Annotated in this window: 54 protein-coding genes, 3 rRNA genes, 1 pseudogene and 2 riboswitches (1 of these 60 only partly in view); of the genes and pseudogenes, 52 read left to right on the top strand and 6 right to left on the bottom strand. The window is 44.1% G+C overall.

Translation table 11 applies throughout. The features are described 5' to 3' along the window. The 29 genes from guaA to SporoP37_RS06405 form a co-directional block, all read left to right on the top strand. Positions 1-22: the 3' portion of a glutamine-hydrolyzing GMP synthase gene (gene guaA / locus SporoP37_RS06545; protein WP_085430551.1), read on the top strand. Its footprint begins 1,532 nt before the window's first position; only the last 22 of its 1,554 coding nucleotides appear in the window; its start codon lies beyond the left edge, outside the window; it ends in the stop codon at positions 20-22. Further along, a riboswitch (purine riboswitch) is annotated at positions 22-123 on the top strand. (Overlaps the previous gene by 1 nt.) A gap of 80 nt (positions 124-203) precedes the next feature. After that, positions 204-1,538 (top strand): NCS2 family permease, encoded by a 1,335-nt coding sequence (locus SporoP37_RS06540; protein WP_085430550.1) that lies wholly within the window; start codon positions 204-206, stop codon positions 1,536-1,538. Positions 1,539-1,974: 436 nt separating this feature from the next. Then, positions 1,975-3,527: ribosomal RNA gene (locus SporoP37_RS06535) — 16S ribosomal RNA — on the top strand. Between the two features lie 260 nt (positions 3,528-3,787). Continuing rightward, positions 3,788-6,716 (top strand): 23S ribosomal RNA (locus SporoP37_RS06530). A 73-nt stretch (positions 6,717-6,789) separates the two neighbouring features. After that, a 5S ribosomal RNA gene (rrf, locus tag SporoP37_RS06525) occupies positions 6,790-6,905 on the top strand. Together the 16S, 23S and 5S rRNA genes form the textbook arrangement of a ribosomal RNA operon. 906 nt (positions 6,906-7,811) lie before the next feature. Then, positions 7,812-8,339, top strand: coding sequence for a DUF2179 domain-containing protein (locus SporoP37_RS06520; RefSeq protein WP_081242897.1), 528 nt, complete (start codon positions 7,812-7,814; stop codon positions 8,337-8,339). Next, entirely contained in the window at positions 8,336-8,524 is a 189-nt protein-coding gene (locus SporoP37_RS06515; protein ID WP_081242896.1) for an NETI motif-containing protein, read from the top strand. The genes SporoP37_RS06520 and SporoP37_RS06515 overlap by 4 nt, the downstream gene beginning before the upstream one ends. A 124-nt stretch (positions 8,525-8,648) precedes the next feature. After that, positions 8,649-8,749, top strand: a riboswitch (purine riboswitch). Positions 8,750-8,908: 159 nt separating this feature from the next. Continuing rightward, a complete protein-coding gene (purE, locus tag SporoP37_RS06510) occupies positions 8,909-9,397 on the top strand; it encodes a 5-(carboxyamino)imidazole ribonucleotide mutase (RefSeq protein ID WP_081242895.1) in 489 nt (162 codons plus the stop codon). 2 nt (positions 9,398-9,399) lie between these two features. Beyond that, positions 9,400-10,515 (top strand): 5-(carboxyamino)imidazole ribonucleotide synthase, encoded by a 1,116-nt coding sequence (gene purK / locus SporoP37_RS06505; RefSeq protein ID WP_081244772.1) that lies wholly within the window; start codon positions 9,400-9,402, stop codon positions 10,513-10,515. Positions 10,516-10,563: 48 nt separating this feature from the next. After that, a complete protein-coding gene (gene purS, locus SporoP37_RS06500; RefSeq protein ID WP_085430549.1) occupies positions 10,564-10,818 on the top strand; it encodes a phosphoribosylformylglycinamidine synthase subunit PurS in 255 nt (84 codons plus the stop codon). Further along, complete coding sequence (purQ, locus tag SporoP37_RS06495; RefSeq protein WP_085430548.1) at positions 10,815-11,498, top strand: phosphoribosylformylglycinamidine synthase subunit PurQ; 684 nt, start codon at positions 10,815-10,817, stop codon at positions 11,496-11,498. The genes purS and purQ overlap by 4 nt, the downstream gene beginning before the upstream one ends. After that, a complete protein-coding gene (gene purL / locus SporoP37_RS06490) occupies positions 11,488-13,719 on the top strand; it encodes a phosphoribosylformylglycinamidine synthase subunit PurL (protein ID WP_085430547.1) in 2,232 nt (743 codons plus the stop codon). Before purQ ends, purL begins: the two co-directional genes overlap by 11 nt. Further along, positions 13,695-15,119 carry an amidophosphoribosyltransferase gene (gene purF, locus SporoP37_RS06485; protein WP_081242891.1) on the top strand — a complete coding sequence of 475 codons (1,425 nt, stop codon included), beginning with the start codon at positions 13,695-13,697 and terminating at the stop codon, positions 15,117-15,119. Before purL ends, purF begins: the two co-directional genes overlap by 25 nt. A gap of 13 nt (positions 15,120-15,132) precedes the next feature. Next, complete coding sequence (purM, locus tag SporoP37_RS06480; protein ID WP_085430546.1) at positions 15,133-16,191, top strand: phosphoribosylformylglycinamidine cyclo-ligase; 1,059 nt, start codon at positions 15,133-15,135, stop codon at positions 16,189-16,191. Further along, the gene (gene purN / locus SporoP37_RS06475) at positions 16,188-16,757 is read left to right on the top strand and encodes a phosphoribosylglycinamide formyltransferase (RefSeq protein WP_085430545.1); all 570 of its coding nucleotides are present in this window, start codon (positions 16,188-16,190) and stop codon (positions 16,755-16,757) included. Before purM ends, purN begins: the two co-directional genes overlap by 4 nt. Positions 16,758-16,805: 48 nt before the next feature. Continuing rightward, positions 16,806-18,341, top strand: coding sequence for a bifunctional phosphoribosylaminoimidazolecarboxamide formyltransferase/IMP cyclohydrolase (purH, locus tag SporoP37_RS06470; protein WP_081242888.1), 1,536 nt, complete (start codon positions 16,806-16,808; stop codon positions 18,339-18,341). Between the two features lie 21 nt (positions 18,342-18,362). Beyond that, positions 18,363-19,622 (top strand): phosphoribosylamine--glycine ligase, encoded by a 1,260-nt coding sequence (purD, locus tag SporoP37_RS06465; RefSeq protein ID WP_085430544.1) that lies wholly within the window; start codon positions 18,363-18,365, stop codon positions 19,620-19,622. A 357-nt stretch (positions 19,623-19,979) separates the two neighbouring features. Further along, on the top strand, positions 19,980-21,707 hold the full coding sequence (locus SporoP37_RS06460; RefSeq protein ID WP_085431708.1) for an adenine deaminase C-terminal domain-containing protein: 1,728 nt from the start codon (positions 19,980-19,982) through the stop codon (positions 21,705-21,707). Positions 21,708-21,737: 30 nt separating this feature from the next. Beyond that, positions 21,738-22,736: a DUF3048 domain-containing protein gene (locus tag SporoP37_RS06455; protein WP_232329820.1), complete on the top strand. Its 999-nt coding sequence runs from the start codon at positions 21,738-21,740 to the stop codon at positions 22,734-22,736. A gap of 26 nt (positions 22,737-22,762) precedes the next feature. Then, positions 22,763-23,083 (top strand): YerC/YecD family TrpR-related protein, encoded by a 321-nt coding sequence (locus SporoP37_RS06450; protein WP_081242885.1) that lies wholly within the window; start codon positions 22,763-22,765, stop codon positions 23,081-23,083. A 379-nt stretch (positions 23,084-23,462) separates the two neighbouring features. Further along, complete coding sequence (locus SporoP37_RS06445; RefSeq protein WP_085430542.1) at positions 23,463-24,161, top strand: heptaprenylglyceryl phosphate synthase; 699 nt, start codon at positions 23,463-23,465, stop codon at positions 24,159-24,161. 44 nt (positions 24,162-24,205) lie between these two features. After that, positions 24,206-26,440, top strand: coding sequence for a DNA helicase PcrA (gene pcrA, locus SporoP37_RS06440; protein ID WP_081242883.1), 2,235 nt, complete (start codon positions 24,206-24,208; stop codon positions 26,438-26,440). A gap of 27 nt (positions 26,441-26,467) precedes the next feature. Next, complete coding sequence (gene ligA, locus SporoP37_RS06435; protein WP_081242882.1) at positions 26,468-28,495, top strand: NAD-dependent DNA ligase LigA; 2,028 nt, start codon at positions 26,468-26,470, stop codon at positions 28,493-28,495. Further along, complete coding sequence (locus tag SporoP37_RS06430) at positions 28,479-29,612, top strand: CamS family sex pheromone protein (RefSeq protein ID WP_081242881.1); 1,134 nt, start codon at positions 28,479-28,481, stop codon at positions 29,610-29,612. Before ligA ends, SporoP37_RS06430 begins: the two co-directional genes overlap by 17 nt. 86 nt (positions 29,613-29,698) lie before the next feature. Further along, complete coding sequence (gene gatC / locus SporoP37_RS06425; RefSeq protein ID WP_081242880.1) at positions 29,699-29,986, top strand: Asp-tRNA(Asn)/Glu-tRNA(Gln) amidotransferase subunit GatC; 288 nt, start codon at positions 29,699-29,701, stop codon at positions 29,984-29,986. Positions 29,987-30,043: 57 nt separating this feature from the next. After that, positions 30,044-31,507 (top strand): Asp-tRNA(Asn)/Glu-tRNA(Gln) amidotransferase subunit GatA, encoded by a 1,464-nt coding sequence (gene gatA / locus SporoP37_RS06420; protein WP_085430541.1) that lies wholly within the window; start codon positions 30,044-30,046, stop codon positions 31,505-31,507. 2 nt (positions 31,508-31,509) lie between these two features. Further along, positions 31,510-32,940, top strand: coding sequence for an Asp-tRNA(Asn)/Glu-tRNA(Gln) amidotransferase subunit GatB (gene gatB, locus SporoP37_RS06415; RefSeq protein ID WP_081242878.1), 1,431 nt, complete (start codon positions 31,510-31,512; stop codon positions 32,938-32,940). A 99-nt stretch (positions 32,941-33,039) separates the two neighbouring features. Beyond that, on the top strand, positions 33,040-33,609 hold the full coding sequence (locus SporoP37_RS06410) for a thioredoxin family protein (RefSeq protein WP_081242877.1): 570 nt from the start codon (positions 33,040-33,042) through the stop codon (positions 33,607-33,609). Between the two features lie 73 nt (positions 33,610-33,682). Further along, positions 33,683-34,606 (top strand): diacylglycerol kinase, encoded by a 924-nt coding sequence (locus SporoP37_RS06405; protein WP_081242876.1) that lies wholly within the window; start codon positions 33,683-33,685, stop codon positions 34,604-34,606. A 115-nt stretch (positions 34,607-34,721) separates the two neighbouring features. Here SporoP37_RS06405 and SporoP37_RS06400 read toward each other — a convergent pair whose 3' ends face one another. After that, the gene (locus SporoP37_RS06400) at positions 34,722-35,153 is read right to left on the bottom strand and encodes an NUDIX hydrolase (protein WP_081242875.1); all 432 of its coding nucleotides are present in this window, start codon (positions 35,151-35,153) and stop codon (positions 34,722-34,724) included. A 307-nt stretch (positions 35,154-35,460) separates the two neighbouring features. Here SporoP37_RS06400 and SporoP37_RS06395 point away from each other — a divergent pair, with 307 nt between their 5' ends. From SporoP37_RS06395 to SporoP37_RS17680, 8 genes and pseudogenes are all read left to right on the top strand, one after another. After that, the gene (locus SporoP37_RS06395) at positions 35,461-36,798 is read left to right on the top strand and encodes a cytochrome ubiquinol oxidase subunit I (protein WP_369821959.1); all 1,338 of its coding nucleotides are present in this window, start codon (positions 35,461-35,463) and stop codon (positions 36,796-36,798) included. Then, entirely contained in the window at positions 36,795-37,820 is a 1,026-nt protein-coding gene (locus SporoP37_RS06390) for a cytochrome d ubiquinol oxidase subunit II (RefSeq protein ID WP_085430540.1), read from the top strand. Before SporoP37_RS06395 ends, SporoP37_RS06390 begins: the two co-directional genes overlap by 4 nt. A 12-nt stretch (positions 37,821-37,832) precedes the next feature. Beyond that, the gene (cydS, locus tag SporoP37_RS17570) at positions 37,833-37,967 is read left to right on the top strand and encodes a cytochrome bd oxidase small subunit CydS family protein (protein WP_255363032.1); all 135 of its coding nucleotides are present in this window, start codon (positions 37,833-37,835) and stop codon (positions 37,965-37,967) included. Between the two features lie 66 nt (positions 37,968-38,033). After that, positions 38,034-39,398, top strand: coding sequence for a 23S rRNA (uracil(1939)-C(5))-methyltransferase RlmD (gene rlmD, locus SporoP37_RS06385; RefSeq protein ID WP_085430539.1), 1,365 nt, complete (start codon positions 38,034-38,036; stop codon positions 39,396-39,398). Between the two features lie 53 nt (positions 39,399-39,451). Continuing rightward, positions 39,452-39,736 carry a hypothetical protein gene (locus tag SporoP37_RS06380; protein ID WP_143565488.1) on the top strand — a complete coding sequence of 95 codons (285 nt, stop codon included), beginning with the start codon at positions 39,452-39,454 and terminating at the stop codon, positions 39,734-39,736. A gap of 156 nt (positions 39,737-39,892) precedes the next feature. Next, positions 39,893-41,311 carry an IS21 family transposase gene (gene istA / locus SporoP37_RS06375; protein WP_335696860.1) on the top strand — a complete coding sequence of 473 codons (1,419 nt, stop codon included), beginning with the start codon at positions 39,893-39,895 and terminating at the stop codon, positions 41,309-41,311. Further along, positions 41,308-42,033: an IS21-like element helper ATPase IstB gene (gene istB, locus SporoP37_RS06370; protein ID WP_085430033.1), complete on the top strand. Its 726-nt coding sequence runs from the start codon at positions 41,308-41,310 to the stop codon at positions 42,031-42,033. The genes istA and istB overlap by 4 nt, the downstream gene beginning before the upstream one ends. Before the next feature lie 131 nt (positions 42,034-42,164). Then, positions 42,165-42,338 (top strand): annotated as a pseudogene (locus tag SporoP37_RS17680) (transposase family protein); the annotation flags it as partial. Between the two features lie 33 nt (positions 42,339-42,371). On the opposite strand, the gene SporoP37_RS17405 reads toward SporoP37_RS17680, so the two are convergent. Next, a complete protein-coding gene (locus tag SporoP37_RS17405; protein ID WP_232329759.1) occupies positions 42,372-42,566 on the bottom strand; it encodes a hypothetical protein in 195 nt (64 codons plus the stop codon). Between the two features lie 106 nt (positions 42,567-42,672). On the opposite strand from SporoP37_RS17405, the gene SporoP37_RS06360 reads away from it, so the two are divergent. The 7 genes from SporoP37_RS06360 (at position 42,673) to SporoP37_RS06330 (ending at position 48,986) form a co-directional block, all read left to right on the top strand. Next, complete coding sequence (locus tag SporoP37_RS06360; protein ID WP_232329758.1) at positions 42,673-43,737, top strand: transposase; 1,065 nt, start codon at positions 42,673-42,675, stop codon at positions 43,735-43,737. A gap of 121 nt (positions 43,738-43,858) precedes the next feature. Further along, positions 43,859-44,695 carry a hypothetical protein gene (locus SporoP37_RS06355; RefSeq protein WP_081242870.1) on the top strand — a complete coding sequence of 279 codons (837 nt, stop codon included), beginning with the start codon at positions 43,859-43,861 and terminating at the stop codon, positions 44,693-44,695. Between the two features lie 27 nt (positions 44,696-44,722). Beyond that, a complete protein-coding gene (locus SporoP37_RS06350; protein ID WP_081242869.1) occupies positions 44,723-45,637 on the top strand; it encodes a hypothetical protein in 915 nt (304 codons plus the stop codon). A 31-nt stretch (positions 45,638-45,668) separates the two neighbouring features. Further along, positions 45,669-46,253, top strand: coding sequence for a hypothetical protein (locus SporoP37_RS06345; RefSeq protein WP_081242868.1), 585 nt, complete (start codon positions 45,669-45,671; stop codon positions 46,251-46,253). Positions 46,254-46,824: 571 nt separating this feature from the next. Next, the gene (locus SporoP37_RS06340; protein ID WP_081242867.1) at positions 46,825-47,328 is read left to right on the top strand and encodes an RDD family protein; all 504 of its coding nucleotides are present in this window, start codon (positions 46,825-46,827) and stop codon (positions 47,326-47,328) included. 277 nt (positions 47,329-47,605) lie between these two features. Next, positions 47,606-48,238, top strand: a complete 633-nt coding sequence (locus tag SporoP37_RS06335) for a hypothetical protein (protein WP_085430536.1) — start codon at positions 47,606-47,608, stop codon at positions 48,236-48,238. After that, entirely contained in the window at positions 48,222-48,986 is a 765-nt protein-coding gene (locus SporoP37_RS06330) for a class I SAM-dependent DNA methyltransferase (RefSeq protein ID WP_081242864.1), read from the top strand. Before SporoP37_RS06335 ends, SporoP37_RS06330 begins: the two co-directional genes overlap by 17 nt. 172 nt (positions 48,987-49,158) lie before the next feature. Here the strand turns inward: SporoP37_RS06330 and gloA are convergent, their stop codons facing one another. The 3 genes from gloA to SporoP37_RS06315 all read right to left on the bottom strand — a co-directional run bounded on the left by gloA (position 49,159) and on the right by SporoP37_RS06315 (position 51,520). After that, the gene (gene gloA / locus SporoP37_RS06325) at positions 49,159-49,539 is read right to left on the bottom strand and encodes a lactoylglutathione lyase (RefSeq protein ID WP_081242863.1); all 381 of its coding nucleotides are present in this window, start codon (positions 49,537-49,539) and stop codon (positions 49,159-49,161) included. A gap of 813 nt (positions 49,540-50,352) precedes the next feature. After that, on the bottom strand, positions 50,353-51,054 hold the full coding sequence (gloB, locus tag SporoP37_RS06320) for a hydroxyacylglutathione hydrolase (RefSeq protein WP_085430535.1): 702 nt from the start codon (positions 51,052-51,054) through the stop codon (positions 50,353-50,355). 244 nt (positions 51,055-51,298) lie between these two features. Further along, positions 51,299-51,520, bottom strand: coding sequence for a hypothetical protein (locus tag SporoP37_RS06315; protein ID WP_085430534.1), 222 nt, complete (start codon positions 51,518-51,520; stop codon positions 51,299-51,301). 184 nt (positions 51,521-51,704) lie between these two features. Between SporoP37_RS06315 and SporoP37_RS06310 the strand changes: the two genes are divergently transcribed. From SporoP37_RS06310 to SporoP37_RS06285, 6 genes are all read left to right on the top strand, one after another. After that, positions 51,705-52,799 (top strand): hypothetical protein, encoded by a 1,095-nt coding sequence (locus SporoP37_RS06310; RefSeq protein WP_099662745.1) that lies wholly within the window; start codon positions 51,705-51,707, stop codon positions 52,797-52,799. Further along, complete coding sequence (locus tag SporoP37_RS06305; protein WP_085430532.1) at positions 52,800-53,669, top strand: amidohydrolase family protein; 870 nt, start codon at positions 52,800-52,802, stop codon at positions 53,667-53,669. Then, entirely contained in the window at positions 53,630-54,034 is a 405-nt protein-coding gene (locus SporoP37_RS06300) for an amidohydrolase family protein (protein ID WP_085430531.1), read from the top strand. Before SporoP37_RS06305 ends, SporoP37_RS06300 begins: the two co-directional genes overlap by 40 nt. 324 nt (positions 54,035-54,358) lie before the next feature. Then, positions 54,359-55,048 carry a GAF domain-containing protein gene (locus SporoP37_RS06295; RefSeq protein WP_158233613.1) on the top strand — a complete coding sequence of 230 codons (690 nt, stop codon included), beginning with the start codon at positions 54,359-54,361 and terminating at the stop codon, positions 55,046-55,048. A gap of 17 nt (positions 55,049-55,065) precedes the next feature. Next, positions 55,066-55,425, top strand: coding sequence for a helix-turn-helix domain-containing protein (locus tag SporoP37_RS06290; protein WP_158233614.1), 360 nt, complete (start codon positions 55,066-55,068; stop codon positions 55,423-55,425). A gap of 37 nt (positions 55,426-55,462) precedes the next feature. Next, positions 55,463-56,278 (top strand): ATP-binding protein, encoded by an 816-nt coding sequence (locus SporoP37_RS06285; protein ID WP_085430528.1) that lies wholly within the window; start codon positions 55,463-55,465, stop codon positions 56,276-56,278. A gap of 200 nt (positions 56,279-56,478) precedes the next feature. On the opposite strand, the gene SporoP37_RS06280 is transcribed toward SporoP37_RS06285, so the two are convergent. Then, on the bottom strand, positions 56,479-56,952 hold the full coding sequence (locus tag SporoP37_RS06280) for a cupin domain-containing protein (RefSeq protein WP_232329838.1): 474 nt from the start codon (positions 56,950-56,952) through the stop codon (positions 56,479-56,481). A gap of 369 nt (positions 56,953-57,321) precedes the next feature. On the opposite strand from SporoP37_RS06280, the gene SporoP37_RS17565 reads away from it, so the two are divergent. After that, positions 57,322-57,444: a hypothetical protein gene (locus tag SporoP37_RS17565; RefSeq protein WP_255363031.1), complete on the top strand. Its 123-nt coding sequence runs from the start codon at positions 57,322-57,324 to the stop codon at positions 57,442-57,444. A 52-nt stretch (positions 57,445-57,496) separates the two neighbouring features. Beyond that, positions 57,497-57,619 carry a hypothetical protein gene (locus tag SporoP37_RS17560; protein WP_255363030.1) on the top strand — a complete coding sequence of 41 codons (123 nt, stop codon included), beginning with the start codon at positions 57,497-57,499 and terminating at the stop codon, positions 57,617-57,619. Positions 57,620-57,671: the final 52 nt, after the last annotated feature.

Below are 57,671 nucleotides of genomic sequence, written 5' to 3'. Positions count from 1 at the left end.
TGGCACGATTGAGTGGGAATAAGATAAACAACAAAATATGATCGTATAACGCTGGGAATAAGGCCTGGAAGTCTCTACCGAAACACCGTAAATGTTTCGACTACGATCCGTAATAGAAGATTATTTTCTATTGGATTAAAGGAGAGGCATGCGAAGTTATTTCGCTTGCCTCTTTTTACATACTAAGCATAAGGAAGGTCACAATGAAAAAATATTTTGAGTTTGAAAAGCTTGGTACTAACTATCGTCGCGAAATTATTGGCGGAATTACTACGTTTTTAGCCATGGCTTATATTTTAGCAGTCAACCCGATCATGTTATCTCTTGACGTTGTTCCTGATTTACCTGATTCCATGCGTATGGACAAAGGCGCGGTATTCGTCGCAACGGCACTTTCAGCTGCTGTTGGAACATTGTTTATGGGCTTGATAGCCAAATATCCGATAGGGTTAGCGCCAGGAATGGGTCTGAACGCATTCTTCGCTTTCACGGTAGTGCTGACATACGGTATTCCGTGGCAAACAGGATTAACAGGCGTCCTTTTTTCTGGACTGATTTTTATCGTTCTTTCATTAACAGGGCTGCGGGAAAAGATCATTAATGCAATTCCGGCTCAGCTGAAATTTGCCGTCGGAGCGGGGATAGGCTTGTTCATTACATTCCTCGGTCTCCAGAACGCAAAGATTATCGTAGGGGATGAAAATACACTGGTCGGCCTGGGTGATTTAACGGCAGGCCCCACGTTATTGACGATTTCCGGATTAGTCATCACAGTCATCATGATGGTGCGGAAAATCAAAGGTGCTATTTTCTATGGAATGATTATGACGACTGTCGTAGGAATGCTCGTCAGTCTTATAGAAGTTCCTCATAAAGTAGTGGATAAAATTCCGCCGGTCACTCCAACATTCGGCGCTGCATTCGATGCGATCATCAACGATCCTGGCTCGTTAATGACCACCCAATTCCTTGTGATCGTCATTACATTCCTTTTTGTGGACTTCTTTGACACAGCGGGAACACTGGTGGCGGTTGCTACACAAGCTGGTTTGATGAAAGATGACCGTCTTCCGCGTGCAGGTAAAGCATTGCTGGCGGATTCATTGGCAACGGTGACAGGATCTGTGATGGGTACATCCACGACCACTTCCTATATTGAGTCTACTGCGGGTGTTGCGGCAGGTGCCAAAACCGGCTTTGCTTCTATTGTTACGGCCGTGCTGTTTTTACTGGCATTATTTTTCTCGCCTCTGCTATTGGTCATCACGCCGGCAGTTACGGCCCCAGCTTTGATTATCGTAGGGGTGCTGATGGTTTCAACGCTGGGTAATATTGAATGGAATCGTTTTGAAATTGCGGTTCCTGCTTTCTTCACGATTATTGCTATGCCATTGACGTACAGTATCGCAACAGGTATCGCAATTGGTTTCGTCTTTTACCCTATCACGATGCTGGTGAGCGGCAGAAGAAAAGAAATCCATCCAATTATGTACGGTCTCTTTGTGATCTTCATCTTATACTTCATATTTATCAAATAAAGACAAACCGCCACTCCGATCAATGGAGGGGCGGTTTTTTTACAGCTGTAATCGGATATATGCCAAGCGGAATGAATCAGCTTCTAAAATAAAATTAAAAGAAATTGAAAAAAGATGTTTAAAGTTGTTGACAGTTGAAAATCTCTTTGATATAGTAGTGGAACAGTCAAGAAAGCGACTGGCATGAACCTTGAAAACTGAACAGCAAAACGTTAACGAAATACAGTTTATGCATCTAGCGATGACATAAACAAAATGAGTATCTTAATTGATGCCAGCAAATGAAACTCGAGCTAATCGATTTTTCATTCTATCGGGTGTCGAGTCGTAGTGGAGTGCTAGGAAGTGATCGAGCGAAGAAGGGAGCGTACTAACGTACGTGACCGACTGAGCGAGTGAAACTGACGACGCAATCCGCTGCGATTCGGCGGCCGGTCTTATGGAGAGTTTGATCCTGGCTCAGGACGAACGCTGGCGGCATGCCTAATACATGCAAGTCGAGCGAACTGTTGGAAGCTTGCTTCCAACAGTTAGCGGCGGACGGGTGAGTAACACGTGGGCAACCTGCCCTTCAGATGGGGATAACTCCGGGAAACCGGGGCTAATACCGAATAACCCATTTCTTCGCATGAAGAGATGTTGAAAGACGGCGTTTCGCTGTCACTGAAGGATGGGCCCGCGGCGCATTAGCTAGTTGGTGGGGTAACGGCCTACCAAGGCAACGATGCGTAGCCGACCTGAGAGGGTGATCGGCCACACTGGGACTGAGACACGGCCCAGACTCCTACGGGAGGCAGCAGTAGGGAATCTTCCACAATGGACGAAAGTCTGATGGAGCAATGCCGCGTGAGTGAAGAAGGTTTTCGGATCGTAAAGCTCTGTTGTAAGGGAAGAACAAGTACAGGAGTAACTGCCTGTACCTTGACGGTACCTTACCAGAAAGCCACGGCTAACTACGTGCCAGCAGCCGCGGTAATACGTAGGTGGCAAGCGTTGTCCGGAATTATTGGGCGTAAAGCGCGCGCAGGCGGTCCTTTAAGTCTGATGTGAAAGCCCACGGCTCAACCGTGGAGGGTCATTGGAAACTGGAGGACTTGAGTACAGAAGAGGAAAGCGGAATTCCACGTGTAGCGGTGAAATGCGTAGAGATGTGGAGGAACACCAGTGGCGAAGGCGGCTTTCTGGTCTGTAACTGACGCTGAGGCGCGAAAGCGTGGGGAGCAAACAGGATTAGATACCCTGGTAGTCCACGCCGTAAACGATGAGTGCTAAGTGTTAGGGGGTTTCCGCCCCTTAGTGCTGCAGCTAACGCATTAAGCACTCCGCCTGGGGAGTACGGCCGCAAGGCTGAAACTCAAAGGAATTGACGGGGACCCGCACAAGCGGTGGAGCATGTGGTTTAATTCGAAGCAACGCGAAGAACCTTACCAGGTCTTGACATCCCACTGACCGGCATGGAGACATGCCTTTCCCTTCGGGGACAGTGGTGACAGGTGGTGCATGGTTGTCGTCAGCTCGTGTCGTGAGATGTTGGGTTAAGTCCCGCAACGAGCGCAACCCTTAATCTTAGTTGCCATCATTCAGTTGGGCACTCTAAGGTGACTGCCGGTGACAAACCGGAGGAAGGTGGGGATGACGTCAAATCATCATGCCCCTTATGACCTGGGCTACACACGTGCTACAATGGACGATACAGAGGGCTGCAAACCCGCGAGGGGGAGCCAATCCCACAAAATCGTTCCCAGTTCGGATTGCAGGCTGCAACTCGCCTGCATGAAGCCGGAATCGCTAGTAATCGTGGATCAGCATGCCACGGTGAATACGTTCCCGGGTCTTGTACACACCGCCCGTCACACCACGAGAGTTTGTAACACCCGAAGTCGGTGGGGTAACCCTTACGGGAGCCAGCCGCCGAAGGTGGGACAGATGATTGGGGTGAAGTCGTAACAAGGTAGCCGTATCGGAAGGTGCGGCTGGATCACCTCCTTTCTAAGGATTATGTTCTCTTGTCTGAAATATGACAGAAACATTCGGAAGATGAATCTCCGATTCATCACGTTAACGTTTTGCGTTCAGTTTTGAAGGCTCATTTTTTGAGTGTTCAAAGCTTTTTTCTTGTTCATTGAAAACTGGATAAAACGACATTGAAAGTAATCAAGTAATCAACCGAATTGCATAGTCATATGCAGTTCAAGCAATCTTTTTAACCTTCTGATTCCTATCGCTAGGATGACGTTGGACCTTTTATAGGTTAAGTTAGAAAGGGCGCACGGCGGATGCCTTGGCACTAGGAGCCGATGAAGGACGGCACTAACACCGATATGCTTCGGGGAGCTGTAAGTAAGCTTTGATCCGAAGATTTCCGAATGGGGAAACCCACTGTCCGTAATGGGACAGTACGTGTATGTGAATACATAGCATACTCGTGGCACACCCGGAGAACTGAAACATCTAAGTACCCGGAGGAAGAGAAAGAAACATCGATTCCCTTAGTAGCGGCGAGCGAAACGGGAAGAGCCCAAACCAAGAAGCTTGCTTCTTGGGGTTGTAGGACACTCTATACGGAGTTACAAAGGAATGCATTAGACGAAGCGACCTGGAAAGGTCCGCCGCAGCGGGTAAAAGCCCCGTAGTCGAAAGTGCATTCCCTCCAGAGTGGATCCTGAGTACGGCGGAACACGTGAAATTCCGTCGGAATCCGGGAGGACCATCTCCCAAGGCTAAATACTCCCTAGTGACCGATAGTGAACCAGTACCGTGAGGGAAAGGTGAAAAGCACCCCGGAAGGGGAGTGAAATAGAACCTGAAACCGTGCGCTTACAAATTGTCAGAGCCCGTTAATGGGTGATGGCGTGCCTTTTGTAGAATGAACCGGCGAGTTACGATTCCATGCAAGGTTAAGCTGAGAAAGCGGAGCCGCAGCGAAAGCGAGTCTGAATAGGGCGAATGAGTATGGGGTCGTAGACCCGAAACCAGGTGATCTACCCATGTCCAGGGTGAAGGTCAGGTAACACTGACTGGAGGCCCGAACCCACGTATGTTGAAAAATGCGGGGATGAGGTGTGGGTAGCGGTGAAATTCCAATCGAACCTGGAGATAGCTGGTTCTCTCCGAAATAGCTTTAGGGCTAGCCTCAAACGAAAGAATCTCGGAGGTAGAGCACTGTTTGGACGAGGGGCCCATCCCGGGTTACCGAATTCAGACAAACTCCGAATGCCGATGATTTATGTTTGGGAGTCAGACAGTGGGTGATAAGATCCATTGTCGAGAGGGAAACAGCCCAGACCACCAGCTAAGGTCCCCAAGTATCTGTTAAGTGGAAAAGGATGTGGCGTTGCCCAGACAACCAGGATGTTGGCTTAGAAGCAGCCATCATTTAAAGAGTGCGTAATAGCTCACTGGTCGAGTGGCGCTGCGCCGAAAATGTACCGGGGCTAAACAGATCACCGAAGCTGTGGATTGACCGTATGGTCAATGGTAGGAGAGCGTTCCAAGGGCGTTGAAGCTGGACCGGAAGGACTGGTGGAGCGCTTGGAAGTGAGAATGCCGGTATGAGTAGCGAAAGAAGGGTGAGAATCCCTTCCACCGAATGCCCAAGGTTTCCTGAGGAAGGCTCGTCCGCTCAGGGTTAGTCAGGACCTAAGTCGAGGCCGATAGGCGTAGACGATGGACAACAGGTTGATATTCCTGTACCACCTCCCCGCCGTTTGAGTAATGGGGGGACGCAGTAGGATAGGGTGAGCACACAGTTGGTTGTGTGTCTAAGCAGTGAGGTGGAGAACGAGGCAAATCCCGTTCTCATATAACACTAGGCTGTGATGGCAAGGAGATTTATCTCCGGAGTCCCTGATTTCACACTGCCAAGAAAAGCCTCTAGCGAGGCGGGAGGTGCCTGTACCGCAAACCGACACAGGTAGGCGAGGAGAGAATCCTAAGGTGATCGAGAGAACTCTCGTTAAGGAACTCGGCAAAATGACCCCGTAACTTCGGGAGAAGGGGTGCTCTGGTAGGGTGAATAGCCCGAGAGAGCCGCAGTGAATAGGCCCAGGCGACTGTTTAGCAAAAACACAGGTCTCTGCAAAATCGTAAGATGACGTATAGGGGCTGACGCCTGCCCGGTGCTGGAAGGTTAAGAGGAGGGGTTAGCGCAAGCGAAGCTCTGAATTGAAGCCCCAGTAAACGGCGGCCGTAACTATAACGGTCCTAAGGTAGCGAAATTCCTTGTCGGGTAAGTTCCGACCCGCACGAAAGGCGTAACGATCTGGGCACTGTCTCAACGAGAGACTCGGTGAAATTATAATATGCGTGAAGATGCGCATTACCCGCGACAGGACGGAAAGACCCCGTGGAGCTTTACTGTAGCCTGATATTGAATTCCGGTGCAGCCTGTACAGGATAGGTAGGAGCCTTGGATTCCGGAGCGCCAGCTTCGGAGGAGGCATTGGTGGGATACTACCCTGGCTGTATTGGACTTCTAACCCTTGCCCGTGATCCGGGCAGGAGACAGTGTCAGGTGGGCAGTTTGACTGGGGCGGTCGCCTCCTAAAGAGTAACGGAGGCGCTCAAAGGTTCCCTCAGAATGGTTGGACATCATTCGCAGAGTGCAAAGGCATAAGGGAGCTTGACTGCGAGACCTACAAGTCGAGCAGGGTCGAAAGACGGACTTAGTGATCCGGTGGTTCCGCATGGAAGGGCCATCGCTCAACGGATAAAAGCTACCCCGGGGATAACAGGCTTATCTCCCCCAAGAGTCCACATCGACGGGGAGGTTTGGCACCTCGATGTCGGCTCGTCGCATCCTGGGGCTGTAGTCGGTCCCAAGGGTTGGGCTGTTCGCCCATTAAAGCGGCACGCGAGCTGGGTTCAGAACGTCGTGAGACAGTTCGGTCCCTATCCGTCGCGGGCGCAGGAAATTTGAGGAGAGCTGTCCTTAGTACGAGAGGACCGGGATGGACATACCGCTGGTGTACCAGTTGTCTTGCCAAAGGCATCGCTGGGTAGCTATGTATGGACGGGATAAATGCTGAAAGCATCTAAGCATGAAGCCCCCTTCAAGATGAGATTTCCCATTACGCAAGTAAGTAAGATCCCTCAAAGATGATGAGGTGGATAGGTCTGGGGTGGAAGTACGGCGACGTATGCAGCTGACAGATACTAATCGATCGAGGACTTAACCTATTATAAAAAGAAGTTACTTGAATGACCCAATGTCTTTTATTCAGTTTTGAGTGAACAAGCTTTACTCAAGAAGTCTAGTAACGATGGCGAAGAGGTCACACCCGTTCCCATACCGAACACGGAAGTTAAGCTCTTCAGCGCCGATGGTAGTTGGGGGTTTCCCCCTGTGAGAGTAGGACGTTGCTAGGCAAGCGAAGCCATTCCCTTTGGGGAGTGGCTTTTTTGTGTTTTGAGAGAATTTTTTCTGTTGGCCGCTCATTCTTTTGGATGTTTGATCATACCGGCTGTTCAAGCGCTCATACTTGGGCGGCCTCCGCTCTATCTCTTCGGCCAAGCGCTCATACTTGGTCGGTATCCGCTCTATGTTTTCAGCCAAGCGCTCATAACTCCAGTTCATCCGCTCTATGCCTCTGGCTAAGCGCTCATACTTGTTCGGCATCCGCTCTATGTCTCCGGCCAAGCGCTCATACCTGTTCGGCATCCGCTCTATGCTTCCGGCCAAGCGCTCATACCTGTTCGGCATCCGCTCTATGCCTCTGGCTAAGCGATCATACTCACGCGACATCCGCTCTAAGCCTCCGGCGAAGCGCTCATACTCGCCCGGTATCCGCTCTATGCCCCTGGCTAAGCGCTCATACCCGCGCGTCATCCGCTCTATGTCTCCGGCGATGCGCTCAAACTCACGCGGCATCCGCTCTATGCCTCCGTCCAAGCGCTCATATCCGTTCGTCATCCGCTCTATGCCTCTGGCTAAGCGCTCATACTTGTTCGGCATCCGCTCTATGCCTCCGGCGATGCGCTCATACTTACGCGTCATCCGCTCTATGTTTCCGTCCAAACGCTCATACTCGCGCGGCATCCGCTCTAACCCTCCGTCCAAGCGCTCATACTCACACGGCATCTCCTCTCAATCCTCCTCCTCGACAAGCACCCGGACGCGGTGCACAATCCGCTGACACACCTCCATCACCCCTAATACAGTCCGCGAAAAGAAAAAATCGGCCATACTAATAATTAGTAAATAGTAAAAATCTTTCCTTGAGTTTTTACCTCATGCGCGATACGATTATTCTACTTGTGGAAAGGTGTGGGGCAATGTTAATGGTGTTAATTATTTTCTCAATCAATATTATATATGTATCCTTTATGACAGTACGGATAATTCTGACTCTGAAAGGTTATCGTTATGTTGCTGCAATAGTGAGTATGGTAGAAACAGTTGTCTATGTTATCGGTCTTGGATTGGTTCTTGACAATTTGGATCAAATTCAAAACTTAATTGCTTATGCAGTAGGATATGGATCAGGTGTTATCATTGGATCGAAAATTGAAGAGCGGCTGGCACTTGGCTATATTACAGTTAATGTTATAACAGCGGATATAAATAAAGAAATACCTGCTGAATTGCGCCGGCTCGGTTATGGGGTTACAGACTCTGCAGCTAATGGATTAAGCGGAGGCCGCTCCACTATGCAGATCCTGACACCGCGTAAATATGAAATGCAGCTGTATAAAACGATAACGGATCTGGATCCGAAGGCGTTTATTATATCGTATGAACCTAAGTCGATACACGGCGGATTCTGGGTGCGGAATGTGAAAAGAGGTAAATTATTTAAATGAGTAAACAGAAAATGTGGTTTGACAGAAATGAAGATGAGACACTGGAAGAGTGCCTGCAGCGAATTCAAAGTTTGGGATATACTGTTGTTGCCCGGCGGGAAAAGCCTTTATTTGAACAAGTAGGGGAAGAGTATATACCTGTCAGGCAACAAACTCAGTTTCAAGGGGTTAAAACTAGCCAATAACTGCAGCTGACAGGAGAAGTGATGTGTATTTAATCAGATGGCAACTTAAAGACGAATGATTATAAAAGACATATAATATAATGTTCGGATTTAAGTTGACGGATTATGTATTAATTGATAATATAATAAGAGTAAATGAGTTCCCCGTATATGCTGCAGAATTGGCTGCTGCGTTTCTACAAAGACACCGTAAATGTCTACACTATGTGGGAAAGCAATTTTTCTTGGATAATCACGAAGAATAGCTGAGTATGTATGGCTGTATATTCGTTTTAGTAAAGGTCCTTGAAAGTTCTGCTTTTTGTGCATGTGAAAAGTGGAGTTTTCAAGGACCTTTTTATTTTTTACATAAAATCTTGTTGTGCATGAAGGAGCGGATTGGATTTGGAACCGAAGATTGGTGTCATTATGGGCAGTAAGAGCGACTGGGAAACAATGAAGCATGCATGCGACATATTAGATGAACTGGGCGTTCCTTATGAAAAGAAAGTAGTGTCGGCCCACCGTACACCGGATTTCATGTTTGACTATGCAGAACAAGCCGAGAAAAAAGGCTTGCATGCTATTATCGCAGGTGCAGGCGGAGCTGCCCATTTACCGGGAATGGTTGCGGCAAAAACGCTCGTTCCTGTTATTGGTGTGCCCGTGCAGTCCAAAGCATTGAATGGAATGGACTCTCTGCTGTCTATCGTACAAATGCCAGGCGGCGTTCCGGTGGCTACTGTTTCGATCGGTAAAGCAGGCGCTACAAATGCCGGACTTCTTGCAGCTCAAATGCTTAGTGTACAAGATGAAGAATTACGCAGCAGACTGCAGCAGAGGCGCGATGAAATGAAGAAAATCGCGATGGAAAGCAGTGGTGAACTAAATTGAAGATGATTCAGCCTGGACAGACCATCGGGATAATCGGCGGAGGACAATTGGGGCGGATGATGGGGCTTGCGGCAAAAGAAGCAGGATTCAAAATCGCAGTTCTCGATCCCACAAAGAACTCCCCTTGCGGCCAACTGGCAGATATTGAAATTGTAGCTCCTTATAACGATGAGGAAGCGTTGAATGAATTAAGCAAAGTGAGCGATGTTATTACATTTGAGTTTGAAAATATTGATTACGAAGGATTAAAACGGCTGACAGAGAAGGCGTATGTGCCACAGGGAGCTGAATTAGTCCGCATTACACAAAACCGCATTAATGAAAAAGCGGAGATCAGAGCGGCTGGTGCACCTGTAGCGCCGTATGTAACAGCTGACAGCTTTGAAGAACTGGAACAGAAAATAGATGAAGTAGGCTTTCCATGTATCGTCAAGACGGCTTTTGGCGGGTATGACGGTAAAGGCCAAGTAAAACTTGAAACAAAAGATGAGCTGGGCAGTGCAGAAGAATTGTTTGCACACTCTGCTTGTATAGCAGAAGCGTTCGTACCGTTTGAAAGAGAGATATCAGTTATTATACAGCGCAATCCGGCGGGGCAGACATATTGCCTGCCGATCGCGGAAAATATTCATAAGCATCATATATTGCACGAATCAATCGTACCGGCACGAGTGGATGAGGGCGTTTTGAGACAAGCTGTAAGTGCAGCGGAGAAAATCGCCGGGCACCTGGAGTTAGTCGGTACATTGGCAGTTGAAATGTTCGTTCTTCCTGACGGTGCAATCATTATTAATGAATTAGCGCCGCGTCCGCATAATTCCGGGCACTATTCGATTGAAGCATGTAATATTTCGCAATTTCATCAGCATATCCGTGCGGTTTGCGGATGGCCTCTTCGTGAGCCGAGACTTTGGGCACCTTCCATCATGGTGAACGTACTGGGAGAACATGTGGAACCGCTCCAGAAGCGTGTTGCAGATTATCCAAACTGGTCCGTTCATTTATATGGAAAGGCAGAAGCGAAAGAAAAGCGTAAGATGGGCCATGTAACGATTATGACGGATGATTTGGAAGAAACATTGCAGGAAATTGAACAGTCTGGTATTTGGCAAGATTAATCACTGCTCTAAAAAAAACTATTATTTCCACTTTGGGAGGAACCGACAATGACGAAAGTAACTATTTATGTAACACTGCGTGAAAGTGTTGTAGATCCACAAGGAATCGCGACAGCTGAAGCACTTCAAAAGATGGGCTACGAAGAAGTGAAAAGTGTACGGGTTGGTAAATTAATCGAGCTGGAGCTGGAAGGTTCAGAACAGTCAATCGAAACATGCGTGAATGAAATGTGCAACGATCTGCTGATCAATAAAGTCATTGAAGATTTTCGATTTGAAATCGGGGAGGTTGCCAGCAAATGAAGTTCGCCGTTCTAGTATTCCCAGGTCTTACTTGTGATCTTGATATGTATCATGCGATTGAGGAAACAGTAAAGCAAGATGTTGAATACGTTTGGCATACAGAAGCCGGTCAACTCGATCAATTCGATGCGGTTCTTCTCCCGACAGGCACTTCATACGGAAATTACCTGCGTCCGGGAGCCCTGGCAAAAAGTTCTCCTGCATTCAAACAGCTTCAGGCATTTGCAGAATCAGGCAAACCCGTGTTAGGCGTCGGTAATGGATTTCATATTTTGGTGGAAGCAGGCCTGCTTCCGGGCGGCTTCTTGCGTAACCGCGGTTTGAAATTCCGTTCCGCTCAAGAATCAATCCGAGTGGAAAACAGCAACACTGCTTTTACAAAAGACTATACACAAGGTCAGGTTCTTACATTGCCTGTTGCACATGAATTCGGTAATTATTACGCGGATGAACAGACAGTGGAGAAATTAAAAACTAATAATCAAATTATTTTTACGTATGCAGAAGAAAATACAGATGGCAGCACAGAAGCAATCGCAGGCATCACGAATGAAGAAGGTAATGTGCTGGGGATGATGCCGCTACCTGAACGTGCAGTGGAAGAAATGATCGGCGGAACAGATGGAGCAGCATTATTCCAATCAATTATGAATAATCGGGGTGAACAGCATGTCAATTAATCACGAACCTACAGCGGAGCAAATCAAAGATAATCGTTTATATCTCCAAATGGGCATGACAGATGCAGAATATGAGCGTGCGGAAGAAATGCTTGGCCGCACTCCGAACTATACGGAAACAGGATTGTTTTCTGCCATGTGGTCAGAGCACTGTTCATATAAAAGCTCAAAATCTGTTCTGCGCAAATTCCCGACTGAAGGTGCACGCGTGCTGCAAGGGCCTGGTGAAGGTGCAGGTATTGTGGACATCGGTGATAATCAGGCTGCTGTATTCAAAATGGAATCGCATAACTCGCCTTCTGCAATCGAGCCTTTTATCGGAGCGGCAACAGGTGCAGGCGGAATTATTCGTGATGTATTCTCAATGGGAGCACGTCCGGTAGCATTAGTGAACTCTATGCGTTTTGGTGATTTAACAGATCCGCGTGATAAATTCTTATTCGAAGAAGCGGTAGCGGGAATCGCAAGTTATGGTAATACAATGGGGATTCCGACAGTAGCGGGTGAAGTGCAGTTTGATCAGTGCTACTCTAAGCGTCCGCTCGTTAACGCAATGGCCGTCGGTTTATTGAATCATGAAGATATTCAAAAAGGAGTAGCGGCAGGAGTCGGGAATACGGTTCTGTACGCAGGTGCGACAACGGGCCGTGACGGAATTCATGGCGCTACGATGTCTTCATCCGAACTGACAATTGAAGAAGAACAAGAACTGCCGGTTATGCAGGCGGGAGATCCATTCATTGAAAAGTTATTGATGGAAGCTTGTTTGGAATTAGTGAAATCTGATGCGCTGATCGGTATTCAAGATATGGGTGCAGCAGGTCTGACGTCTTCAGCCGCAGAAATGGCTTCTAAAGCCGGCTATGGCGTGGAGTTAAACTTGGATCTTGTACCGCAGCGTGAAGAGAATATGACGGCGTATGAAATGATGCTGTCTGAATCCCAGGAACGTATGCTCATCGTTGTGAAAAAGGGCCGTGAAGAAGAAGTCATCGAGTTATTCACGAAATATGGCATCAATGCTGTGGCAATCGGACGGGTTACAGACGATAAAATGCTTCGCCTGCTTCATAAAGGGGAAGTTGCTGCAGAAATCTCAGCAGATTTATTGGCTGAAGATGCACCAAGCTATCAAAAAGAATCGAAGGAACCTGCATCATTTGCAGAAAACCAGGCGATGGAAAATAAAGAACCGCAAGTAACTGATTTGAAAACGACATTGCTTGATCTATTGCAGCGTCCGACGATTGCTTCAAAAGAATGGGTCTACAATCAGTTTGATACAGGCGCAAGAACGAGCACAGTCCTCGCGCCGGGAGCTTCAGCAGGTGTTGTGCGTGTAAGAGGAACGAATAAAGGAATTGCGATGACAGCGGATTGTAACTCACGTTTCATTTATTTGGATCCGGAAACAGGCGGTAAGATTGCGGTAGCAGAAGCAGCACGTAACCTAGTATGTTCCGGCGCAGAGCCAATCGCACTGACAGATTGCCTGAACTTCGGAAGCCCGGATAAGCCGGAAGTATTCTGGCAGCTGGAAAAGTCTGCGGATGGCATTTCAGAAGCTTGCCGTAAACTCAACGCTCCGGTAATCGGCGGTAACGTATCCCTTTCCAATGAAGTGAACGGGGTGCCGATCTATCCGACACCGACAATTGGTTTGGTAGGTATCGTTCATGATTTGAACCAGGTAACAACGCCAGGATTCAAACAAGCAGGAGACGCGATCTATTTAATCGGTCAGACAGAAACAGAATTTGGCGGCAGTGAGCTGCAGCAGATGATTGAAGGGAAAATCTTCGGTAAATCACCTGCAATCGATTTAGATATTGAAGCAGCACGCCAGCGACAGCTTCTGGAAGCGATTCAGGCCGGATTAATACAGTCTGCAGCTGATCTGTCAGAAGGCGGATTTGCTGTCGCACTTTGTGAAAGTGCATTTGGCGCACGCGGTCTGGGCGCAAATGTAACAGTTGAAGGTTCAGCAGTTACAGCATTATTCAGTGAAACACAATCACGTTTCCTAGTTACTGTACACGCAGAACAAGTGGCTGCGTTTGAAGCTAAGGTTCAGGATGCAGTGAAAATCGGAGCAGTGACAGATGATGAAGAACTTGTCATCAAAGACGCAGAAGGAACTGTCCTAGTAGAAGGGACGGTAGAAGAATTCCACACTGCTTGGAAAGGAGCAATCGCATGCTTGCTGAACTCAGAGGATTAAACGAAGAGTGCGGCGTATTTGGTATTTGGGGTCATGAAGATGCTGCACAGCTCAGCTATTATGCATTGCATGCACTTCAGCACCGCGGGCAGGAAGGAGCCGGAATCGTCGTCAAAGGCGAGAAAGGTCTCCAGGCTGTCAAAGGCGAAGGTCTGGTCAACGAAGTATTCTCAAGCGAGAACCTTTCTTCGCTGCATGGCCGCGGCGCCATCGGGCAAGTCCGCTATACGACAGAGGACGGACGCGGTATAGAGAATGTGCAGCCGCTCGTCTTCCGTTCAACAACAGGCAGCCTGGCGATTGCGCATAACGGCAACCTCGTGAACGCAACTGATCTGAAAGAACATTTGGAACGTCAGGGGAGTATCTTCCAAAGTACGTCTGATACTGAGGTGCTCGCTCACTTAATTAAACGCAGCAGCGGTTCGCTCAATCAGCGGGACAGAGTAAAAAAAGCTCTTCGTATTTTAAAAGGTGCATTTGCATTTGTTTTGCTGACAGACGAAGGATTAATGGTTGCACAAGATCCAAACGCTATGCGTCCATTATCTCTTGGGAAAATCGGAGACGCATGGGTTGTTGCATCAGAGACCTGTGCATTTGACATCATCGGCGCGGAACATATTCGTTCCGTTGAACCCGGCGAATTATTGATTATTAATGATACCGGACTGACGTCTGAACGATTTGCAGAAGCGGCGGATAACGCGATGTGTTCGATGGAGTATGTCTACTTCTCCCGTCCGGATTCAGATATTGACGGCATCAATATACATGCTGCGCGTAAACGCTGCGGCAAGCAATTGGCACGCGAAGTACAAATCAGTGCGGATGTTGTCACAGGCGTTCCGGATTCAAGTATATCCGCTGCCATCGGATTTTCTGAACAAAGCGGAATTCCATATGAACTAGGATTGATTAAAAACCGTTATGTCGGCAGAACATTTATACAGCCTTCACAAGCGTTGCGCGAACAGGGCGTGAAGATGAAGCTGTCGCCTGTGCATCAGGTAGTAAACGGCAAGCGTGTCGTAATGGTTGATGATTCAATCGTCCGCGGCACAACATCAAAACGTATTGTCGCGATGCTCCGTGAAGCGGGTGCGAAAGAAATACATGTAGTGATTGCTTCACCTCCTCTAATTGCTCCATGTTATTACGGGGTCGATATTAGTTCTGAATCAGAATTAATTGCAACGGGCCGTACATTGGATGAGATGCGCGATGAGATTGGTGCAGATTCATTGTCATTCCTGTCTATAGAAGGAATGCTTGAAGCTAATGGCAGATCATCGGAGATGAAAAATTGCGGCCAATGTCTGGCTTGTTTCACAGGCGAGTATCCAACGGAAATTTATGCGGATACGGCAATGCCGCACGAAAAAGAAATCATGCGATAGGGGGCCTTTTTCCATGTCAAAGGCATATGAAAAAGCGGGAGTCAATATTGAAGCTGGCTATGAGTCAGTGGAACGGATGAAGTCTCACGTAGCACGAACATCCCGTAAAGGGGTGGCAGGTGCATTTGGCGGGTTCGGCGGAATGTTTGATCTATCTGCGCTCGAATATAAGGAACCCGTTCTGATTTCAGGAACGGACGGCGTCGGGACAAAGCTGAAATTAGCTTTCATGGCTGACCGTCATGATACGATCGGGATCGACTGTGTGGCAATGTGCGTCAATGATATCGTAGCGCAAGGCGCAGAACCATTGTATTTCCTTGACTATGTAGCACTTGGGAAAGCAGTTCCTGAAAAAGTAGAGGCAATCGTCAAAGGTGTGGCGGACGGCTGTGTGCAATCAGGCGCTGCATTGATAGGCGGAGAAACTGCTGAAATGCCGGGGCTTTACGAAGAAGATGAGTACGACTTGGCTGGTTTCGCTGTCGGTGCTTGTGAAAAAAGTAAACTCGTAACAGGCGAGCGTGTACAAGAAGGAGACGTATTGGTTGGTATCGCATCAAGCGGAATCCACTCAAACGGCTATTCGTTAGTGCGCCATATCGTATTTGAACAACTTGGTGCCGATATCAGCAGCACGCTTGAAGGCTATGAGGAGTTGGGGACAGTGGCGGAAGTATTACTGAAACCGACAAAGATTTATGCAAAGCCGGTACTCGAAATGCATCAAAAATTGGACGTTCATTCCATGGGGCATATTACGGGCGGCGGATTCTTTGAAAACCTTCCGCGCATGTTTTCAGACGGCTTTGGAGTGGAAGTAGATTTGGGTGCCTGGCCGGTACTTCCTGTATTCCAGATGCTGAAAGAAAAAGGCGAATTAACTGACCGCGATCTATATAGCGTATTCAATATGGGTATCGGATTTGTCGTGGCGCTGCCGGAAGCGGAAGCTGAAAAAGCCATTGAAATTGCAAAAGCTCATGGCGAAGATGCTTATGTGATCGGACGTGTAACCAAGTCAGAAGGCGTGACGTTCATTGGTGAACACGACGGGACATTATCAAAATGAATAAAGTGAAAATTGCAGTATTCGCTTCAGGAAGCGGAAGCAACTTTGCCGCTTTGGAAGAAGCTTGCCGCGCAGGGCGCATCCCAGCTGACATTGTTTTGATGGTGACAGACAAGCCGGATGCATATGTCAATGAACGGGCGCAGCAGGCCGGTATTCCAATTGCCGCGTTTCGTCCGCGTGAATTTGAGACGAAACAGGCGTATGAGCAGGCTGTACTGGAAGCATTACAGGAAACAGGTGCAGAATGGCTGATATTGGCCGGCTATATGCGGCTGATCGGTCCTGTGTTACTGTCTGCATATCCAGAGCGAATCATTAACATTCATCCATCGCTGCTGCCTTCATTTCCGGGCAAAGATGCAATTGGACAAGCAGTTGCTGCCGGTGTCAAAGTAACGGGTGTCACCGTTCATCTTGTAGACGAAGGGATGGATACAGGCCCTATTCTTGCACAGAGGGCAGTTGACGTTATTGACGGCGATGAAGTGAAAACAGCTTCCGCCATTCATGCCGTTGAACACGAATTATACACAGAAACATTGCAGAACCTATTTAAAAAATGATCAGCCTGTTGTCAAGACAGGCTTTTTTTATAAACTGGAGGGATTCCTTTGAAAAAGCGCGCACTTTTGAGCGTATCGGATAAAAGCGGAATACTGGAATTTGCAAAAGAACTTGAACAGCTAGGCTATGAATTATTGTCTACAGGCGGCACGATGAAGCATTTGAAAGACAATGGCGTTGCGGTAACAGCAGTGGATGAAATTACCGGTTTCCCTGAAATTATGGAAGGCCGCGTCAAGACATTGAATCCGATGATTCACGGCGGATTGCTTGCGAAACAAGATGATCCCGGACATCAGGCACAAATGGAAGAACACGGTATCCAGCCAATCGACGTAGTCTGCGTCAACCTTTATCCATTTAAGGAAACTATCTCAAAACCGGATGTATCGGCAGAAGATGCCATTGAAAATATTGATATCGGCGGTCCGGCAATGCTTCGTGCTTCGGCAAAGAACCATGCCTATGTCACAGTGATTGTGGATGCAGCAGACTATGAAGCAGTACTGAATGAATTAAAAGCAGATGGTCAGACAACGCTCGAAACACGACGCCGTCTCGCCGCTAAAGTTTTCCGCCATACAGCAGCTTATGATGCATTAATTTCAGGTTATCTGACAGAGCTGGCAGGCGAGCAATTCCCTGAGCAAGTAACTTATACATACGAGTTGAAGCAGCCATTGCGTTACGGAGAAAATCCTCATCAGCAGGCAGCATTTTACAGCCGTCCGCTTGGATCTGATTTCTCCATTGCCTACGCGGAACAGCTTCATGGAAAAGAACTTTCTTATAATAATATTCAGGACGCTAATGCAGCTATTCAAATCGTCAAGGAATTTACTGAGCCTGCAGCAGTTGCAGTTAAGCATATGAATCCATGCGGAGTAGGCACAGGCAGCACGATTGCAGAAGCATTCAAAAAAGCTTACGAAGCAGACTCCACGTCTATTTTTGGCGGCATTATTGCATTGAATAAAGAAGTTGACCAGGAAACGGCGCTGCAGCTTGCAGACATTTTCCTTGAGATCATCATTGCACCTTCATTTACGGAGGAAGCACTTGAGACATTGACGAAGAAGAAAAATATCCGTCTGCTGACGATTTCATTTGAACAGCAAAAACAAGACAAATGGAATACGGTGTCAGTAGAAGGCGGATTGCTGATGCAGCAGCCTGACACATACGGTTTTGAAGAAGCAGACATTAAAGTGGCAACAGACCGTGAGCCGACCGAAGCAGAATGGAATGCGATGAAACTTGGATGGGCAGTCGTCAAGCATGTTAAATCCAATGCGATTGTTGTGACAGATGAGCAAATGACGATCGGTGTAGGTGCCGGACAGATGAATCGTGTAGGTGCAGCGAATATTGCACTGACACAAGCGGGGGAACGCGCAAAAGGAGCTGCACTTGCTTCTGATGCATTCTTCCCGATGGATGATACGGTCGAAGCAGCGGCAAAAGCGGGTATTACAGCAATTATTCAGCCCGGCGGTTCTGTGAAAGATGCAGATTCCATTAAAAAAGCAAATGAATACGGTATTACGATGGTATTCACAGGTGTACGTCATTTTAAACACTAAGAATGCAGGGGGAAGATGGACATGAAAGTTCTTGTAATAGGTAGTGGCGGCCGTGAACATGCGATTGCTAAACAGTTCAGCCAGGCACCTTCTGTAACGGATGTCTTTGTAGCGCCAGGAAATGACGGGATGCAGCAGGATGCAACATGCGTGCCGATTGCTGCGACGGACTTTGAAGCATTGGCAAATTTTGCGATCGACAAGCAAGTTACGTTAACATTCGTCGGGCCTGAACAGCCGTTAGCAGAAGGAATCGCTGATTATTTCCTGGATAAAGGACTGACGGTATTTGGTCCGACCCAGGCAGCAGCGCGTATTGAAGGCAGTAAGTCATTTGCCAAGGAAATCATGGACAAGTATGATATTCCGACAGCTGCATATGGAACATTTACGGACGCTGAAGAAGCCAAGGCGTTCATTCGGGAGCAAGGTGCGCCAATTGTTGTTAAAGCAGATGGTTTAGCTGCCGGAAAAGGCGTGATTGTGGCGATGGAACTGCAGGAAGCATTGGATGCGGTCGACGATATGATCGGCAATCAAAAATTCGGTGAATCTTCATCACGCGTAGTGGTAGAAGAGTTCCTGGATGGCGAAGAATTTTCCTATATGTCATTTGTTCATGACGGTCAAATCTATCCAATGGTGATCGCGCAGGACCATAAGCGTGCTTATGACGGAGACAGGGGGCCAAATACGGGAGGCATGGGGGCCTATTCCCCCGTTCCGCAAATTTCTGATGAAATCGTTCAAGAAGCTTATGACCGCGTAGTTGTACCTACCGTCCATGCAATGGCTGAAGAAGGTATTCCTTTCACAGGCATACTATATGCTGGTTTGATATTGACTGAGCAGGGTCCGAAAGTCATTGAATTCAATGCACGCTTTGGCGATCCCGAAACACAGGTCGTTTTACCGCGCATGAAGTCGGATTTCGGAAAGTTCATGGAAGCACTGATGGCGGGAGAGCCATTTGAACTGGAATGGTATAAAGAAGCGATGCTGGGTGTCGTCATTGCATCAGAAGGATATCCGGGCGATGTAGTAAACGGCCATGCACTTCCCGACTTGAACGTACTGACTGAACAAGGTCTCGACGTATTCCACGCTGGAACGAAACAGGCGGATGGCCATTTCGTCGGAAACGGCGGACGTGTGCTTCTCGTCGCAGCGAAAGCAGATACATTAAAAGAAGCGCAAGAAAAAGTTTATACAGGTCTTGCCGAACAGCGATGGGATGGTTTCTTCCACCGCACTGATATCGGATGGCGCACATTTGAATAAACGATCAATTATATGGGCTGACACCGGAAGTGAGTTATACTTCCGGTGTCAGTCTTTTTTCTGTGATAGATACAACTGATTAGCTGTGCTTTCCGTCATGCCATTCGAGTATGATATCGAATGCAATAAGTTTGAAATGTTAATAAACATCGTTTATCCACAGTGTTTTTTATAATATGTGAATTACCGGTGGGTAAAATGTGAGTAACTTGTTAGTAATGTGTATAACAGGCAGATTTTGTGTGGGTGAATGAAAAGTCGCTTGTGGACAAAGCAACCGAATTATCCTACTCTACATCCGATAGCTATGTTACTATAAAGCATATTGATAAGGGAATGGCCCACTACTATAAAGGGATGGTGTTAAGCATGTGGAAGAGCGATGAAATACAGTCACAGCTGGCGATTATTGACGGGAAGAAAGCACCCGATATTGTAATTGAAAATGCTACCTACCTGCACTCTATATTTAAAAAATGGATGCAGGGACATATCTGGATTCAGGGTGACCGGATTGTGTACGTCGGGGATCGTATGCCTGCGATGCTCGAAGGAACAGAGCGTGTCGATGCAACGGGCAAGAAAATAGTGCCCGGCTATATTGAGCCGCATGTACATCCCTCCCAGCTGTATAACCCGGAAACATTTGCCGATTATTCGTCACGCCGGGGGACAACTACTTTTCTATCGGATAATCTCACTTTATTTTCGGTGTTGGATCAGCAAACAGCTTTTACATTTATCGATCAATTGAATGAATTGCCTTTCTCATTTTATTGGTGGGCACGTGTCGACTCTCAAACCCTTTTGCAAAATGAAAAGGAACTGTTTAATCCTGACAGCATCGCGAAATGGATGGAGCGGCCTGACGTGCTGATGACGGGGGAGCTGACCGGGTGGCCGAGGCTGTTGCGGGGCGATCAGAATATCATGCAGTCTTTGATTGAATCTAAGCGGCTTCGCAAGAAAATAGAGGGACACTTCCCAGGTGCTTCAGAACGTACACTTGCGCGGATGAAACTGCTAGGGGCAGACGGTGATCATGAAGCAATGACAGTAGAGGAAGTGGAACGCCGCTTGCAGCAAGGCTATGCTGTTACTTTGCGCTATTCCTCCATCCGCCCCGACCTGCCGGATTTATTGAAAGGCATCGTGGAGAAGGAATGGGATGTATTTGATCATCTGATGATGACAACGGACGGATCGACTCCTGCATTCTACCGGGAGGGTGTGATGGATCAGTGTATTCAAGTTGCTCTTGATGCGGGTGTATCGCCGATCGATGCCTATCAGATGGCTTCCTATAATGTAGCAAGGTACTATGATATTACAGATTTGCATAGTGTAATAGCAACAGGAAGGTATGCGACAGTAAACTTCTTAGAAGATGAACATAATCCTGTGCCAACAGACGTATTATCAAAAGGCCGTTGGGTATTGAGGGACGGCAAGACATCAAATGTCTTTCAAGCGGTGGATTGGAATGCAATGCCTGTTTTTGAACTGCATTACGAATTGACGAAAGAAGACTTCACATTTTCGTCTTCGACAGGAATTCAAATGGTCAATGATGTAATTACGAAAGTGTATGAAAGTGAACTGGATCTCTCTAATCCGACTATTCCATCGGGCGATGAGTGCTATTTGATGCTTCTTGACAAACACGGGAAGTGGCGGATCAACACGATGCTGAAGGGCTTTGCTGATAATCTGCAAGGTTTTGCGTCTTCCTATTCAAATACAGGTGACGTATTATTGATTGGTCAAGATTGGCGAGAAATGAAGAGAGCCTTCGATGAAATCAAGAAAATTGGCGGAGGTATGGTGCTGGCTGAAAATGGAGCGATTATAGAAACGTTGCCGCTTGCTGTTTCAGGCAGGATGTCCGATCAGCCGATGGAAATGATCATAGAAGAAGAACTTGCTATGAAAGAGGCATTGGAAGAACGTGGATACGCCCATGGAGATGCAGTATATACACTATTATTTCTTCAGTCAGTTCACCTGCCTTATGTGCGGATTACGCCGGTTGGTGTCTTTCAAGTATTGAAAAATGAGCGCTTAATTCCTAATACAGAAAGGTAGGAAGTAGTATTGATATGGAATAAACGAAAGTTGCTTTTAACTGCTGCAGTCAGTCTGCTGTGTCTTGCAGGCTGTTCATCAAAAGAGCCAGAGTCCGCAGAAACACAAGAAGTAGTGCCCGAAAGTAAGACTTATAGCTTTACAGGTGAGGTCAGAACAGAAGCTGCTGATCACCGGCCGATTTTGGCGACGATCAGTAATCATCCGGCTGCACGCCCGCAGTCAGGTTTGGCTGATGCCGATCAAATCTATGAATTTTTGGCAGAAGGGCAAATCACACGCTACGCGGCATTATTCCAAAGCAAAGTACCCGAACAATTGGGTCCGGTTCGCAGCGCCCGGGATTACTTTGTACATCTGGCACAAGGAATGGATGCGTTTTATATCGCCCATGGATATAGTCCGGATGCGAAAAAATTGCTGGATGCCGGGGCCGTTGACCAAGTAAACGGTATGAGTCATGACGGAACTCTATTTGAACGGTCAGCTGATCGCAGAGCACCTCATAACTCCTATATTTCAAAACAGCATATCGAAGAGGCGTTTACACTTGCGAATGCTTCTGAAAAGATCTCCGCTCTGCCGTCCTTTTCTTTCCTTAATCCCAACGAAAGTGATAAAATAGGGGATATCGCATCATCAGTTCAAGTATCGTACAGTGCAGATCCGAATTATATCAGTACGTATCAGTATGATGAGTCGGCGAATCGCTATTATCGGTCTGTCAAAGGAATCGAGACAGTCGATAAGATAAACGAGCGGCGTATAGAACTGGCGAATGTAATTGTGATGGAAATGGATCATCAAACAGCGGATCGGGAAGGGCGGCTCGCAATTGATTTACAATCAGGCGGCACTGCCATGCTGTTTCATGAAGGGATCGCTAAAACGATTGAATGGCAAAATAAAGATGGATTTTTGATACCGGTGGAACAGGGCATACCAGTGAAATTAACAGCGGGTAAAACTTGGATCCACATCATACCGTCATTATCTGGTCCTTCTTCTTCCGTCACCTATACTCCGTAAGATCGACATAGAGAGAGGGCGAATACATGCAAATAGACAAACTGCGCGGTGAACAAATAGATCAGCTGTTTAAAGCAATTCTGGAGCTAAAAGATGTGGAAGAGTGCTACAAGTTCTTTGACGACATCTGCACGATGAGTGAAGTCCAGTCACTTGCACAGCGCTTGGACGTCGCCTATAAACTGCGGCTGAAAAAAACGTACGACAGCATCCAGCAAGAAACCGGCGCCAGCACAGCCACCATCTCCCGCATCCGCCGCTGCGTAGACTACGGATCCGGAGGCTACAACCTCATGCTGGACCGCCTCTACCCGGAACTACAAAACAACCAAACAAAAAACAAATAACAGAACCGGCCAGGGACACAACCCCCACCGGTTTTTTTGGTATACTAAACAAAAGCGCAGACGGCTATCCAGCCCCGGCAGGCACTGGAGGTCTGCCATCTGCAGGCGCACTTTGCCTGCCGATGACAGACAGAAGTGTCCCGAGGGGCTAGCCGTCGGAGCTGGATGTAACCAAAAGCAGAGACGGCTGTCCAGCCCCGGCAGGCACTGGAGGTCTGCCATCTGCAGGCGCACTTTGCCTGCCGATGACAGACAGAAGTGTCCCTAGGGGCTAGCCGTCGGAGCTGGATGTAACCAAAAGCAGAGACGGCTGTCCAGCGCTCCGCATTACAACAAAACGAACATACAACCAATACAATAAAAGAAGGTGGACATAAAAATGGATTATAAAACATGGCGGCATGCATTTAAAATCGACCCTGCCAAAAAACTGTCGGATGACGAACTGGAAGCGGTAGCGGAATCCGGAACGGACGGAATTATTATTGGCGGATCAGACGGTGTCACATTAGAAAACGTTCTGGATCTGCTTGCGCGTTTTCGCCGTTTTTCTGTCCCTCTTGCCCTTGAAGTATCAACCGTGGAATCTGTCACACCCGGATTTGACTACTACTTTATCCCGACAATTTTAAATACGACTGACTCAAAATGGCTGAATGGCCTGCATCACGAAGCCCTTCGTGAATACGGTCATATGATGAACTTTGATGAAATTGTGACAGAAGGCTATTGCATACTGAATCCCGGCTGCACAGCGGCAAAGCTTACGGGAGTGAACACTGTTCCGGATGAAGAGGATGTACAGGCTTATGCCCGCATGGCAGAACATTTATTTTCACTGCCCGTATTTTATATGGAATACAGCGGAAAATACGGTGATCCGCAGCTTGTAAAGGCAGCGAAAGAATTACTGAACAATACGCGGCTCTTTTATGGCGGCGGAATCCGATCAGCCGAACAAGCAAAAGAAATGGCAGCCATAGCAGACACGGTCGTAGTTGGAAATATTGTATACGATGATTTAAAAGCCGCGTTAGCGACAGTCAGTGCTGTGAAATCTGTTCCTTTATCTGTGTGAGTAGTATATAATTAGAACAAATGTTCCTAAAAGGCGGTACTAATATGAATAAACTATCAGAGGATTTACTGAAAGGCATGAATCCCGAACAGGCACGTGCCGTTAAGACAACAGAAGGGCCATTGCTCATAATGGCGGGTGCAGGTTCAGGAAAGACCCGTGTATTGACACACCGAATTGCTTACTTAGTAGTGGAGAAACAAGTGTACCCTTCCAATATACTGGCGCTTACTTTTACCAACAAAGCAGCACGTGAGATGCGCGACCGGATCGACGGATTGCTTGGGGCGGGCTCAGGAGAACGTATGTGGGTTTCGACATTTCACTCCATGTGTGTACGGATTCTCCGCAGGGAAGTTGACCGTATCGGCTTATCCAAAAACTTTACCATTTTAGACAGTGCCGATCAGCTGACTGCGATGAAACGCGTATTGAAAGAACTGAACCTTGACCCGAAACAAAATGACCCGCGTGCGATGCTCGGCATCATCAGCAATGCAAAAAACGAATGTATTGACGCGGCGGAATTCCGGAAAAATGCCAACCCTCAAAATCCGCATGAACGGACAGTGGCGGATATTTATGAGCGCTACACGAAAAAACTGCGTCAAAATCAGTCAATGGATTTCGATGATCTGATTATGATGACGATCGTGCTGTTTGAACGCGTTCCGGAAGTGCTGGAATTTTATCAAAATAAATTTCAGTATATTCACGTCGATGAATACCAGGATACAAATAATGCGCAGTATCGTCTCGTCAAGATGCTGGCATCGAAGTTCCGTAACATCTGTGTAGTAGGTGACTCCGATCAGTCCATCTACCGCTGGCGTGGAGCGGACATCGGCAATATCCTGTCCTTTGAGAAAGATTACAAAGAAGCGAATGTCATTTTACTGGAGCAGAATTACCGTTCCACGAAGCGGATTTTACAGGCGGCAAATGAAGTCATCACTAATAATAAAAGCCGCTATGACAAGAAATTACGCACAGAAAATCCGGAAGGCGAATTAATTTCTATTTATAAAGCGCGCGATGAAAAAGATGAGTCACAATTCGTCGTTCAGCAAATAATTGAATTAAAAGAAGAACTGGGATTAACGCTCGATCAATTTGCGATACTGTATCGTACCAACGCGCAATCCCGTCTCATTGAAGAATATTTACTGAAATCAAATCTGGATTATACAATTGTTGGCGGCACGAAGTTCTATGACCGAAAAGAGATTAAAGATCTGCTGGCCTATTTACGGCTAATTGCCAATAATGACGATGATCTTGCGTTTGCCCGAATTATCAATGAACCAAAACGCAGCATTGGGGCCACATCATTTGAACGAATGGCAACTTTTGCATTGCAAAATGACCGTTCGATATTCGATTCATTGCAGGAAGTCGATTTCATGGGCTTGCCGAAAAAAGCGCTGACAGAAGCAGTGAAATTCCGTGAACTCATCGACGGATTTTCCCAGATGCAGGAATTCTTATCTGTCACGGAATTGGTAAAAGAAGTTATTGAAAAATCGGGTTACCGCGATATGCTGGAAAATGAAAAATCGATCGAAGCAGAAAGCCGTCTTGAAAATATCGAGGAATTTTTATCGGTGACAGAAGCATTCGAAAAGCGGGCAGAGGAAGAAGACGAAGAGCCTACACTCATTGCATTCCTGACAGATCTTGCACTGGTCGCGGATATTGATGCGCTGGATAATGAAGAGAACTCTTCTGCTGAAAAGATCGTCCTAATGACGATGCACGCAGCTAAAGGTCTTGAATTCCCGGTCGTCTTTGTTATCGGCATGGAAGAAAATATATTCCCGCATATTCGGGCGCTTGCTGATCCGGAAGAAATGGAAGAAGAGCGCAGATTGGCCTATGTTGCAATTACACGTGCGGAACAGCGCCTGTACTTGACTTGCGCAGGCTACCGTATGCTGTTTGGTAAGTCGAACTTCAATTCACCGTCCCGTTTCCTAAATGAAATTTCAGAAGAACTGACAGAACTGCTCGCAGACGGCAACGGTATGAGCGTACCATTTGCTCAAGCGCCAAAACCAAAAGCAAGACGTCCAGCAGTTAAGCGTCCTGCTTATAATGAATCTGGCGGAGAGAAAATGCAGTGGAAACCAGGCGACAAAGCTTCCCATAAGATATGGGGAACCGGCACAGTAGTAAGTGTCAAGGGCAGTGCGGATGATATGGAGCTGGACATTGCCTTTCCGAATCCGGTCGGCATTAAACGGCTGCTGGCTAAATTTGCACCGATTGAAAAAGAATAAAGCGTCTCTAAGGAGTGTGGAAAACCGATGGATGATGTTCTGGAACTGGAGAAGCGAGTGGCAGAACTCCATAAAATTCTGCGTGAATACGGACATGCCTACTATGATTTGGATGCCCCGATCGTTCCCGATTCAGAATATGATGAAAAAATGCAGGAGCTTCTGGCTATAGAAGAAGCACATCCTGATCTAATATATCCTGACTCTCCGACACAGCGCGTGGGCGGGGCGCCGCTTGAGGTATTTAGTAAAGTCGTTCATCGTCACCCTATGCTTAGCCTGGCGAATGCATTTAACGAAGAAGATTTGCGGGACTTTGACAGACGGGTGAAAGAAGCAGCTGGCAGCGCGGTATATGTATGTGAATTAAAAATCGACGGACTTGCCGTTTCTTTGCAGTACGAAGAAGGCCGGCTAGTGCAGGGGGCCACACGTGGGGACGGTGCAGTTGGTGAAGATATTACTGCGAACTTGAAAACCATTCGAACGGTGCCGCTGAAACTGAACGAACCGCTGACAATTGAAGTGCGCGGAGAAGCTTATATGCCGAAACAGTCATTTGTTACGCTCAACGAAGACCGGGATGAAGCGGGTGAAGTGCCGTTCGCGAACCCTCGGAACGCGGCCGCGGGTTCACTCCGGCAGCTCGATTCCCAAGTTGCTGCGAGCCGCAATCTTGCCGTGTTCATTTATGCTGTTGGCGGAGATGCGGAAGTATATGGGCTGGACAGTCATTCTGAAGCACTCAACAAAGTGGATGAACTGGGTCTGACGACAAATAAAGAGCGCAAGCGCTGTGCAACCATTGAAGAAGTGCTGGAGTACGTGGAATACTGGACAAAAAACAGACAGTCCCTCGATTATGAAATCGATGGGATCGTCATTAAAGTAGATAATTTCGAGTCACAGGAACAGCTCGGCTATACAGCGAAAAGCCCTAAGTGGGCGATTGCCTATAAGTTCCCGGCAGAGGAAGTGCAGACTAAACTGCTTGATATCGAGTTAAGTGTAGGGCGAACAGGAGTCGTCACACCGACTGCGATTCTTGAGCCGGTGCGCGTTGCGGGTACGACAGTTGGACGGGCATCTTTGCATAATGAGGATTTAATACGGGAAAAGGATATACGAATCGGCGATCATGTCGTACTGCGAAAAGCGGGTGACATTATTCCTGAAGTTGTGATGCCGCTGATAGAGCAGCGGACGGGTGAAGAAGAACCTTTCCATATGCCGGAAGCTTGTCCTGAATGCGATTCGGAGCTCGTACGGATCGAGGGAGAAGTGGCATTGCGTTGTGTGAATCCCAAATGTCCTGCTCAAATGAAGGAAGCGCTGATTCACTTTGTTTCCAGAAGAGCGATGAATATTGACGGAGTCGGCGAAAAACTTGTCGAACAATTGTATGAAGCTGATCTTGTACAAGATGTATCTGATCTGTATACATTGACTAAAGAAGAACTGCTGGGGCTGGAACGAATTGGCGAGAAATCCGCAACCAATATTTTAGCCGCTATTGATACATCCAAAGAGAATTCACTGGAAAAACTCCTGTTCGGACTGGGAATCCGTCATGTGGGCGAAAAAGTTGCAAGAATCCTTGCAGAAGAATATCGGACACTTGAAGCACTGGAACAAGCAACCGATGAAGATCTTGTAAACATTTTTGAAATCGGTGCAATCGTAGCAGATGCGGTCACGACCTATTTCAGCACGGAAGAAGTGCAGGACGTCATGAACAAACTCCGCTCATACGGGGTGAATACTGTCTATAAAGGTGCTGCCCGGGAGGAGTTACCGACTACTGGGCCGTTTGCAGGCAAGACAATTGTACTGACAGGGAAGCTCACTGCGTTAACTCGCGGAGAAGCGAAAGAACAGATAGAATCGCTTGGCGGAACAGTCAGCGGCAGTGTCAGCAAGAAAACAGATCTGGTTATTGCCGGTGAGGATGCAGGCTCGAAGCTGACGAAAGCCAAAGAATTAGAGATTGAAATTTGGGATGAACAAGCCATGCTTGAAGCCCTTGGAGTGGATACGAATGAGAAGAACGACTAAATGGCTTGCTTCGGGCATCCTGTCAGCTGCTTTGCTGACAGGATGTGTCCCAGCACCTAATGATGACTCAGAAAAAGTACTTCAGGAAACAGAAGAAAGTGACCAGGAAATGGTGCTGATTCCTGAAACTCAAATCAAAAAAGAATATTACCGGACGCCTGTACCATTCAAAAAAAGTGCAAGCAGAGGGCTTGTCGTCAATAATTTAAATACAAAATACGATATCCAGGAAACCGAAGAAGGTTTACTTCGTCTTTCCACTTTGTATTTTGACCCGAAAGATTATTTATATCAGGAAGGCCAGTACATCGACCGGGATACAGCAAAGCAATGGATTTCCAGGAAATCAAACTTTGAGGCGGGGTTAAACCCTTCAATAACTGAAGATATGACACCTGCACAAATTGCAGACGAAGCACCGATCTATTTGGCGCACATCGTAGAACAGAACTATCTGCAGCTGACAGACGATAAAAAAGTCAAATTGGCGGGTATGTCCATCGGTCTTGCGATGAATTCCATCTATTACCCGCGTGCTGGCGGTGAACGGAAAATCGATGATCGGACGATTGAAGAAAAAGGAAAGAAAATGGCAGATATTATTTTGAGCCGGCTGCGCAGTAAACCGGAGCTTGCTGATATTCCTATTGCAGTCGGGCTTTTTAAGCAGGAAAGCCGTAATGATATCGTACCGGGCACCTATTTTGCGACCTCATTTGCTGCAAAAGGAAAAAGTGAATTCACGGGCTGGAAAGAAGTGGACGAGCAGTACGTATTGCTTCCGGCCTCTTCATCGACCGGAAATTACAGAGATTTGAATACGACTTTTAAAAACTTTAAGCAAGACATTGATGATTACTTCCCAAGTTTTGTGAATGTAATCGGAACGGCATTCTATAAAGATCAGAAATTGAATTCCTTGCATGTGGAAATTCCTATACAGTTTTTCGGAAAGACGGAACTGATAGGTTTCTCGCAATATTTGACTTCATTAGTAAAAACGCACTTTAAAGACATTCCGATTGAAGTAAGTGTCACTTCAGTGAATGGACCTGAAGTACTGATTGTGAATGACAATGAAAGAAAAGAACCGTTTGTCCATGTGTATGGATATTGATATCTGAGGCAGCAGCACGAACTTTTCAAGAAACTGATTAAATGGTATGATTAATTGTACGATTGCAAATTGAGGAGGAACGATGTATGACAACATTTTCAAAAGAAGACGTCAAATATTTTGCGGATTTCGTCCGTATTGGCCTCTCTGAGGAAGATAAAGAAAATTTCTCTGCGAAAATAGCAGATTTGATTGAAAGTGTCAGTGATTTGAAAGAAGTAGATATCACGGGTGTCGAACCAATGACTCATCCGGTTCCTATGATCAACGTCTTACGTGAAGATGAGCCAAAAGATATCTTGGATCGTGAAGTAATGCTGGCTAGTGCAGAAGATCAGGAAGATGGATTGATCAAAGTACCAGATATCCTGTAATCGGAATATGCAGTATAGAATCACATTCACGGCACAATGACAGTAGGAGGAAAAGTGATGACGTTAACAAGCAAAACAGCCGCAGAACTTCAAGCGCTTTTATCAAAAGGGGAAGTTACGGTCAAAGAAGTAACAGAAGCTACATTGAATACGATCGAACAGCAGGAAGAAAAAATTCATGCGTTTATTCACGTTGCCAAAGAAGAGGCAGCGAATCGTGCAGAACAGCTTGATCAAGAAGCAACAGACACACGGGGACGACTGTTCGGTGTACCGATCGGAATCAAAGATAATATTGTAACAAAAGATATGGCGACAACATGTGCAAGTAAAATGCTGGAGAATTTCGTGCCGGTGTACAATGCCACGGTAATGGATAAATTAGAAGCGGCTGGCGCAGTCAACGTGGGAAAACTTAACATGGACGAGTTCGCAATGGGTTCCACTACTGAAACTTCGTACTTCGGCAACACATTGAACCCATGGAATACAGAGTACGTGCCGGGCGGTTCATCAGGCGGATCTGCAGCAGCAGTTGCAGCGGGAGAAGTCCCTCTTTCACTTGGTTCAGATACAGGAGGATCCGTTCGTCAGCCAGCTGCATTTTGTGGAATTGTCGGCATGAAACCTACATATGGTCGTGTGTCCCGTTTCGGTTTGACTGCATTCGCATCGTCACTCGATCAAATTGGTACGCTGTCACGCACAGTTGAAGATAATGCATTATTGCTAAGCGTCATTGCAGGTGAAGATGACAATGACAGTTCATCTTCAGCGAAAGCTGTTCCTGACTACACAGCGGCTCTTACAGGCGATATTAAAGGTTTAAAAGTGGCGGTTCCAAAGCCTTATTTGGGTGAAGGTGTCGATGCAGACGTCGCAGCATCTGTAAAAGAAGCAATTCGTGTGCTGGAATCACTTGGAGCTGTTTGTGAAGAAGTGGAACTGCCGCATATTCAGTATGCGCCAACTACGTATTACGTACTATCTTCTTCGGAAGCACAATCCAATCTGTCCCGTTTCGACGGATTGCGTTACGGCTATCATACGGAGAATGCAGAAAGTCTGGAGCAGGCATATTTCCGTACACGTCAGGAAGGATTCGGCGATGAAGTGAAAAAACGTATTATTTTCGGTACGTACGCGATGAGTGCGGACCATCACGAAGATCTGTACGTGCGTGCACAAAAGACACGCACATTGATCGCGCAGGATTTCGATTCTGTATTTGAAAACTATGATGTGGTTATCGGGCCAACTGCGGCAACGACAGCATTTAAACTGGGTGAAACAGGCGGAGACCAGCTCGTTCATTATGCAAACGATGTATTGGCTGTACCTGCAAACCTGACAGGACGTCCGGCGCTTTCTGTACCATGCGGATTCGTTAACGGCCTGCCGGTTGGAATGCAGATCATGGGTAAGCATTTTGATGAAGAAACACTGTATAAAGTGGCGCATGCCTATGAGCAAGCAACGGACTTCCACAAGCGTACTCCATCGATTCAGGAGGGGAACTAATCATGAACTTTGAAACCATTGTCGGACTAGAGATCCACGTAGAGTTAAAGACAGACACTAAAATCATGTCTCCCGCACCCGCTCATTTCGGTGCAGAGCCAAATAAAAATATTCATGTGACAGACATCGCCTATCCGGGTGTCTTGCCTACATTAAATAAAAAAGCAGTCGAGTTCGGAATGAAAGCGTCGATGGCATTAAACTGTGATATCGCGCCAATCATGAACTTTGACCGTAAGCACTACTTCTATCCGGATAATCCAAAAGCCTATCAGATTTCACAGGACAAGCGCCCCGTAGGATCTAACGGCTGGATTGAAATTGAAGTGGACGGCAAAAAGAAAAAAATCCGTATTGAACGTGTTCACTTGGAAGAAGATGCGGGTAAACTGACACATACAGAAAACGGCTACTCATTAGTCGACTTGAACCGTCAAGGAACACCGCTAATTGAAATCGTTACAGAAGCAGATGTGCGTTCACCGGAAGAAGCCTACGCTTTCCTAGAAAAGCTAAAAGCGATCATCCAGTATACAGGTGTATCTGATGTCCGGATGGAAGAAGGTTCACTTCGCTGTGATGCCAACATTTCATTGCGTCCATTCGGCCAAGAGAAATTCGGCACGAAAACAGAATTGAAAAACCTGAACTCCTTCAACTTTATCCGCCGCGGTATTGCAAACGAAGTAGCGCGTCAGGAAAAAATCTTGCTGTCAGGCGGAACGATCCAGCAGGAAACACGCCGTTATGATGAAGCAACCGGAGATACAGTATTAATGCGTATTAAAGGCAGTGCGAATGACTATCGTTTCATCAATGACCCGGACCTTCCGGAAGTGCATATCGATCAAGAGTGGGTCGACCGTGTGCGCGCGGAAATCCCTGAATTGCCGGACGCACGTAAAGCACGTTATGTATCGGAATTGGATCTTCCAGAATACGATGCACACGTATTGACATTAACTAAAGAAATGTCTGATTTCTTTGATGCAACAGTAAAAGCCGGAGCAGAGCCGAAGCTCGCTTCAAACTGGCTGATGGGCGATGTATCCGCGTATTTAAATGCAGAGTCTAAAGAACTGCATGACACGCCGCTGACACCTGAAAATCTGGCGCAGCTTGTAAAATTAATTACGGACGGTACAATCTCTTCTAAAATTGCTAAGAAAGTATTTGTCGACCTTGCGAAAAAAGGCGGAAATCCTGCTGATATCGTGAAGGAAAAGGGACTCGTTCAAATTTCTGACGAAGGCACACTTCGCACGATCATTACAGAGATCCTCGATGCGAATGAACAATCAATCGAAGACTTTAAAAATGGTAAAGACCGTGCAGTTGGCTTCTTAGTGGGACAAGTCATGAAAGCAACAAAAGGACAGGCAAACCCGCCTCTCGTCAATAAATTATTGATGGAAGAAATAAAGAAACGCTAATCTGTCAACTATTTGATAAACGTTCCAGGGGAGACAAACCAGTCCGATCCTGGACGTTTTTTCCTTATGAACTTCTATGCTGAACAGGAGGGGATTGTATTGAAAACAGAACAACAATATTTTGAAGAAGCGGTATCACTTCAAACGTATATGGACAATATGGAATCACAAAAAGAAAATAGTTTTTTGATCTATAATGAGTTTGAGGTGCCGCAAGACGATGAATTTATTGAATTGCTGAAGGAAAAGCAACCCCATGTCTTAGTAATTACAGAAGATTGGTGCGGCGATGCAATGCTGAATAACCCAATTCTGCGCCGGATTGGGGAAGCGGCAAATATCGAAGTGCGTGCTGTATTGCGGGATCAGAATCCGGAATTGATGGATCAGTATTTGACGAATGGCGGACGGTCCATTCCAATTTATCTGTTGCTGAATTCAGCCGGTGAGGCAATAGAGAAGTGGGGTCCCCGTGCGCCGATCCTGCAGAAGTATGTAATGGAAGGACGTTCCAAGCTGCCCGCTGAAGAATCGCCTGATTTTGAAGAAAAGCAAAAAGCATTTTATTCGCAGCTGATGTCGGAATATACCGCAAAACCTGCCAACTGGCTGGCTGTCTATGAAGATATACGTTCTGCATGGCTGCCCGTTTTACAGCAAGTGAAGTAAATATAAAGAGGAAACCATATTATAATGGTAAAGGTCTGAAGAATCAGACGCGAAAGGATCGAGGGGAAAGTGTATGAAACGTGCACGGATCATTTATAATCCTACTGCAGGAAGAGAAGTATTCCGTAAGCATTTGGCAGAAGTCCTCGAGAAACTAGAGAAAGCCGGCTATGAAACTTCAGCTCATGCCACTACATGTGAAGGCGATGCTTCAGTTGCCGCGCGAGAAGCTGTCCGCAGAGGATTCGATGTGATTATTGCAGCTGGCGGTGACGGGACGCTTAATGAAGTAGTAGCGGGTGTCGGGCATTCTGAGAAACGTCCGAAAATCGGCTTAATTCCCATGGGAACAACGAATGATTTTGCCAGAGCTCTAAGAATTCCAAGAGAAATTGATGAAGCTGTAGATATTATTTGTCAGGGAAAAACAACGCCAGTCGATGTCGGTATGATGAATGACCGTTATTTTATCAATATCGCAGGCGGCGGCCGAATGACGGAATTGACATATGAAGTGCCAAGCCGTCTGAAAACCGTAATTGGCCAATTGGCTTACTATTTGAAAGGCATTGAAATGCTGCCTTCCATACATTCGAGTCATCTTCGTATCGAGTATGACGGCAAAGTGTTTGATGAAGAAGCGATGATGTTTTTGATCGGATTGACCAACTCGGTCGGAGGATTTGAGAAATTAGCGCCTGATTCCAGCATCAATGACGGCTATTTCACATTGCTTATATTGAAAAAGTGTAATATCGCGGAGTTTATTCGTGTCGTCACGCTGGCTTCAAGAGGAGAACATTTGGATGATCCGCTTGTCGTTTCTGCCAAGGCAGAGAAGATCGTTGTGACTTCACATGACGAAGTGCAATTAAATCTGGATGGAGAGTACGGAGGCAGGCTGCCGGCGACTTTCCAGAACTTGTACCAGCATATTGAAATGTTTGTGCCTCTGCATAAGCTGCGGCTGCAAGATCAAGTGAAACCGACTAAATAAAAAACAAGCAAAAAGACTATTCCAAGCGAAGATGTAGCATTCGGGTGGAATAGTCTTTTATTGTGCAAAATTAATTGGGTGTGAACGATGTAATGCGCATTGCATCAGGTCCATATCAGATATATTCAATCGCTTCTCCTTGTTTAGCAGCTAGCTTTGGCACTTCGTGCAACGGCATCCAACGGTAGCTGAATAATAGACCTGCGTCTTTACCTTCACCTTCGACGTTATATTCCCATTCGTTCCGCTCTTCTCCTACATAGGAAAAATGGAAAATAGTACGTTCATAAATCACATTTTTGTCTTCCGGGAAGAACTTTGAAGCCTTTACTTTACCTTCTAGTATGAGTTCATCACGCACGATACCGGATTCCTCTTCAATCTCACGATATAATGCATCCAATAATAGTTCATTGCGTTCGATGGTACCCCCTGGAACTTGTAAACCTGCTTCAGGATGATCTTTTTGTTCGTAAACCAGCAGTTTCCGGTGTCTGCCTTCACCTTTTGTGATGTACGCTAATACTTTTCTTTTTACCCTTTTCAATATATTTCACCTCTCATTAGTTAACCCATTATACTGTGAATTTACTCAATTTGCAAGTAAAATGAGTTAATCAATTAGTATATAACAATTATATGAACTGTGGTCATGCATATTCGTCTAAATTTCAACAAATAGGTTATGAAAAGTGATTTTAGGGGAAAACATGAAAAAGGACTGGCTAAGGAAGTGAGGATGCATGTATAAAAGACAGGAAAGACGCCTGATGTGGCTGGCATTTATAGTTGCCGGCATCATGCTGTTATCAATCATCGGAAGATTATTTTCATAAAAACAGGAGGTGCGCTGTGTGGACTCAGTTTTTTATTCTAGAGTATTAACCGAATTGACCTTATCATTTCATATTATTTATGCCACGATCGGGGTTGGTGTCCCGCTCATGATTATGCTGGCGCAGTGGGTCGGTATTAAGAAAAACGACGAGCACTATATTTTGCTGGCAAGACGCTGGGCGCGCGGTTTTGTCATTACCGTAGCTGTTGGAGTCGTAACAGGAACGGCAATTGGATTACAGCTGTCATTGCTGTGGCCGAGTTTTATGGAGCTCGCGGGCAATGTGATTGCGCTGCCATTATTCATGGAGACATTCGCGTTCTTTTTTGAGGCAATTTTCCTTGGTATTTATTTATATACGTGGGATCGGTTTGAAAATCAGAAGAAACATTTTTTATTACTTATTCCGGTTGCTCTCGGGGCTTCATTTTCAGCAGTTTTCATTACGATTGTGAATGCTTTTATGAACGCACCCCGGGGCTTTGACTTAGTGAACGGTGAACTGATCAATGTCAATCCGCTCCTGGCCATGTTTAACCCGGCCATGCCGACAAAAGTAGCGCACGTGGTCGGGACAGCGTATATGACGACTGCTTTTTTATTGGCAGCTATCGCAGCGTTTCGTCTATTGCGCGGTTCAAATCATATTTATCACAAGAAAGCATTGTATCTGACTTTGAAAGTCGGTTTCATCTTCAGTGTGACAGCGGTGCTCGTCGGCGATTTATCAGGAAAGTATTTAGCAGAGTATCAGCCTGAAAAGCTGGCAGCGGCTGAATGGCATTTTGAAACGGAAGAAGATGCCCCTTTGATACTTTACGGAGTGCTCGATGATGGGGAAGTTAAATATGCCATTAAAATCCCGTATGCGCTTTCCATCTTGGCGCATGGCACGCCGAATGCGGAAGTCATTGGGTTAGATCAGTTTGCAGAAGAAGATACACCGCCCTTGTACATTCATTATCTCTTTGACATTATGGTGACAATCGGGATGTTGTTGCTGACATTGTCAGCTGTATACTTGCTTGGAATGTGGCGGAGATGGCCGTTTGTAAAGTCCCGATTATTCCGCTGGCTTATCGTGCTTAGCGGGCCGCTCGTTTTCATATCACTCGAATCTGGCTGGTGGATGGCAGAAGTGGGACGGCAGCCGTGGATACTGCGTGACATCATGCGTACTGCTGAAGGGGCTACCACAAGCGGGCAAGTGCCTACCATGCTTGTTCTCTTTGCGCTTCTATACTTGGTGCTTGGAATCGGCAGTGTCGTGGTTTTGAGACGGATGTTCATACGAAATCCTGTTGAAAAAGAAATTGCAGATCGTCAGCAGGAGAAAGGCGGTGATATCCTATGACTGTTGAAATTCTGGGAATAACCGTATTATGGGTATTTCTTTTCGGCTATATTGTGATTGGGGCGATTGATTTTGGAGCAGGGTTTTTCAATGCGTACAGTTTATTGACGGGAAAACAGAGAGTTTTAACCGATGTCATTCAGCGCTACCTGTCCCCGGTGTGGGAAGTTACAAATGTATTTCTGGTGTTCTTCTTCGTAGGAATCATCGGGTTCTTCCCTAAAACTGCTTTTTATTATGGAACAACGTTGCTGGTGCCTGTCAGTTTTGGGATTATTCTATTGGCGATCCGGGGTTCGTATTATGCTTTTGAAACATATGGCGCCCGCGGACATAAAGGATACTCTTTTGCATATGGTGCATCGGGTTTATTGCTGCCTGCCTCTTTGTCGATTGTACTGACAATATCTGAAGGCGGATTTATCGAGATAGTAGATGGCCAGCCTGTTTTGGATTATTGGAAATTATTCAGCAGTCCGCTCACCTGGTCAATTGTAGTGCTCAGTATCGCAGCGACACTTTATATCTCCTCGACTTTTTTAACTTGGTACGCAAATAAAGCGAAAGATGTGGAGGCCACACAGTTATTAAGAAAATATGCGCTCATCTGGTCATTGCCGACGATCATTGCAGCTGGCGGAATTATCTTCGAGCTGCGCAAACATAATCCTCTGCATTATGAGAACATCCAACGGTTCTGGCCAATGTTCCTGCTGTCGTTCCTGCTGTTCCTCGGGACAGTGTTCCTCATCTGGAAAAAGCGGCAATATGGAATTGCGTTCGGATTACTGGCGGGACAATTTCTGTTCGCTTTCTTCGGATATGGCGCATCTCATTATCCGTACTTGCTCTATCCGTACTTGACTATTTACGATAGCTTTACGAATCAGGCAATGGCGGTTGCATTAATAACAGCGTTCATATTTGGATTAATGCTGTTGATCCCGTCACTGTATTTGCTGTTGCGCATGTTCTTGTTCAACAAAGAATATGTAAAAGGGAAAAAAGATCACCATGCATAAGGGGGCATTCTGATGGATGAATTTTTGATTTTCTACGCACCTTTTCTCATTATCATCGCAGGGATCGCGTTATCGTTCTTTGTCGTTTTGAAAGACGATGCGGTGACAAGAAATGAACATACAGAGAGTGAACATACAGACGTGTAATCGCGTCTGTTTTTTTATTTGCGCGGCATGGTACACTATGAGTATCTGAAAGATGGAGGAAAAATCATGAGCTTTGCAGTAAATAAAAATGAAAAAGTACAAGTAATTATAGAAGATCTGACACATGACGGAGCAGGAGTAGCGAAAGTGGATGGGTATCCATTATTCATTCCAGGGACGCTGCCTGGAGAAACAGTAAATGTGCATGTAGTAAAAACATTGAAAAAGTATGGATTCGCAAAACTGCTGGATATTGTGGAACCATCTTCATCCCGCGTAACACCGCCATGTCATGTGTTCCCTGCATGCGGGGGCTGTCAGCTGCAGCATCTGTCCTATGAGGGACAATTGATGCAGAAGCGGAAGTCTGTGCGCGATGTCATGGACAGAATTGCCAAGCTGCCCGATGTGCCGGTACATGAAGTAAAAGGCATGGATGATCCGTGGCGCTACCGCAATAAATCACAGATTCCTTTTGATACGGAAAATGACCGTGTGATTACCGGATTTTATAAAGCACGTACCCACCAAATTGTTGATACGGATGTCTGCTTGATTCAAACGAAAGAAGCGGACGAACTGATGACAATGCTGAAATATAAGCTGCAGCAGCTAGGAATCGAGACATATGATGAACACACACATAAAGGCATGCTGCGTCATTTAATCGTCAGAAAAGCACGGCAGACAGGTCAGGTGATGGTTGTATTGGTAACACGCCACAAAAAATTCCCGCAGAAAGAAGCGGTAGTGGAGCTGATTAAACAGGAGCTGCCAAATGTGACGTCGATTTTGCAAAACGTGAATACGGCGAATACAAACGTCATCATGGGAAATGAAACCATCAATTTGTACGGATCAAATGTGATCATCGACCGGATAGGGGACACGAAATTCGAAATTTCCGCACGCTCCTTCTATCAAGTAAACCCTGTACAGACGGAAGTACTGTATCAGCAGGCGCTTGATTATGCGGATTTAACCGGTAAAGAACGTGTAATTGATGCATATTGCGGCATCGGAACCATTTCATTATTTTTAGCTAAACAGGCGAAAGAAGTATACGGCGTGGAAATCGTACCGCAGGCAATTGAAGATGCGAAGCGCAATGCAGAATTGAATGATAGTAAGAATGCGCATTTCGAGGCAGGACCGGCAGAAGAGATCATTCCGAAATGGTACGCCCAAGGCAAGCGATTCGACGTCCTCGTTGTCGATCCGCCCCGTAAAGGCTGTGACGAGAAGCTGTTGGAAACCATTTTGGAATATAAACCTAAGAAAATCGTCTATGTATCTTGCAACCCGGGCACATTAGCACGTGATTTGCGGATTTTGGAGGATGGCGGCTACCGTACGAAGGAAGTGCAGCCAGTGGATATGTTCCCGCATAGCAGTCATGTGGAGTGCGTGGCGTTGATAGAGTTGGAATAATGGGTACCAGGTCCGCACACAACTTCAGTTCAATTCAGAATAGTGTCCGAATTGTGTTGGGACCTGGTACCGTATTTTATGGCTTACTTTTGGCACAGAATAAGTCATTAGTGGAAAATGGACGGTTTGATTTTGGTAGACTTGGAAAAGAAGGCATTGGCTTCGATAAAGGAAAGTATAAAGTAGGTATTACTCTTGCTATTCCCTCAGTTCAAAAGAAAGAATTTGTGCTTAAAGCAGGATTAGAGTATGAGAACTTAAAAGGAAAATATGTTGATAGAACCGGTATAGGACCAACGATTAGCTATACCTGTTTAGTGCAAAATAGAAGTACATAGTTTTGAAATGAAAAAGTACATAACATTGCAACGTAAGTTTCAATAAAAAAAGGCTTGCCAGCCTCTTCAAACTTCTCTACTGTATTGGTGTCGAATCAAAACCAGTGGAGGTTGAAAGGAATGCTGACAATGCCTGAAATTAATTGTATCAAACTAATGAGAAATCAGAAATCATTATCTATCAACAAGATATCTAAAACCTTAGGAATTAATTGGAGAACTGCTAAAAAGTATGCTGATGGTGATCTATTACCTAAAGAAGCAAAGAGAAAAAGATCGGGAATGATGTATAGAGAAAAATGGGGAGAAATTGTTGGAGATTGGCTTTGGGAAGATCAGAAGCTTAAAAGAAAAGATAGAAGAACTAATAAAGGAATTTTTAAGGCCTTGCAAGAGATGGGATTCGAGGGGTCCTATCGGACTGTTTCAAACTATATTCAAGAATGGCGTGAAGGAAGAGAAGACCTGGAGGATGAAACGAAAGACAAAAGCTATGAGAGACTCATCCATCCCCCTGCTGAGGCACAATTAGATTTCGGATTGATGCAAGCTGTGCAGGATGGAAAATACCGAGATGTTCATTGTTTGGTTATGACGCTTCCTTTTAGTAACAGTGCATTTGCCATCCCATTGCCAGCAGAAAATCAAGAGTGTCTTTTACACGGTATGAAACTTATCTTCGATCAACTTGGTGGTATTCCAAGAACAATCCGTATTGATAACATGAAAACTGCAGTGGTGAAACCAAGGAATAGAAATGAAGAGGCTGCTTTTACCCAAGAATTTTTACAGTTCGCCACTCATTATGGATTTGAACCACAAGCCTGTAATCCATATTCTGGTCACGAAAAAGGAAATGTAGAAAATAAGGTGGGATATGTTCGATATAACTTTATCACTCCGGCCCCTGTTATAGAGGACTTAGACCACTTGACAAAGCTACTGCAAGAGCAACTAACGACAGATCGACAACGTATTCACTATAAGAAGCAAGTTCCGTTACAAGAGTTACTGGAGGAGGAGCATCAATATCTTTTAGCATTACCTGAAGAAGAATATCCAGTATTCAAAGAGGAGAAAACAAAAGCGAATAAGTATGGAGAAATCACGTTAGATAAAACGAAGGTGTATGTTCCAAAAGGATATAATTACAGTCAATTATCCGTAGTGAAGTACTGGGATCGCTTTAAGGTGGTGTCTCCTCACGGAGAGCCGTTATATCAAGACAACCGACCCTATATGCATAAGAATCGCGAGATTCCTTGGCAATCCATCTTGAAAGCATGGTTGAGTAAACCACGGGCAGTAAGCTATTCACGTTATTCAGCTTATTTACCTGGTCGACTCTTTGAATATCTAAACATCTCTAATCTTTCGATTCGCAAAGAGCGTATTCAATGGATTATCGGGCTTTTAGCTACGTATGAAATGAATGAAATCAATAATCAATTCTACGAACTCTTAAGTGGTCAATCGGACGAGTTAAAAGAGCCAGATGCGCATCCCTATAACATTGATTGGAGCAAGTATGATCAGCTTCAGAGTGCTCCTCAGATTGAAGGTGAGGGGAAATGACCCAAGATTTACAGACCATGTGCAAAGCATTGCGCTTAGCGCACGTGCATGATGTTTATTCAGATATCCCATTTGAAAATTCTGCTCAATTTCTTGAAGCTTTATTAAAAAAAGAGCTGCAGTTACGGGAAGAAACGAAAGCCGAGAGATTGATTAAGAAAGCAAGATTTCTGCAAAAGAAGTCCCTTTCGGCATTTCAATGGAATGAACAGATTCATTTTCCCTCTCATATTGATTCGCAAGAATTATGTACGTTAAGTTTCATCAGGCGCAAAGAGAATGTCATTCTAACCGGTGCGCCCGGTACAGGAAAGACTCACTTAGCTACGGCCATTGGTTATGATGCGTGTAAAAGAGGGCTTGAAGTACGATTTTACCGGGTTTCAGATCTAGCAGAAGCATTGGAGAAATCCTGGCAGGAGGGAAAGTCAACGCAGTTTAGAGCGCGTTTTAAAAACGTAGACCTTATCATATTGGATGAAATGGGGTACATACCATTCAATAAGGAAGGGGCAGAACTCCTCTTTCAGCTGATTTCTGACTGGTACGAACAAAAAAGTTTAATCATCACATCAAACTTGGAATTTAGTCAGTGGAATCGCGTTTTTAGCGATTCTAGATTGACTGCAGCATTAGTAGATCGGGTGATACATCATGCCCATATATTGAATTTTACGGGAGATAGTTTTAGAGTAACAAACGCTTTATCACGTCAAAAATAATACTGAAATGAAGGCTGGCAAGCTTATGTATTTTACTTTGCATTCTTCTGCACTTTTATGGTTCTTACGCGAACTTGGGGAGGTGACTTAGGGGATGCTAGATTGATATAATAAAAAGAAAGGAGTGCTTGATGATGAACTTTCTCACCTGGACACCTCCCGATTCTTCTCTAGAACTGCTTCACGCCGAATCCACTTCCGACAAGATCCGGCTGATTGTTCAAAGTACCCGATCCTCCTCCTGCTGTCCCACATGCTCCCAGTCTAGTACCCGACCCCATAGCCGCTATACCCGTAAGCTGCAGGACGAGCCTTTTAATGGCCGGCCTGTGGAACTGTTAGTTCTCACCCGAAAATGGTTCTGCATATATGCGGAATGTCCCGTGAAGGTCTTCACGGAAAGGTTTGAAGGGCTTTCGCCGAACCGCCATCGAACGCAACGGGCCGAAGACATCCTTCGGGAAATTGCGTTCTCCACTAGCTGCCTCACTGCCGAAAAGATCGCCCATGCCATCCATATTCCTGCCAGCCATGATGCACTGTTGTCACTGATCTACCGGACAGATATAACACCTGAGGTGTCACCCTTTCCTAGGGATTGATGATTTCGCTTTTCGCAAGGGCCATACCTACGGTACGATGATCTGCGATCATCAGAAGGGGGTCCCCTTGGCCCTGCTGCCCGATCGCCTGCCCGAAACTGTCACCGCCTGGCTGAAACGTCATCCTTTCATCCAGGTTGTCAGCCGAGACGGCTACACCGCATTTCGTCAAGCCATCACCCAAGCAAACCCTGCCATCCACCAGGTATATGATCGTTGGCATTTCATCCGGAATGCGAAGAAACAGGTCGACGTGCATCTTGCCACCCTTGTGCCTACTTCCATCACTTGGATGGAACCGGCTGCCGAGCAGACAGCCATCCCTTTGACCGCCCGGGAAAGGGCAGCATCCGAGAGACAGAAGAGGAAATGGTCGCTTATCCAGGAGATTCAAAAGCAGCACGCAGACGGCAAGAACATCTCCCGACTCTCCCGGGAGTACCAATTGGATCGTCGGACCATCCAGAAGTACCTGGATCTGCAAACTCCCCCTATGGATCGAAGGCCAAGGGCCAAGCCTATCGATGGCTATTCGGAGGAAGTGACACGGCTTGAGCAGGCAGGACATACGATTCGATTCATCCACCAAACCATACAAGGGAAGGGATATGAAGGGACCTATTCGGCGGTCCGCGCCTTGGTCGAATCAAGACGGAAAGAGCGGAAGTATGGAGCAGTTCGGACGGACTCCATCCCGCGAAGAAGATTCGCCGCTGTGATCTGGAAGCAGAAAAGGGAGCTCAATGCAGAGGATGCCATCATCCTACATCGCGGTCTCTCCCTGTATCCCTGCGTGGGTCCATTCTACGAATCCGTCCAGGCATTGCGCGCATCCATTACGGCAAGGGACTACCCCGGCTTCCTGGAATGGCTTGCCGCTCAGCTCTCTGACCGGGCTTCACCGTTCCTTCATTACGCGCGACGCCTGCGGAGTGACCTGCAAGCTGTCCGGAACGCCTTTACCCATTCCTACAGTAACGGTTTACTAGAGGGCCAGATCAACCGATTGAAAACAATCAAGCGGATTACCTATGGTCGAGCAAGTCTGAAGTTGTTGGAAAAAAGGGTGCTCTATCGACATAATGATATTCTAAAAAAATAATTATCACATTTAAAGCTACTGGCCATGCCTATTCCCCAAGTTCGCGTAAGAGCCACTTTTATCTTGCAAAACACAATACCGAAGAGTTTGAAGTTTAATTTAAATATAATGGAGAGATTTAATGCTAAGTATCGAGGAATACATTGCACGAAGAAAAAAGGAAGATAAACTCAATGAATTTGATATTGATGCACGTGCACAAAATATGAAAATCTGCGTTGATTATGTATTCGAGTATTTTAATAACTATCTGAATATTACGGAAACTGGAGGAAAAACAGTACTCCATAATGAAAAGCTAGAGAAGTATCGGAAGCAGCTTAGGGAGTATGATCCTGAAGTTCGAGAATGGGTTGTTGGAATTTACAATGAATACGGGAAGCAAGTGCACAGATACATCGGAAACATTATGAAGGAGAATGAGTTCTTCTTTCTGTATAGTACTGATAGTGAATTTAGAAATGCTTCCTATGATTGCTATTCCCAGCTCATTAAAAAGTTACCATTTCTTAAAGACCAAACAGAGATGCTTTTTCTTTTTATTAAAGACTATCATAGAGTTGAAAGCGAGCAAAGATTTAATTTCGGAATACCATCGATATCAGAAGAAATAACTGATTGGATTGACAAGACATGGGCAAAGTATCAGGTTAATCTGCTTGCCTTTGCTTATGGTTGGGTAAATAGTTTTTTTGAAAACGAGGATGTTTGGCCATCAACGCATAGAAAGAAGAGTCAATATACTTGGAGAAAGTACGATTATGATTACAAGCAAAAAAGTAATCTTTTTAATCTCGATTCCCTATATAGAAAGATGCCGAAAAAATCCTTCACAAAAGGAAGAAAGCAAGAATTTGAAATACTGTTAATGTACTATTGGCTTCATGACATGGAAGGGGATAATGATTATTGGCAGGAGTATTTGGAGATGGTTTTATCTGCTTTGAAAAAGCAATAGATTTATGAACATAGATGGGGTGAAAAAATGAATGATAAAGAAATAATTCTTTCAAAAATTGCAGAAATTGTTAGCAGACCAGGCTTTTTTATAAGGAAAAATTCAGAGTTTAAGGCCAGATTAAAATGCGTGGGGCTAAATGACCTTTACGTAAAATATGTTGATTACCTGGTGCCATATTGGTACAACCAAGGACATTCACAGAAATTTGAAAACAATAATGATCAATATGATGTGTTTCTAGGTTTAGATAGTATATTCTCGGATTTATATAAGGAAAACAGGCATGAGGATATTATCAATCTACTAAAAGAAATAACTAAATCTTTCAATGTAAGATATATTTCTGAGGATAGCGATGAAGATTTTGAAGAGATAGCAAAACTATATGAGATTTTAGGGTTAAGTATAGCTATTGAATTTGATAAAATTACAGTTTCTGCTTGCATGGAAAGTGACTTTGCCAGAGTAAGTGAGATGTTTTCTGTTGAGTCATGGATAAAAAGTAACCATAAAGAAGTATATGATGCTTATAAATCTGCAATTGATGCCTATACACAAGGGCATTCAGGAGCTTGTATTGAATCATGTAGGACAAGTATTGTAAGCATATTTTCAAAATATAAAGGGACTGAAAATTTCGCAAAGTGGATGAGAGGTGTCTTTAACACCAGCGGAGACAGTGCAACTGCAACGGTTGCTGACTTAGATAGGGCTCTTAAGTCAGACCTGAAAAAAGAGGATTTAGCAGACTTTTTCAATGAAAATAAAGATGGAAAACTGACAAAGACCAAAACAATTTATATGGTTTACTCTATGATGTCTGATTATGGGACCCACAGGAATGAGAATATTATTGAATCGCCAACAATTGAAGATGCGCTGTTTTGTTTGAGGCTAACAGATAGCATTTTATTTTGGGTATATTCAAAAAATAAATAGTGATTTTTTTATTAGTAAAGGGGTGAATAATATGTCTGACGTAAAAAATGCATATAATCAAATTATGGATTTCATGGGTAATGAAATAGAAAAAACATTGTTGCTACGCGGTATTGCTGACAAGGAAAAGCATCAAGCTCTTCTTAAAGCATTAAATGATAATGGGAACTTGAAAGGGCTGATTAATTTAATTCATACATCAAAAGATGGAATGGAGAATTTCTTCCGTTGGGCTGAACTTTATCAAGTTAAAGTACCGAAGAAATACGGGCAAGCAATGAAATTATCAAATCTTACAATTTTCTTTGATAATCTGACCACTAAAAGTAGTAGTGACAAATACGATGATTATGCTTTCGGTTTTATGATTGTATGGCCAATACAAAGTGTAACTAAAAATGAAAAGGAAATTCAGATGTTAAAAGAAATGGCTGAACGTCAAAAAACTAAAAAAATAATATATCTTACTATTAAGGAACCTTGGTACAACCCGGATTCTTTAGAGCCTATCGTGGATCGAGTGATAAAACTTGACTGTGAGAATGATGACCCAAAAGAGTATCAGCGAATTTTAGCTGCATATGAAGAAGATATGGAAAGACGCGATTATTATTAACAAAAAGGTAATGTAGTTGATATGTTCCCGTCTACCGATAGTGCAAATAGTATCGTGGATATGTTTCTGAGAACGGACATACTCAAATGAAATTCATTCTGTCCTCTCAAGCCATGTGGAGTGTGTGGTGTTGATAGAGTTAGAATTGTAGCCCCAAAATAAAGTCTCGCACCCAAAATCCCTTGAACCCTTGTCACTACTATCCTTTCACAATCTGAAACGTACAAAACTTCTTTTTAAATCGAAAAAAAACGTGAGCAAAAAGCGTGAGAAAAGCAGTGAAAAGTGGTCAAAACGTGACCGGAAATGTGTGAAAATGAGGGGAAGATAGCGTGACTTTATTTTAAAAGGGAACGAAGGAATGCGGGTTTGAGTGGTGTGTTTTCGGAAGTTTATAAAATAAAGGAACAGGAATACCAATATTGAAGGCTTTTAACTGAATATATAGGTGTGTTTTAGTTCCCTCAAATCGCAGCAGCAGAATTGGTTAATAGAGAGAAAATGACGAAAATATACTGTTGATATATTTCGGCGGGCTGGATATGTCACGATGAAAAAGGAGTAATTTAATATGATAGGAAAGAGAATAACTGCACACATTTTAAATAGAGTGATAATTCTCTTTCCATCAATGTTATTACTTGGGGGAATCACCTCACTGATATTTCCAAGTTACTTCATATTCGGAAATGATCAAGATTCAGGATGGTTAATAGTTTGGCTTTTAAAGTACATGATATGTTTGCCGGCAGTATTTTTAGATGTAATTACCCTGCCATTAGAATTTCTGAAGATAATTGAAATAATAGTACCTGCTTTACTAAGTTTAATTATTATAGAAATTATAAGTATCACCTTAATCAAGCGTAATATAGGCATGAAAATTATGGGGCTAAAAATAATATCTACAAAGGATAAACCATTTAGTATAATACAAATAACTGTGAGAACTGCAATAAAATATTTTTCACTGGCGTTTTTTCCTTTTGCACTTGTATTTATTTTTTTTTATAAAGACAAATCGTCATTACATGATAAGATTTCCTGCACAAAAGTAGTGAAAATAGGAAAATAAAGAGGAAGTACATGATACCAGCTGCTGAAATTAGTAATTGGTATCAGTTCCAAAGCAATTAGTAAAGAGTGCCTGTGTGATACACAATTTAAATACAAATCTGAATCGTGTCTTAATTGTGTGACGCACAGGCACTGCTCACTATGTGAATGAGGTTTAAGATTCAGACAACTATTCCTCCTGTAATTATCGGACGGAGTACCTATATATATGGTAGACTTAAGGTGATGAATTGCAAATAATCAATGATTTACTAAAGGGGAGGGGGATGTAGGTCATGTATACTAAATGGTTTGGTCACCTGGGAACATTAGGATCCCTCATAGGTATTATTTTTTTGATGAAAGCTAAAGATGAACCCTCAAGTTTCTTTATGGGTTTTTTAATTTGTTTAGCAATCATGCTTTTTTTTCTAGCAGTTATTTGGGAGATGAAGCTGAATAACAGGGAGAAAGGAATTTATTGTAAGGATGAGGAGGAAATAAACAACTATATGCTTCAATGGATTAGTAAAGGTGGAAGGGTAACGATTTTTACAAGGGACATGAGTTGGGCAAATAAAGATAAAGAAATAAAGGAACTTCTTTTTAAAAAAGCTATAAACAATGAATTGATTATAATTATAGCAAGTAATATTGGACTTACTAAAAAACTTGAAAACGATGGTGCTACTATTTATACATATGAAGAATTAGGTTATACTCCTAACTCCCGATTTACTATTGTCAGAACGGATAGAATTGATAGTAAAGTAGCTATAGGAAAAGAAAGAAATGGAAAGCACTTTATCGAAGAGTTTGATAGTTCCGACGGGTATCCCTTCCATATAGCAAATGATCTTACTAACTTTTTAATTAAATTCAATAAAATTAATAAAGAAGGAACTATTCAAAATGAAGAAAGTAAATAGAAAAACGAATGTGGATATTGCTTTGGAATGGGATCAGATTTCAGACGTTAGATTTCAACAAATTAGAGACAATAAAGATTTAAGTTTAAAACACATTCTTAAGCCATGTATATTGGAGTTGATAAATCCATGTAACAAAGAAAAAGTACTAGATATTGGTTGTGGTACAGGTAATTTAACAAGTTATTTAGCAAACTACTCTGATGAAATAATAGGAATTGATTTAAGTGGGAAAAGTATAGAAGTTGCTGCAGAAAACTTTCAAAGAGAAAATATGAGTTTTCAGAATTACTCTATAGAACAATTTGCAAAATTTAATAATGAAAGTACGTACTCTTTAGTGGTTGCCAATATGGTTCTGATGGATGTTGCTGAATTGCCTACAGTAATAAAGTCTATAAAAGATATTATTAAGAATAACGGACATTTTGTATTTACGATAACCCATCCTTGTTATTGGCCAGTCTATTGGGAATACTTTGATGAAAATTGGTTTAATTATAAAGAGGAACTATATATTGAATCAGCATTTAAAATTGCAACAGAAAAAGTAAAGCATAGAACAACTCATATTCATAGATCGTTGGAACATTATGTTAATACTCTCTGTAGCGAAGGATTTATTATAGAAAAGATGATTGAACCAATACCGAATGAAGAAGTATTACCTGTGTTTCCTAAAAATAATTCATATCCAAGATTTATGGGGATCAGATGTAAACTACTAAAGACAAAGAATAAGTATTAATCTGGGTATAGGTGAAGACACGCACGTCTCATTATTTGTCTACCGTCAGCAGTCCACGCATGTCGAGTGTGTGTGGCGGTGATAGAGTTGGAATAATGGGTACCAGGTCCACAAACAACTTCAGTTCAATTCAGAATAGTGTCCGAATTGTGTTGGGACCTGGTACCGTATCTTAGTGCTTACGCTTTACTTCAATTCTATAGCCGTCAGGGTCAGTAACAAAGAAGTAAGAAGGTGTTCCGCCTGAAAGTCCTTTCAATTCACTTGTTTCATAAGAAGAAGCTTTACAAATCTTGTGCATTTCTTCTAAATCATCTACTGTTACGCCTAAATGACTGAAACCATTTCCTATTACATACGGTTCTGCATCATAGTTGTAGGTAAGTTCTATTTGTACGGAAGAACCTGGTGAATTTAGATAAATTAAATCAAATTTATCTTCAGGGAATTCTCTTCGGCTTGCTACTTCAAAATCAAAAAGCTCTGTATAAAAATCTAAAGTAGCATCAATGTCTCTAACACGTAAACAAATTTCAACGAGTACTTGGTTCATTTTATCGTCCTCCATAATTTTATTAATTTTTATCTTATCATAGATGCTATATAAGTACATTTGATACGATTATATACAGTTACTGGTTATTTAAAGTAGCTGATTTTTAACGGGATAATGGTTCTAAGTCGTTGATCTGCGCTGCAGCCGGACTTAGTGTACATAAGACAGTTTGATAGCCCTCTGCAAGCAGTGAAAGCCGAGTAGAGTTGTCTGATACAATGCGTCCATTTTTGAAGTTAGAAAGCGGTAATTTTTTTAGCTACTATGACAATTTCGATGAAATGAATGAAGAAAAAAATCGCTTTGTTGTCCATTCAGTCAGGCAATTCATAGCTCCACCCACACCGCGCAGATAGAGTCACTTACCATACTCCAATTTCTGGACGAACACTGACTGACCTGCGGACACAAACTCAAGGATTCTCCCGGAAGAACCGGCGACTCCTGGAGGATCAGGGTGACAGGCGTAATCGCCAACGCACTTCTGGCGAGTCCGCCGCGCCCCCTCAGGAAAGCGTCCGGTTCTGCAGGGAGAATCCTAAACCATACGCTATCTTAACAACGACTTGTCAAGAGCATCTCATTTCCAAAAACCAATTTCATTGGATAATCTACAAGCTTGTTATTTTCTGTATGTTTGACCATCTTGGCCCAATTACTGAAGAACATTTATAAAGTGCCTGTCACAGCTCGAATCCTATCGAAGGTGATTGACATTTTTTTCGTTGTGCCAGGCACTGATTATTCGGCAAGAAACAACAACCCAGTGATTACTTTGAACACCTTTTCTGCGCTCCGACTTGAATCCCCTTAGAAGTCATCACGGGCGTTGCGCAATTCAATAAAGTCTTCCAATTTTTCCGCTCGAAGAAAGAGGTTAATTTCCTTCTCTCTGCTGATCGTTGTCGGGAGTGTTGGCTCTCCTTTTTCACGCAAGTCACGGACTTTTTTCAATGCGTTGGAGATTTTTTCATTGTCTGGCTGCGTGTCGTATGCAAAGCGTAAATTAGTTTCGGTATACTCGTGACCAGGATAAATATGTATATCCTCATCCAAGCGTTTAAATTTCTGCAAGGTTTCATATTGGGCTTCGTAATCACCGGTAAAAACTCGGCCGCATCCCGCTGAAAACAAGGCATCTCCGCAAAAAAGACTGTCTCCCATTAAAAAGCTGATATGGCCATGTGTATGGCCCGCCGTTTCGAAGACTTGAATAGGATGGCCCAGCAAGTTAAAGGTATCGCCTTCCTCTACCACATGATTTGCCAGGGTTTCCGTTTCTTTCGGTCCATATATCTGGCATTCTGGATGTCTCGCCATAATCTCAAGTACCCCGCCGGTATGGTCTTCATGCTTATGCGTTAAAAGAATGGCAGCCAGGCGAAGCTGCTTTTCTTCAAGAAAATCCAGGACATCATTTGCTGTTCCCGGATCAACTACAACTGCCTTTGTTTCTTCTTGAATGCACCATATGTAATTATCAGCAAAGGCTTTGATTGGATGAATAATCATCGTACGATTCCTCCTCTTTTCATATCTTTGATTTGCGGCTTGGAGACTAGTTTTTCTCCTTCCGCTGATAAGTTTAAGTTTACCTTACTATCATAACATGGGGGAGGTCCGCCTTCTCTGTCTGTAAATCAATTCTACATCTTGTCAGCAACCTTTACACCTTCATACAAAGTGCCTGTGCAACATGGAGCTCCATGTTGCACAGGCACTTTGAATGGTCATACTACACCGTAACCATAGATGGTCATTTTCTTTTCATACCAAATTTACTTAAGTTTGCGCTGCTTTTTTCAACGATCTTCTCGAATTCGACAACTACAAAATATTTAGTTTCTCCGACCTTTTCAACACTTACGATTTTTCCGTTACGCCCTTTGATCCTCACACTTTCATCTGCAGCCGGTATGATCCGTGATGCTACATTGAGCACTTCAACTTTGTCTTCAAAATAATGAATGGCATACATTTTCTAATCTCCTTAGTTAAAATGAGTGGTGGTATATATTCATTTTATGAAGTGGATTATGAAATAGAACGCGGGCAAAGGTATTTTGTCTGCCTATTCGTTTGACGGGAAGGTGCTCTGTATCCAGACAAACACAAACTTCTGCATTCGCACATAAATTAGTAAAACGGCAGGAGGTCATGATATGAAAAATAAACAGGCATCCACTAATCGTGAGTCCTCAAGAACGAAATGGCATCTTTTTGAGATAATTGGGGTCTTGTTAGTGCTGCTTTCATTGCTTATTTTATTATTCGCGCCTAATTCACTGGCCAATTTCTTTAATACAATAATTGGTGAAGTAAAACCAATCGTAGTAGATGTGTTTTTAACAAGCGAGGTAGGCATCGCGATTATCGTCAGTGTGATTTTTGGGCGTTTATTGGAACGGCTAGGATTTACGGATGGCTTAATCAGACTATTTGTTCCCGTTATGAAATGGCTGAAAATTAATCCATCTGTTATCATCCCAAGTGTTTATAATATCCTCGGTGATATTAATGCGGCCGGAAAAATTTCTGGTCCGATTCTTGTCAAAGCTAACGCTACCAAAGATGAGCAAAAAATTGCAATAGCGACAATGATTCAATCTCCTCAATCTTTTGCGACATTAGTGTTAGGACTCATCGCGTTATCCGTATTCGGTATTCATGCATTTCCGCTTGTGATCTTCTCAATATTCCTCCCTATAATAGCGGTTCCGTTTATTCTGTCAAAAACGATTTATCGAGATACAAAAGGAGTGGAATTAAAGCATTTGCCCCGTTTCACCCCGAAAACCAGATTTCTTCAAACCGTCTTTACTTCAGCAAAAGAGGGAGCAGAGCTTCTTTTGCTGCTCATCATTCCGGCAGTTGCGGCTGTATTTTTCTTTATAGGGGCGTTCAAGTTTTTTGGTGTTTGGAGTGCCATTGAAGCATCGTTGTCCACTGTCTTAACATTTATGAGTATTGAACCCACAACGGGAATTATTTCAATACTCGCCGCACCTACACTGGCGGTTGCCCAGCTTGCAGAGCTATCGAGCACAGTAGATCCCCGATTAATTGTAGGGGCATTTGTATTGGCGAACTCAGGCTTGCCATTATCCGTTATCCTTGGCCAGGTACCGGTAACATGGCAAGAAACATCCAATCTCAATGATAAAGAAGCTCTAAAAGCCGCATTGATTGGTCTGATCCTTCGATTCGCAACTACTTGGGCATTGGCGGTCTTCTTAACGCCATTTTTGGTGAACTAGATGAACAATGCCGGTTATATCATTAGAGGGAGAAAGATTATTACTGTCGGCAAATTGGGGACGATTGAAAATGGTGCTATGGCCGTAGAAAACGGCAAAATTCTGGATGTGGGGAATTGGAATAGGCTTCAAAATCGATATCCCGGTTTCGCTGTGATTGATTACTCGGCTTATGTTATTACGCCTTCATTAGTCGATTGCCACACGCATCTATTGGAGTTTGCACCATCTTCACTGTATCCTGACCTGCCAATTAACCATCTTAAAGTGGGTAAAGACCTTCTTTTGGATGCTTTGTCATCGGGAATAACTGCTTTGGGAGAACAAATATGCGGACATCCGCGCTTTGACTTTTCTGTCAGCGATTACCGGAAGGCTGTTTTGAATATGCCGCTGGATGTTTCATTTGCAGCGACAAGCATATCAATAGGCTTCGAGAAGTTAGTCCATTTCACGGCAGTCACTCAATCGCAAGCCGTGGGGAAATCAGATTTAATGGACCTGAATGTGGTGCAAATGATTGCACGAGCAAGTGACTACCCAGGTGAAAATTTATTTATTAATGCAACACCGGCAAACTTTACGGCAGATGAAGTTCCAAGGGCAGGAGAAGTCATTTATACGTTAGAGGAATTAAAACGTATTGCAGAAATTTATCATCAGTGCGGAAAGCGGATTGGTGTTCATGTGGCGGGTGAGTCCAGTATAAAAATGGCATTGGATGCCGGAGTGGATGTTTTACACCATGCACATGGCATTACGGACGGGTTAATCAAACAGGCTTCAAAACAGCGTGTGGAAATAGTTGCAACTCCCATGGGGGGACGCACTTGCCTCCTAATTCTCCAGAAGATGTTCTTGCACTGGTGAATAATAATATTACTGTTTCAATTTCAACTGATGCGTATTTGCCGCCTTATCAAGGAGTGACGTGGCTGCCATTTACCGATCAGGCATTAAGGGGACCTGATGTATTCATGTTAATTGCCCATCCCGCCATGAAACTATTAAAAGAAAATCACTATGGTGAAAATGAAATATTGGCATTACTTACTGCAAATCCCGCAGCATTATTAGGCCGGGAAAATAGTTTTGGGAGATTAGAGCAAGGGTTGGATGCCAACTTCCTGGTGTCAGAAGGTATTCCGGGTTTGGAAATTACCAGTGCTGAAGATATTAGTAAAGTGTTCTTTCGAGGAAAAAAGGTAATTGACCGTAAAAACGGAGCCAAATAGCATCGCATGTAAGAAGCGTAATATTGTTCAGAATCCATTGAAATGTATACTTTATGTGCCCCCGGACGAATCAGTACGGGGGATTTTTGATTCCTGAATTCTAACTGCTGCACGGGATGAAGGGTACTGGAGTGTATTCATTTAACGATCAGTCTAGGTTGTGGAGCCGAATAACTGCTATTGAAAAGTATATCCTATCTTAGTGAATAGTCTGCCAACCCACGGAAGAATATATTATTACTACTATTCAGATTTAATAGTATATATTATAATAAAAATAGACAGAAAACTATTTGTGAATTTACAAGGGGCTTGATAAAATTGATGAATGGTTCAAAAGGTCAAACTATAGTTGAATGTTTACAGGAGTATAATTTAAAGAAAAATATTAAAGAACAGCTAAAAATAATTAATCCCCTTCTGGGTAAAAAGGAAACAGATATAAAAGTTCATTTAGCGAATGCCGTTGCTAATGATGTAATTACCAAAAGTGAAATGGATTTCTTAGAAATCAAAATGGCGCTTGGCCGGATGTGCTTAGAGTTGGAGCAAGTATTGGATAATATTTACGTTACTTTGTTGTTTTATGATAAAGAACGCAATTTAGTTTTTCATGGTGCAGGTCCCAGTATTCCAGTGGAGTTCTTTGACTTCTTTACAATTATTAATGAACAGGGAATACTGGATGAAGATTGTGCTTCATGCGGAAGAGCTATTTTTACACAGGAAGTTGTGCATTCAGATATTGGGACAAGCGAACTTTGGGCAAAATTTAAAGAAGGCATACTTGAATACGGTTTCAGGTCTTGTACCTCAATACCATTCTTTACAGACACAGGCCGGTTGGCTGGAACGTTTGCGCATTACTCTGCCACACCAAACCATCATATCACTTCAGATGAAGTGGAGATGATTCAAGAAAAAATATCGATGTTTAGTTTTGAAATACAAACGATATCTGATCGTATTCAAGAATATACGCAAGTCGGCAATGCTGAACTGACCATTATATAAAGAGGGAGGATTTACGATTGACTGTTGGAGAACGCCTGAAAACGCTTCGTTTGGAGAAAAGGCTGACATTACAGGAGGTTGCATCTAAAATAGGGCTGGCCAAATCATCCTATGCAAGTTATGAAGGGGGATATAGAAATCCCCCTATCGATAAGCTAATGGCTTTAGCGCAACTTTATCAAGTTTCAACAGATTATATATTAAACTTAACGAATGTTCCTGATTCCGTTGAATCTCTTCAAAAGCAGCAACTGAACTGGGATGGGAAAGTTTTAAGTAAAAAGGAATTAGAAATTGTTCATCAGGTTGTCGAATTAATGACGGAAAAGCAACAAGAGAATATTAAAGGCAATTTAAGACATATGGATATCGGGTAATATTCATTGTCTTTTTTTCTATAAGGGGTCGCTTAAAGTGAACAAAGTTCTGAGTGGGGGGATGAACATGGGGAGCAAATATAATAATCAATTGAGCAAGGAAAACACAGGAAATTCATATGACCATGACATGGTTAATGAACAACTGCGAGAAGCGGATACAGCATTCCTGACGGACGATAACATTCAGCTAGTCGGAAAATTAGCTGCAGGAGTAGCCCATGAGATTAAAAATCCACTTACTTCTATTAAAGGTTTTGTTCAACTGTTGAATATGGGTATAAATAAGCCTGAATATTATTCAATAATTTATTCGGAAATAGATCAAGTAGAAGCAGCAGTAAATAAACTTATTAACCTTGCGGAAACGCAATCCGTGTGCTTTCGTATAAATTCTATTGCGCGTATCTTAGAGTGTGCTGTTAAAAAGATGAATGACTTGGCTGAACGTAAAGGCATTAGAATAATTTTAAGGGCGAATAATGATTTATTATCGATTTGCTGTGACGAAATTCAACTTCAAGAGGTCTTTGAACGTATTATTAAAAATGCCATTGAAGCTTCAGCTTCTAAGAGAAACATATATATCACTTATGAAAAAAATGAATCTCATGTTCATATCACGATAAAAGATGAGGGAGCCGGTATCCCTTATGAGAAGATGATGCATCTTTTTGAACCGTCTTACTGCAACAAGAAGAACTGTACTGGTTTTGGTCTAATGATTAGCCGCAAAATTATTAAAGAACATAATGGCGCTATTCATATTAAAAGCGGGCTGGGAATGGGTACGACAGTTGATATTTGCCTTCCGCTGCAAAACTCAAAAGTCCCTGCATCTCAGCAGTTGTAATAAATTGATCCAAATGTAGCAGTGATGAATAAAACATGCTGTTACTGACTGGAAGAAAATGCTGATCGCCAAACACTCACTTTGTTTATAAAAGTAGACAAGACGCCCTCTTTCAAATAGCGTCTTGTCTTTTTTGAGTATTTTTAAAGCGCTGTTCCAAGCCCATTGAAACAAAATCCGTATGGAAGGCGCCATCAAGCTTACTTATTGCTATCGTGAGATGATTCCATCGATTCTGCAATAGCCTTTGTTTCATGAACTGTGCCGCGCGGATGATTCGGCGGGGCGTAAATAGAATATAACTTTATCGGTACACTGCCTGTATTTGTGAGATTGTGCCACGTTCCCGCCGGAATCAAAATAATATCATCGTCAGCAACTCTCCGCTCAAAATTCACCTGATTGACTGTCGGTCCCATCTGAACCAAGCCGCTGCCTTCTTCTAATCGAAGGAATTGATCGACATGGGGATGGACTTCCAACCCAATATCTTCACCAGGGGCAATGCTCATAAGAGTAAGCTGCATATGATCTCCTGTCCACAAGGCAGTACGGAACGTGTTATTGCGCTTCGCAGCTTGAGTTATATTCGTCGAAAAAGGCATCGGTCCAAAATCAGTCCGGGCACATTGCAGCGGTTCAGAAGGGCCTCCAGCGTGATGAATCTGCTGCATAGGCGGCATGACAGGGAAACAGGGCCAGAAATACACCGGCTGATAACAGCACATCATCATAAAATTAGAAGCAGATTGATCGATTACACTCATTCCCTTCGTTGTACTTTTCATCACAGTATATGTCATATACCCAGTAAAGTGTTCAGATGGGAAACAGATATGTATATAAGAACACGCTAAACCTTTTGTGACGCGAATTCACAAAGTGGTCATATGTAAGCGTTTTGATTATGAATGAATTGTGAAGGTCTTCACAAAGTAACCAAATCATGCGGGGAAAGGCGTATACTAAGAGTAACAAAAGAAGTTGACGTCTGGTTGCCGCCAAGAAAATCAAAATACCAACCAAAAAGGAGACTGAACAACATGTGGGTTATCACATTGTTCGAAACAGAAAACGTACGGATCTTTGAATATGCAAAGAAAGCAGAAGCAACTGCTGCCATGGAAAAGCTCAATGAGTACGCTGTTTTATCCTATACAAAATAAAAAAGATTTTGCATGAACATAAAAATATAAAAATTAAAGGAGACTGAGAAACATGTGGGTAATTACATTATTTGAGCAGGCCAATGTACGGATCTTTGAATACGCGGAAAAGGTAGAGGCAATGAACGCAATGAAGAAATTCAGCAAATACGCGGTTCTGTCATACACAAGATAATAACTTTACACATCACCCGCAGCGATTGCAGCTGCGGGTTTTTTATTATGTG

Source organism: Sporosarcina sp. P37 (genome assembly GCF_002109365.1).
In the GTDB taxonomy this organism is placed as follows: Bacteria; Bacillota; Bacilli; order Bacillales_A; family Planococcaceae; genus Sporosarcina.
This window is presented reverse-complemented; position numbering and strand designations above follow the sequence as displayed.

Coding starts and splice junctions, on each gene's coding strand:
- SporoP37_RS06540 (WP_085430550.1), top strand. CDS start 204: ATGAAAAAATATTTTGAGTTTGAAAAGCTTGGTACTAACTATCGTCGC.
- SporoP37_RS06520 (WP_081242897.1), top strand. CDS start 7,812: ATGTTAATGGTGTTAATTATTTTCTCAATCAATATTATATATGTATCC.
- SporoP37_RS06515 (WP_081242896.1), top strand. CDS start 8,336: ATGAGTAAACAGAAAATGTGGTTTGACAGAAATGAAGATGAGACACTG.
- purK (WP_081244772.1), top strand. CDS start 9,400: ATGATTCAGCCTGGACAGACCATCGGGATAATCGGCGGAGGACAATTG.
- purS (WP_085430549.1), top strand. CDS start 10,564: ATGACGAAAGTAACTATTTATGTAACACTGCGTGAAAGTGTTGTAGAT.
- purQ (WP_085430548.1), top strand. CDS start 10,815: ATGAAGTTCGCCGTTCTAGTATTCCCAGGTCTTACTTGTGATCTTGAT.
- purL (WP_085430547.1), top strand. CDS start 11,488: ATGTCAATTAATCACGAACCTACAGCGGAGCAAATCAAAGATAATCGT.
- purF (WP_081242891.1), top strand. CDS start 13,695: ATGCTTGCTGAACTCAGAGGATTAAACGAAGAGTGCGGCGTATTTGGT.
- purM (WP_085430546.1), top strand. CDS start 15,133: ATGTCAAAGGCATATGAAAAAGCGGGAGTCAATATTGAAGCTGGCTAT.
- purN (WP_085430545.1), top strand. CDS start 16,188: ATGAATAAAGTGAAAATTGCAGTATTCGCTTCAGGAAGCGGAAGCAAC.
- purD (WP_085430544.1), top strand. CDS start 18,363: ATGAAAGTTCTTGTAATAGGTAGTGGCGGCCGTGAACATGCGATTGCT.
- SporoP37_RS06460 (WP_085431708.1), top strand. CDS start 19,980: ATGGTGTTAAGCATGTGGAAGAGCGATGAAATACAGTCACAGCTGGCG.
- SporoP37_RS06450 (WP_081242885.1), top strand. CDS start 22,763: ATGCAAATAGACAAACTGCGCGGTGAACAAATAGATCAGCTGTTTAAA.
- SporoP37_RS06445 (WP_085430542.1), top strand. CDS start 23,463: ATGGATTATAAAACATGGCGGCATGCATTTAAAATCGACCCTGCCAAA.
- pcrA (WP_081242883.1), top strand. CDS start 24,206: ATGAATAAACTATCAGAGGATTTACTGAAAGGCATGAATCCCGAACAG.
- ligA (WP_081242882.1), top strand. CDS start 26,468: ATGGATGATGTTCTGGAACTGGAGAAGCGAGTGGCAGAACTCCATAAA.
- SporoP37_RS06430 (WP_081242881.1), top strand. CDS start 28,479: ATGAGAAGAACGACTAAATGGCTTGCTTCGGGCATCCTGTCAGCTGCT.
- gatC (WP_081242880.1), top strand. CDS start 29,699: ATGACAACATTTTCAAAAGAAGACGTCAAATATTTTGCGGATTTCGTC.
- gatA (WP_085430541.1), top strand. CDS start 30,044: ATGACGTTAACAAGCAAAACAGCCGCAGAACTTCAAGCGCTTTTATCA.
- gatB (WP_081242878.1), top strand. CDS start 31,510: ATGAACTTTGAAACCATTGTCGGACTAGAGATCCACGTAGAGTTAAAG.
- SporoP37_RS06405 (WP_081242876.1), top strand. CDS start 33,683: ATGAAACGTGCACGGATCATTTATAATCCTACTGCAGGAAGAGAAGTA.
- SporoP37_RS06390 (WP_085430540.1), top strand. CDS start 36,795: ATGACTGTTGAAATTCTGGGAATAACCGTATTATGGGTATTTCTTTTC.
- cydS (WP_255363032.1), top strand. CDS start 37,833: ATGGATGAATTTTTGATTTTCTACGCACCTTTTCTCATTATCATCGCA.
- rlmD (WP_085430539.1), top strand. CDS start 38,034: ATGAGCTTTGCAGTAAATAAAAATGAAAAAGTACAAGTAATTATAGAA.
- istA (WP_335696860.1), top strand. CDS start 39,893: ATGAGAAATCAGAAATCATTATCTATCAACAAGATATCTAAAACCTTA.
- istB (WP_085430033.1), top strand. CDS start 41,308: ATGACCCAAGATTTACAGACCATGTGCAAAGCATTGCGCTTAGCGCAC.
- SporoP37_RS17405 (WP_232329759.1), bottom strand. CDS start 42,566: ATGGCTGGCAGGAATATGGATGGCATGGGCGATCTTTTCGGCAGTGAG.
- SporoP37_RS06360 (WP_232329758.1), top strand. CDS start 42,673: ATGATCTGCGATCATCAGAAGGGGGTCCCCTTGGCCCTGCTGCCCGAT.
- SporoP37_RS06355 (WP_081242870.1), top strand. CDS start 43,859: ATGCTAAGTATCGAGGAATACATTGCACGAAGAAAAAAGGAAGATAAA.
- SporoP37_RS06350 (WP_081242869.1), top strand. CDS start 44,723: ATGAATGATAAAGAAATAATTCTTTCAAAAATTGCAGAAATTGTTAGC.
- SporoP37_RS06345 (WP_081242868.1), top strand. CDS start 45,669: ATGTCTGACGTAAAAAATGCATATAATCAAATTATGGATTTCATGGGT.
- SporoP37_RS06340 (WP_081242867.1), top strand. CDS start 46,825: ATGATAGGAAAGAGAATAACTGCACACATTTTAAATAGAGTGATAATT.
- SporoP37_RS06335 (WP_085430536.1), top strand. CDS start 47,606: ATGTATACTAAATGGTTTGGTCACCTGGGAACATTAGGATCCCTCATA.
- SporoP37_RS06330 (WP_081242864.1), top strand. CDS start 48,222: ATGAAGAAAGTAAATAGAAAAACGAATGTGGATATTGCTTTGGAATGG.
- gloA (WP_081242863.1), bottom strand. CDS start 49,539: ATGAACCAAGTACTCGTTGAAATTTGTTTACGTGTTAGAGACATTGAT.
- gloB (WP_085430535.1), bottom strand. CDS start 51,054: ATGATTATTCATCCAATCAAAGCCTTTGCTGATAATTACATATGGTGC.
- SporoP37_RS06315 (WP_085430534.1), bottom strand. CDS start 51,520: ATGTATGCCATTCATTATTTTGAAGACAAAGTTGAAGTGCTCAATGTA.
- SporoP37_RS06310 (WP_099662745.1), top strand. CDS start 51,705: ATGAAAAATAAACAGGCATCCACTAATCGTGAGTCCTCAAGAACGAAA.
- SporoP37_RS06305 (WP_085430532.1), top strand. CDS start 52,800: ATGAACAATGCCGGTTATATCATTAGAGGGAGAAAGATTATTACTGTC.
- SporoP37_RS06295 (WP_158233613.1), top strand. CDS start 54,359: ATGAATGGTTCAAAAGGTCAAACTATAGTTGAATGTTTACAGGAGTAT.
- SporoP37_RS06280 (WP_232329838.1), bottom strand. CDS start 56,952: ATGCAGCAGATTCATCACGCTGGAGGCCCTTCTGAACCGCTGCAATGT.
- SporoP37_RS17565 (WP_255363031.1), top strand. CDS start 57,322: ATGTGGGTTATCACATTGTTCGAAACAGAAAACGTACGGATCTTTGAA.
- SporoP37_RS17560 (WP_255363030.1), top strand. CDS start 57,497: ATGTGGGTAATTACATTATTTGAGCAGGCCAATGTACGGATCTTTGAA.